This window comes from Nocardia sp. NPDC058640, assembly GCF_042716995.1.
Lineage (GTDB): Bacteria > Actinomycetota > Actinomycetes > Mycobacteriales > Mycobacteriaceae > Nocardia.
The window spans coordinates 1-56,676 of sequence record NZ_JBHXRG010000034.1; the positions used below are offsets into that span (position 1 = coordinate 1).

The 56,676-nt window shown below is 67.2% G+C and carries 56 protein-coding genes; 24 read left to right on the forward strand and 32 right to left on the reverse strand.

Annotated features, from left to right (window positions below; all coding sequences use genetic code 11):
* Positions 1-216 precede the first annotated feature (216 nt).
* The 3 genes from ACFWU5_RS25125 to ACFWU5_RS25135 are packed head-to-tail and all read left to right on the forward strand — an operon-like array spanning position 217 to position 2,758.
* A complete protein-coding gene (locus ACFWU5_RS25125; RefSeq protein ID WP_379242166.1) occupies positions 217-1,089 on the forward strand; it encodes a MetQ/NlpA family ABC transporter substrate-binding protein in 873 nt (290 codons plus the stop codon).
* A complete protein-coding gene (locus ACFWU5_RS25130) occupies positions 1,086-2,096 on the forward strand; it encodes a methionine ABC transporter ATP-binding protein (RefSeq protein WP_379269209.1) in 1,011 nt (336 codons plus the stop codon). Before ACFWU5_RS25125 ends, ACFWU5_RS25130 begins: the two co-directional genes overlap by 4 nt.
* Positions 2,096-2,758 (forward strand): methionine ABC transporter permease, encoded by a 663-nt coding sequence (locus ACFWU5_RS25135; protein WP_379242168.1) that lies wholly within the window; start codon positions 2,096-2,098, stop codon positions 2,756-2,758. The genes ACFWU5_RS25130 and ACFWU5_RS25135 overlap by 1 nt, the downstream gene beginning before the upstream one ends.
* 43 nt (positions 2,759-2,801) lie before the next feature.
* On the opposite strand, the gene ACFWU5_RS25140 is transcribed toward ACFWU5_RS25135, so the two are convergent.
* Together ACFWU5_RS25140 and ACFWU5_RS25145 are read right to left on the reverse strand one after the other, a co-directional pair.
* The gene (locus ACFWU5_RS25140; RefSeq protein ID WP_379242169.1) at positions 2,802-3,302 is read right to left on the reverse strand and encodes a DUF4189 domain-containing protein; all 501 of its coding nucleotides are present in this window, start codon (positions 3,300-3,302) and stop codon (positions 2,802-2,804) included.
* A 330-nt stretch (positions 3,303-3,632) separates the two neighbouring features.
* On the reverse strand, positions 3,633-4,904 hold the full coding sequence (locus tag ACFWU5_RS25145; RefSeq protein WP_379269211.1) for a PucR family transcriptional regulator: 1,272 nt from the start codon (positions 4,902-4,904) through the stop codon (positions 3,633-3,635).
* A gap of 157 nt (positions 4,905-5,061) precedes the next feature.
* Here ACFWU5_RS25145 and ACFWU5_RS25150 point away from each other — a divergent pair, with 157 nt between their 5' ends.
* Positions 5,062-5,691: a TetR/AcrR family transcriptional regulator gene (locus ACFWU5_RS25150; protein ID WP_379269213.1), complete on the forward strand. Its 630-nt coding sequence runs from the start codon at positions 5,062-5,064 to the stop codon at positions 5,689-5,691.
* 62 nt (positions 5,692-5,753) lie between these two features.
* On the opposite strand, the gene ACFWU5_RS25155 is transcribed toward ACFWU5_RS25150, so the two are convergent.
* From ACFWU5_RS25155 to ACFWU5_RS25195, 9 genes are all read right to left on the reverse strand, one after another.
* A complete protein-coding gene (locus tag ACFWU5_RS25155; protein ID WP_379269215.1) occupies positions 5,754-6,179 on the reverse strand; it encodes a DUF4189 domain-containing protein in 426 nt (141 codons plus the stop codon).
* 146 nt (positions 6,180-6,325) lie between these two features.
* Positions 6,326-6,760: a DUF4189 domain-containing protein gene (locus ACFWU5_RS25160; RefSeq protein ID WP_379269216.1), complete on the reverse strand. Its 435-nt coding sequence runs from the start codon at positions 6,758-6,760 to the stop codon at positions 6,326-6,328.
* A 176-nt stretch (positions 6,761-6,936) separates the two neighbouring features.
* Complete coding sequence (locus ACFWU5_RS25165; protein WP_379269218.1) at positions 6,937-7,350, reverse strand: metal-sulfur cluster assembly factor; 414 nt, start codon at positions 7,348-7,350, stop codon at positions 6,937-6,939.
* Positions 7,347-7,829 (reverse strand): Fe-S cluster assembly sulfur transfer protein SufU, encoded by a 483-nt coding sequence (gene sufU / locus ACFWU5_RS25170; RefSeq protein WP_379242174.1) that lies wholly within the window; start codon positions 7,827-7,829, stop codon positions 7,347-7,349. Before sufU ends, ACFWU5_RS25165 begins: the two co-directional genes overlap by 4 nt.
* A 3-nt stretch (positions 7,830-7,832) precedes the next feature.
* Positions 7,833-9,086: a cysteine desulfurase gene (locus ACFWU5_RS25175; RefSeq protein ID WP_379269220.1), complete on the reverse strand. Its 1,254-nt coding sequence runs from the start codon at positions 9,084-9,086 to the stop codon at positions 7,833-7,835.
* 1 nt (position 9,087) lies between these two features.
* Positions 9,088-9,855 carry a Fe-S cluster assembly ATPase SufC gene (gene sufC, locus ACFWU5_RS25180; protein WP_379242176.1) on the reverse strand — a complete coding sequence of 256 codons (768 nt, stop codon included), beginning with the start codon at positions 9,853-9,855 and terminating at the stop codon, positions 9,088-9,090.
* A 31-nt stretch (positions 9,856-9,886) separates the two neighbouring features.
* Positions 9,887-11,065, reverse strand: a complete 1,179-nt coding sequence (gene sufD / locus ACFWU5_RS25185; RefSeq protein WP_379269222.1) for a Fe-S cluster assembly protein SufD — start codon at positions 11,063-11,065, stop codon at positions 9,887-9,889.
* Positions 11,065-12,501: a Fe-S cluster assembly protein SufB gene (gene sufB / locus ACFWU5_RS25190; protein ID WP_379269223.1), complete on the reverse strand. Its 1,437-nt coding sequence runs from the start codon at positions 12,499-12,501 to the stop codon at positions 11,065-11,067. Before sufB ends, sufD begins: the two co-directional genes overlap by 1 nt.
* Complete coding sequence (locus ACFWU5_RS25195) at positions 12,498-13,283, reverse strand: helix-turn-helix transcriptional regulator (RefSeq protein WP_379269255.1); 786 nt, start codon at positions 13,281-13,283, stop codon at positions 12,498-12,500. The genes sufB and ACFWU5_RS25195 overlap by 4 nt, the downstream gene beginning before the upstream one ends.
* A gap of 266 nt (positions 13,284-13,549) precedes the next feature.
* On the opposite strand from ACFWU5_RS25195, the gene ACFWU5_RS25200 reads away from it, so the two are divergent.
* The 5 genes from ACFWU5_RS25200 to ACFWU5_RS25220 all read left to right on the forward strand — a co-directional run bounded on the left by ACFWU5_RS25200 (position 13,550) and on the right by ACFWU5_RS25220 (position 18,993).
* The gene (locus tag ACFWU5_RS25200; RefSeq protein WP_379269256.1) at positions 13,550-14,518 is read left to right on the forward strand and encodes a rhomboid family intramembrane serine protease; all 969 of its coding nucleotides are present in this window, start codon (positions 13,550-13,552) and stop codon (positions 14,516-14,518) included.
* An 11-nt stretch (positions 14,519-14,529) separates the two neighbouring features.
* Positions 14,530-16,248, forward strand: coding sequence for a polyprenol phosphomannose-dependent alpha 1,6 mannosyltransferase MptB (gene mptB, locus ACFWU5_RS25205; protein WP_379269225.1), 1,719 nt, complete (start codon positions 14,530-14,532; stop codon positions 16,246-16,248).
* Entirely contained in the window at positions 16,245-17,177 is a 933-nt protein-coding gene (locus tag ACFWU5_RS25210) for an ABC transporter ATP-binding protein (protein WP_379269226.1), read from the forward strand. Before mptB ends, ACFWU5_RS25210 begins: the two co-directional genes overlap by 4 nt.
* The gene (locus tag ACFWU5_RS25215; protein WP_379269228.1) at positions 17,174-17,953 is read left to right on the forward strand and encodes an ABC transporter permease; all 780 of its coding nucleotides are present in this window, start codon (positions 17,174-17,176) and stop codon (positions 17,951-17,953) included. The genes ACFWU5_RS25210 and ACFWU5_RS25215 overlap by 4 nt, the downstream gene beginning before the upstream one ends.
* A 68-nt stretch (positions 17,954-18,021) precedes the next feature.
* A complete protein-coding gene (locus ACFWU5_RS25220) occupies positions 18,022-18,993 on the forward strand; it encodes a heme A synthase (RefSeq protein ID WP_379269230.1) in 972 nt (323 codons plus the stop codon).
* A 154-nt stretch (positions 18,994-19,147) separates the two neighbouring features.
* Here the strand turns inward: ACFWU5_RS25220 and ACFWU5_RS25225 are convergent, their stop codons facing one another.
* Entirely contained in the window at positions 19,148-19,513 is a 366-nt protein-coding gene (locus ACFWU5_RS25225) for a hypothetical protein (protein WP_379242183.1), read from the reverse strand.
* 76 nt (positions 19,514-19,589) lie between these two features.
* On the opposite strand from ACFWU5_RS25225, the gene ACFWU5_RS25230 reads away from it, so the two are divergent.
* On the forward strand, positions 19,590-20,555 hold the full coding sequence (locus ACFWU5_RS25230; RefSeq protein ID WP_379269232.1) for a quinone oxidoreductase family protein: 966 nt from the start codon (positions 19,590-19,592) through the stop codon (positions 20,553-20,555).
* A 73-nt stretch (positions 20,556-20,628) separates the two neighbouring features.
* Here ACFWU5_RS25230 and ACFWU5_RS25235 read toward each other — a convergent pair whose 3' ends face one another.
* Positions 20,629-21,621, reverse strand: a complete 993-nt coding sequence (locus ACFWU5_RS25235; protein ID WP_379269234.1) for a heme o synthase — start codon at positions 21,619-21,621, stop codon at positions 20,629-20,631.
* Positions 21,622-21,947: 326 nt separating this feature from the next.
* On the opposite strand from ACFWU5_RS25235, the gene tkt reads away from it, so the two are divergent.
* From tkt to ACFWU5_RS25265, 6 genes are all read left to right on the forward strand, one after another.
* Positions 21,948-24,089 (forward strand): transketolase, encoded by a 2,142-nt coding sequence (gene tkt / locus ACFWU5_RS25240; protein ID WP_379269236.1) that lies wholly within the window; start codon positions 21,948-21,950, stop codon positions 24,087-24,089.
* A gap of 5 nt (positions 24,090-24,094) precedes the next feature.
* On the forward strand, positions 24,095-25,231 hold the full coding sequence (gene tal / locus ACFWU5_RS25245; protein ID WP_379242187.1) for a transaldolase: 1,137 nt from the start codon (positions 24,095-24,097) through the stop codon (positions 25,229-25,231).
* Between the two features lie 4 nt (positions 25,232-25,235).
* Positions 25,236-26,804: a glucose-6-phosphate dehydrogenase gene (gene zwf, locus ACFWU5_RS25250; protein WP_379242188.1), complete on the forward strand. Its 1,569-nt coding sequence runs from the start codon at positions 25,236-25,238 to the stop codon at positions 26,802-26,804.
* Positions 26,801-27,709 carry a glucose-6-phosphate dehydrogenase assembly protein OpcA gene (gene opcA / locus ACFWU5_RS25255; protein ID WP_379242486.1) on the forward strand — a complete coding sequence of 303 codons (909 nt, stop codon included), beginning with the start codon at positions 26,801-26,803 and terminating at the stop codon, positions 27,707-27,709. The genes zwf and opcA overlap by 4 nt, the downstream gene beginning before the upstream one ends.
* Positions 27,702-28,484: a 6-phosphogluconolactonase gene (gene pgl / locus ACFWU5_RS25260; RefSeq protein WP_379269238.1), complete on the forward strand. Its 783-nt coding sequence runs from the start codon at positions 27,702-27,704 to the stop codon at positions 28,482-28,484. The genes opcA and pgl overlap by 8 nt, the downstream gene beginning before the upstream one ends.
* Before the next feature lie 302 nt (positions 28,485-28,786).
* The gene (locus ACFWU5_RS25265; protein WP_379269239.1) at positions 28,787-29,857 is read left to right on the forward strand and encodes a hypothetical protein; all 1,071 of its coding nucleotides are present in this window, start codon (positions 28,787-28,789) and stop codon (positions 29,855-29,857) included.
* Positions 29,858-30,093: 236 nt separating this feature from the next.
* On the opposite strand, the gene ACFWU5_RS25270 is transcribed toward ACFWU5_RS25265, so the two are convergent.
* Positions 30,094-30,981 (reverse strand): hypothetical protein, encoded by an 888-nt coding sequence (locus tag ACFWU5_RS25270; protein WP_379269258.1) that lies wholly within the window; start codon positions 30,979-30,981, stop codon positions 30,094-30,096.
* A 511-nt stretch (positions 30,982-31,492) separates the two neighbouring features.
* On the opposite strand from ACFWU5_RS25270, the gene ACFWU5_RS25275 reads away from it, so the two are divergent.
* Complete coding sequence (locus ACFWU5_RS25275; protein WP_379269259.1) at positions 31,493-33,610, forward strand: thiamine pyrophosphate-dependent enzyme; 2,118 nt, start codon at positions 31,493-31,495, stop codon at positions 33,608-33,610.
* Here ACFWU5_RS25275 and ACFWU5_RS25280 read toward each other — a convergent pair.
* From ACFWU5_RS25280 to ACFWU5_RS25290, 3 genes are read right to left on the reverse strand one after another with little or no spacing between them, the layout of a single operon-like run.
* Positions 33,607-34,188: a hypothetical protein gene (locus tag ACFWU5_RS25280; protein ID WP_379269241.1), complete on the reverse strand. Its 582-nt coding sequence runs from the start codon at positions 34,186-34,188 to the stop codon at positions 33,607-33,609. The genes ACFWU5_RS25275 and ACFWU5_RS25280 overlap by 4 nt on opposite strands.
* A 59-nt stretch (positions 34,189-34,247) precedes the next feature.
* On the reverse strand, positions 34,248-34,481 hold the full coding sequence (gene secG, locus ACFWU5_RS25285; RefSeq protein WP_379242191.1) for a preprotein translocase subunit SecG: 234 nt from the start codon (positions 34,479-34,481) through the stop codon (positions 34,248-34,250).
* A 34-nt stretch (positions 34,482-34,515) separates the two neighbouring features.
* Positions 34,516-36,087, reverse strand: coding sequence for an MFS transporter (locus tag ACFWU5_RS25290; protein WP_379269261.1), 1,572 nt, complete (start codon positions 36,085-36,087; stop codon positions 34,516-34,518).
* Positions 36,088-36,311: 224 nt separating this feature from the next.
* On the opposite strand from ACFWU5_RS25290, the gene ACFWU5_RS25295 reads away from it, so the two are divergent.
* Positions 36,312-37,244, forward strand: coding sequence for an META domain-containing protein (locus ACFWU5_RS25295; protein WP_379269243.1), 933 nt, complete (start codon positions 36,312-36,314; stop codon positions 37,242-37,244).
* Positions 37,245-37,306: 62 nt separating this feature from the next.
* On the opposite strand, the gene tpiA is transcribed toward ACFWU5_RS25295, so the two are convergent.
* The 7 genes from tpiA to uvrC form a co-directional block, all read right to left on the reverse strand.
* Positions 37,307-38,095 carry a triose-phosphate isomerase gene (gene tpiA, locus ACFWU5_RS25300; protein WP_379269245.1) on the reverse strand — a complete coding sequence of 263 codons (789 nt, stop codon included), beginning with the start codon at positions 38,093-38,095 and terminating at the stop codon, positions 37,307-37,309.
* Between the two features lie 3 nt (positions 38,096-38,098).
* Positions 38,099-39,313, reverse strand: a complete 1,215-nt coding sequence (locus ACFWU5_RS25305) for a phosphoglycerate kinase (RefSeq protein ID WP_379242195.1) — start codon at positions 39,311-39,313, stop codon at positions 38,099-38,101.
* Positions 39,314-39,318: 5 nt separating this feature from the next.
* Positions 39,319-40,335 carry a type I glyceraldehyde-3-phosphate dehydrogenase gene (gap, locus tag ACFWU5_RS25310; RefSeq protein WP_379242196.1) on the reverse strand — a complete coding sequence of 339 codons (1,017 nt, stop codon included), beginning with the start codon at positions 40,333-40,335 and terminating at the stop codon, positions 39,319-39,321.
* Between the two features lie 226 nt (positions 40,336-40,561).
* Positions 40,562-41,545: a DNA-binding protein WhiA gene (gene whiA / locus ACFWU5_RS25315; RefSeq protein WP_056810477.1), complete on the reverse strand. Its 984-nt coding sequence runs from the start codon at positions 41,543-41,545 to the stop codon at positions 40,562-40,564.
* Positions 41,536-42,600 (reverse strand): uridine diphosphate-N-acetylglucosamine-binding protein YvcK, encoded by a 1,065-nt coding sequence (gene yvcK / locus ACFWU5_RS25320; protein WP_379269247.1) that lies wholly within the window; start codon positions 42,598-42,600, stop codon positions 41,536-41,538. Before yvcK ends, whiA begins: the two co-directional genes overlap by 10 nt.
* Positions 42,597-43,553, reverse strand: a complete 957-nt coding sequence (rapZ, locus tag ACFWU5_RS25325; protein WP_379242198.1) for an RNase adapter RapZ — start codon at positions 43,551-43,553, stop codon at positions 42,597-42,599. The genes yvcK and rapZ overlap by 4 nt, the downstream gene beginning before the upstream one ends.
* Positions 43,554-43,673: 120 nt before the next feature.
* Positions 43,674-45,806, reverse strand: a complete 2,133-nt coding sequence (gene uvrC, locus ACFWU5_RS25330) for an excinuclease ABC subunit UvrC (protein WP_379269248.1) — start codon at positions 45,804-45,806, stop codon at positions 43,674-43,676.
* Positions 45,807-45,974: 168 nt separating this feature from the next.
* On the opposite strand from uvrC, the gene ACFWU5_RS25335 reads away from it, so the two are divergent.
* Together ACFWU5_RS25335 and ACFWU5_RS25340 are read left to right on the forward strand one after the other, a co-directional pair.
* Positions 45,975-46,388, forward strand: a complete 414-nt coding sequence (locus ACFWU5_RS25335; protein ID WP_379242200.1) for a hypothetical protein — start codon at positions 45,975-45,977, stop codon at positions 46,386-46,388.
* A gap of 352 nt (positions 46,389-46,740) precedes the next feature.
* On the forward strand, positions 46,741-47,088 hold the full coding sequence (locus tag ACFWU5_RS25340; protein WP_379242201.1) for a hypothetical protein: 348 nt from the start codon (positions 46,741-46,743) through the stop codon (positions 47,086-47,088).
* 41 nt (positions 47,089-47,129) lie between these two features.
* On the opposite strand, the gene ACFWU5_RS25345 is transcribed toward ACFWU5_RS25340, so the two are convergent.
* On the reverse strand, positions 47,130-47,822 hold the full coding sequence (locus ACFWU5_RS25345) for an HAD family hydrolase (RefSeq protein WP_379269249.1): 693 nt from the start codon (positions 47,820-47,822) through the stop codon (positions 47,130-47,132).
* A 158-nt stretch (positions 47,823-47,980) separates the two neighbouring features.
* On the opposite strand from ACFWU5_RS25345, the gene ggt reads away from it, so the two are divergent.
* Complete coding sequence (ggt, locus tag ACFWU5_RS25350) at positions 47,981-49,933, forward strand: gamma-glutamyltransferase (RefSeq protein WP_379269251.1); 1,953 nt, start codon at positions 47,981-47,983, stop codon at positions 49,931-49,933.
* Positions 49,934-49,939: 6 nt separating this feature from the next.
* Here ggt and ACFWU5_RS25355 read toward each other — a convergent pair whose 3' ends face one another.
* The 5 genes from ACFWU5_RS25355 to ACFWU5_RS25375 all read right to left on the reverse strand — a co-directional run bounded on the left by ACFWU5_RS25355 (position 49,940) and on the right by ACFWU5_RS25375 (position 53,192).
* Entirely contained in the window at positions 49,940-50,425 is a 486-nt protein-coding gene (locus ACFWU5_RS25355) for a PH domain-containing protein (RefSeq protein WP_379269263.1), read from the reverse strand.
* A gap of 2 nt (positions 50,426-50,427) precedes the next feature.
* A complete protein-coding gene (gene ribH / locus ACFWU5_RS25360; RefSeq protein WP_378929156.1) occupies positions 50,428-50,904 on the reverse strand; it encodes a 6,7-dimethyl-8-ribityllumazine synthase in 477 nt (158 codons plus the stop codon).
* Between the two features lie 25 nt (positions 50,905-50,929).
* The gene (locus ACFWU5_RS25365) at positions 50,930-52,174 is read right to left on the reverse strand and encodes a bifunctional 3,4-dihydroxy-2-butanone-4-phosphate synthase/GTP cyclohydrolase II (protein ID WP_379242204.1); all 1,245 of its coding nucleotides are present in this window, start codon (positions 52,172-52,174) and stop codon (positions 50,930-50,932) included.
* 174 nt (positions 52,175-52,348) lie between these two features.
* Positions 52,349-52,972 carry a riboflavin synthase gene (locus tag ACFWU5_RS25370; protein WP_379269253.1) on the reverse strand — a complete coding sequence of 208 codons (624 nt, stop codon included), beginning with the start codon at positions 52,970-52,972 and terminating at the stop codon, positions 52,349-52,351.
* A gap of 19 nt (positions 52,973-52,991) precedes the next feature.
* The gene (locus ACFWU5_RS25375) at positions 52,992-53,192 is read right to left on the reverse strand and encodes a hypothetical protein (RefSeq protein WP_379242206.1); all 201 of its coding nucleotides are present in this window, start codon (positions 53,190-53,192) and stop codon (positions 52,992-52,994) included.
* Between the two features lie 339 nt (positions 53,193-53,531).
* Here ACFWU5_RS25375 and ACFWU5_RS25380 point away from each other — a divergent pair, with 339 nt between their 5' ends.
* Positions 53,532-54,002 (forward strand): hypothetical protein, encoded by a 471-nt coding sequence (locus ACFWU5_RS25380; RefSeq protein ID WP_379242207.1) that lies wholly within the window; start codon positions 53,532-53,534, stop codon positions 54,000-54,002.
* A gap of 13 nt (positions 54,003-54,015) precedes the next feature.
* Here ACFWU5_RS25380 and rpe read toward each other — a convergent pair whose 3' ends face one another.
* A complete protein-coding gene (gene rpe, locus ACFWU5_RS25385; RefSeq protein ID WP_379242496.1) occupies positions 54,016-54,672 on the reverse strand; it encodes a ribulose-phosphate 3-epimerase in 657 nt (218 codons plus the stop codon).
* A gap of 98 nt (positions 54,673-54,770) precedes the next feature.
* On the opposite strand from rpe, the gene ACFWU5_RS25390 reads away from it, so the two are divergent.
* Positions 54,771-55,193 (forward strand): ATP-binding protein, encoded by a 423-nt coding sequence (locus ACFWU5_RS25390; RefSeq protein ID WP_379242208.1) that lies wholly within the window; start codon positions 54,771-54,773, stop codon positions 55,191-55,193.
* A gap of 122 nt (positions 55,194-55,315) precedes the next feature.
* Positions 55,316-56,089, forward strand: coding sequence for an RNA polymerase sigma factor SigF (locus tag ACFWU5_RS25395; protein WP_379242498.1), 774 nt, complete (start codon positions 55,316-55,318; stop codon positions 56,087-56,089).
* A gap of 25 nt (positions 56,090-56,114) precedes the next feature.
* Here the strand turns inward: ACFWU5_RS25395 and ACFWU5_RS25400 are convergent, their stop codons facing one another.
* A complete protein-coding gene (locus ACFWU5_RS25400) occupies positions 56,115-56,459 on the reverse strand; it encodes an MmcQ/YjbR family DNA-binding protein (protein ID WP_379242209.1) in 345 nt (114 codons plus the stop codon).
* Positions 56,460-56,676: the final 217 nt, after the last annotated feature.

The window sequence follows — 56,676 nt, forward strand, 5'->3', positions numbered from 1 at the left end:
ATTTTTCTTCCCTAGACAAGAAGAATTATCGCAGGTCAGAGCACCTTTCGCCATTTCTGGTGCAGGTCAGACCCTATTTCCATGACCGGTCGAGGCTAGACGCTCGTCCCACTGTTCGCGAGGGTTTCGCTCACCGCAAGCTAAACCATTGTCGAGGGTTGGTGGTGGCGGCTTGGATGACCGAGTTCATCTTCTGCGAGTCATTCGGGAGTACAAGTGAAATTCCGTCGAGCGCTGGCGATCCCAGTGCTGATTGCCACCGCTGCCATCACCCTCACGGCGTGCGGTGCCGACGATGCGGCGTCGGGGACGGTGGTGCGGATCGGGACCACCGACAAGGACAAGGCTTTCGAGGTTTTCGAGCAGAAGGCCAAGGAGCAGGGGATCACGCTGAAGGTCACCAACTTCTCTGATTACAAGCAGCCCAATGTTGCGTTGTCGCAGAAGCAGATCGACCTGAATCTGTTCCAGCATCTGCAGTTCCTCGGCCAGTACAACGTGGCCAGCTCGGACACGCTGACGCCGATCGGCTCGACTTACATTGTGCCGCTGGGTCTTTACTCCAAGAAGCACAAGGCGTTGGCCGATATTCCGGCCGGTGGTGAGATCGCGATTCCCAACGATCCGACCAACCAGGCTCGGGCGCTGTTCGTGCTGCAGGCGGCCGGGTTGCTGAAGCTCACCGGCACGTCGGTGCAGCCGACTCCCGCCGACATCGACAAGGCCGCGTCCAAGGTGAAGGTGACGCCGGTCGACGCCGCGCAGACCGCGCTGTCGCTGCCGTCGGTCGACGGTTCGGTGATCAACAACACCTTCCTCGAACGGTCGGGCGTCGACCCGAAATCGGCGCTGTACAAGGATGATCCGAAGAATCCGGCCGCCGAGCCGTACATCAATGTGATCGTCAGCCGCGCCGAGGACAAGACGAATCCGACCTACCTGAAGCTGACGGAGATCTGGAAGGACCAGGCCGTGGCCACCGCGCACGCCGAGGTCACCAAGGACACCGCGGTGGCCGTGAATCGGCCCGGTCCCGAGCTGGAAAAGATCCTGGATCGGGTGCAGCAGGGCATCCGCACGACCAAGTGAGCGTCGAAGCGGCGGTCGAATTTCGTTCCGTCACCAAGGTTTTCGGCACCGACGCGGACCAGCACACCGCGCTCGACAACATCGATCTGCGGATCGAGCCGGGTGAGATCTTCGGCGTGATCGGCTACTCCGGGGCGGGCAAATCCACGCTGGTGCGGTTGATCAACGCGCTGGACAAGCCGACCTCGGGCACTGTCACGATCTCCGGCACCCCCATCACCGGGGTGCCGGAGTCGGCGGTGCGCACGTTGCGGCGCGATATCGGCATGGTGTTCCAGCAGTTCAACCTGTTCCGATCGCGCACTGCCGCAGGCAATGTCGAGTATCCGCTGAAGGTGGCGGGGTGGAAGCGGGCCGAACGGAAGGCCCGCGTGGCCGAACTGCTCGAGTTCGTCGGGCTCACCGACAAGGCGCGCGCCTACCCGGATCAGCTCTCGGGTGGGCAGAAGCAGCGGGTCGGGATCGCCAGGGCTTTGGCGACCTCGCCCTCGCTGCTGCTCGCCGACGAGGCCACTTCCGCGCTCGACCCGGAAACCACCGGCGAAGTGCTGCGACTGTTGAAGAAGATCAATGCCGAGCTCGGTGTCACCATTGTGGTGATCACCCATGAGATGGACGTGATCCGGGCGGTCGCCGATCGGGTCGCGGTGCTGGCCGAAGGACGAATCGTCGAATTGGCTTCCACCTTCGAGGTTTTCGCTGCACCGCAGGCCGCGCCTACGCGTTCGTTCGTGGCGACGGTGCTGCACAATCGGCCCGACGCGACGGAGCTGGATCGACTGCAGCAGTTGCACGGTGGCCGGTTGGTCACGGTCGATATCGATGACGACAGCGGTCTCGGCGCGGCTTTGGCTGCCGCGGCGGCTGCCGAGGTGCGGTTCGAGATCGTCTACGGCGGGGTGAGTACGTTGCAGGACAAGACATTCGGCAGCGTGACCCTGGCCTTGCACGGGCCCGATGCCGCGGTGGATCGCGTTGTCGCCGACCTGGAACAGAAGGTGGGCTGATGGAAACGAACTGGGAGAAGCTGCGGCCCACACTGTTCGAGGCGATCGGGACCACCGTGTACCTGGTCGGCGTGACATTCGTGGTGGCCGGGGTGATCGGGCTGGCGCTGGGCACCGCGCTCTACACCACACGCAAGGGTGGGCTGCTGGCGAACGCGCCGATCTACTTCGTGCTCAATGTGTTCGTCAATGTGGTGCGGCCGATTCCGTTCATCATCCTGCTGGCCGCGCTGGGCCCGGTCACGCTGGAAGTGGTCGGGACGACGATCGGGTCCGAGGCGGCGCTGTTCGTGATGATCGTGGCGGCCTCGTTCGGGATCGCGCGGATCGTGGAACAGAACCTGGTCACGGTCGACCCGGGCGTGATCGAGGCGGCGCGCGCGGTCGGCGCGGGACCGTTGCGGATCATTGTCACACTGCTCATCCCAGAAGCGTTGGGGCCGTTGATCCTCGGCTACACGTTCGTGGTGATCTCGATCGTGGACATCTCCGCGATGGCGGGCACCGTCGGTGGTGGCGGCCTGGGTGATTTCGCGATCGTCTACGGGTATCAGCAGTTCCAGTGGCAGGTCACGCTGGTGGCGGTGCTGATCATCATCGTCGGCGTGCAGGGTGTGCAGTTCTTTGGCAACTGGCTCGCCCGCAAGGTGTTGCGACGCTGAATACGGCAGGGGCACACGGTAATCGGGTGCCCCTGCCCGTTCATCAGACGTTCGCCGTGCAGGCCGACAGCACGACCCACGCCGCACGCGGCGACGCCGAACCCAGGTCGGGGAACGGCGGGGCGCTGAACCCGAGCACGTCCACCGCGGAACGCTCGGCCGCGGCCAGGGAGCGATCCCACGACCAACCGAACCGGTAGTCCGCGCCCTGCGCCACCGCGCCGCACGCGTTACGGAAGTCGACCACGATCTGACAGTCCCGCACTCCGCACTCATCCAACGCGGCATTGCGCGCCGCGGTCCAGCTGCCGTAATTGACCGCCGACGCGACCACGGCCTGCCCCGGCGACAACGCCATCGCCCCATACAGATCCCCGGCCGCGGCCTGGAACCCACCATCACGGGACACCGCGGTGAACCCCGGCACCTCAGCGATCGCCACACCGCTGGCACCCGCGGCAGCCGGCCCCGCGGTGGCCACGGTCGCCGCCGCCACCGCGGACATCACAGCCACACCCAGCGCGTACTTGCCCAGAACAGACATCAGAGATTCTCCCCATCGAAATGTCGACTTCTCGGTCGAAGCCGAACCAATCATGAACAGCCGTCGGCCACACCGGAAATAGTTTTCCGACATCACCGCGACCATTCCCGCGAAACCCGCCATAGCATCGACACATCATCGGCCACAACAGCTTTCACGATCCCGACGCCCGTTCCTCCCGAACCGTTCGTCCCCCACAGCCTAACAACGACCTCCGACAAGTACCGATCACCTGCGTGCGGTCCTCGACCCAACTCGATAGAAAAGGGCTGCGCATAAACGCATTTCGCCCACCCTGAGTAGGGGTGGGCGAGTCAGCGGGTGGGCTTTCTAGGCCGAGCGGATGTCCTCGAAGTCGGGGGCGGAGTAGGGGGTGCGGCGGGGGGTGGCGGTTTCGAGGGTGGCGGGGCCGGTGTGGAAGCTGCGGGCGATCATCGAGGAGCGTAGTTGCCACAGGCCCGAGGATTGGGCGGGGTCCAGGCCGGTGAGTTGGGCTACTCGGCGGAGGCGGTAGTCGACGGTGTTGGTGTGGATGTGGAGCAGGCGCGCGGTGCGTTGGCGGTTCATGTTGTTGGCGATGTGCACGCGCAGGGTTTCGTAGAGTTCGGGGTGGTTGTCGAGGGGGGCGAGGAGTTCGCCCAGGCGGGCGCGGCCGGGGCCGGGGCGGGTGAGCTGGTATTCCAGGGCCAGGTCGCCGAAACGGTAGAGGCCGGGGGCGCTGTCGAGGCGTTCGACCATGTCCAGGAGTTCGTGGGCGCGCTGGGCGGCGTCGGGGATCTCCTCGGTGGTGGCGGGGACCAGCGCGCCGGTGATGTCCACGCGCGCGGCGCGCGACAACGCTTCGACCAGCGCGTCGAGCTGCTCGCCCATCAGCAGGTCCGAGGGAATCAGCAGGGTGCCACCGTCGACCGACAGCAGTGCCAGCACCTGCTCACCGCAGCGATGCGCCAGCGCGGTCTGCACTCGGCGCAGCTTGCGGCGGGCCACCACGGCACCGTCCACGCGCGGGTTGTGCTCGTCGGGATGCTTGCCGATCGACAGGGCCAACACCGAATACGCTTGTGCGACAGTGATTCCGACCTCGCGCGCCATCGTCACGGTCGACTGACCGGCCAGCAGTGCCGACGTGAGCGTGTGCACGGCCGAGTGGTGTTCGCCGACCGCTTCGCGATGCTCGCGGATGTAGGCGCGAGTCACGGTGGTACACAACAGGTCCGAGATCTCGGTGGTGCGGCGGAAGCCGTGGATCAGGCTCGCGCGGTCGGCGTCGGCTACCTCGTCGTAGACCGCGTCGAACGCCAGGCGGAAACCCTCGTGGAAGGCGTGCAGGATCGTGTCGATCGGCACCCCTTCGCGCGCCCAGCCCGCCGCGGCGACCGCCAAGCGGTTCAGCTTGGCTTCCTCGTCGCGGCCGTCGAGCATCCCGCCGACGATTTCCAGACACATCCGGGTGACCGTGGTGACGTCACCGGAGATCACGTCGCCGGGCAACGTTCGGCAGGGCGCGACATTGTCGACGAAATGGCCGACCAGTTTCCCGGTCATCGCCCGCACGTCACGCAAGGGCTGCCACATGGTCGGCCCTTCCATTGGGATCGTCATCGTCGACTCCTCCTTCTACACCCCGGCACCGCCGGTGGTGGTTGTGCTTGCCGTGGTGTGGCCCGATGTGATGGCCTACACTGCGGTTTCTCAGTGATCATGACTCTAGAGTGAGCAACCGCTCACCTTCTACTCCTCTTTCCACCGAGGTCGATTGATGCCCACGCAGGCCGATAAGCAGCGCAAACGCCCCAAGCAGGACCGGGCGAAGGAAACCCGAACACGCATTCTCACGGTGGCCGCTCACCTTTTCGGCACCCGCGGAATCGGCAATACCTCCACCAACCGGATCGCCACCGAAGCGGGCATGAGCATCGGCACGCTGTACCGGTATTTCACCGACCGCGACGAGATCGTCAAGGAACTCACCGACGGCCTGTTCCTGCAGGTCGAGGAGCGATACAGCAGGCTGCTCAGCACCGGCGCGGACAAGACCCCGCGCGACGCGGTCGCCGAGGTGATCAGGATCGCGGTGGAAATCCTCATCGCCAACGGGCCGCTGGTGCGCGCGCTCGTGGCGGACCTGCAGTTCTACGGCAGCGGCATCCCGGAGTTCGAGCCGCGCCTGCGCATGATCCTCAAGCTGTACCTGATCCAGATGCTGGGCCCGACCCGCGGCCTCGACATCGACACGATGTCGTTCGTGGTGCTCAACGCCGGTTTCGCCACGGCGCTGCGTTCGGTGGAGATGGAGAACGAGGGGCTGGACCGCGACACGGTCATCGACCAGACCGCTGACATGATCGGCGCCTGGATCGCCCAGGTATCCGACGCCCAAAAGGTGTAGCGCACAAACACTTCGGGCCCGGATCCGCCCGATCGGATCCGGACCCTGCTGCTAGTCGATGATCAGCGCGCGTTCGCCGTGCAGATCACTTCGACGACGTGGGCGCCGCTGAGGGCGGACGAGCCGAAGTTGGCCAACTGAGCGGTCGGCGTGAGCTCGGACATGCGCTGGAACGCCGCCCGCTTGGCCTCGCCCGAGTTGGCACCCGTGCCCGACGCGACGCCGTCCTCACTTTCCACGATGGCGGCGCAGCCGTTGGCCCACGTCACCAGAATCTCGCAGTCGTCGAAGCCGCAGCTTTCGATCGCCTTGGCGCGCGCTTCCTCGCTGCTGGACCAGTTGACGCCGGACCCGTAGGCCCACTTCCCCACGCTGATCGCGACAGCGCCGTGCAGCCCCGCCGCACTCGCCGAACCGGCACCGAGCACCGACCCGGCCGCAAGACCCAGCGCCGCCACGGCGAAACCGGCCTTACCCATGAAACTCATTCGAAAGTTCTCCTCATACGAAACTGTTCCGGAACTCCGGAACCTTCAAGATCATCACCGAATGCCCGGTGATAGCCAACCTCAGGTGCTCGGTCATCGGGCCTTCGAGGTGCCGACCATGTCGAGCATCCGGGAACCGTTCACGATCAACCACGCACGTTCGACGTGCAGGCCACGTCGATGACCTTCGTGCCGCTGAAGTCCGAGGACCCGAAGTTGGCCAGGCGTGCGATCGGGACACCTTCGGACAGTTTGTCGATGGCCTTGCGCACCGCCTCGCCGCGGGTCGGACCTGCCGCGGCGGCAACCCAGCCTTGGTCGTTCCACACCAGCGCCCCGCAACCGTTGGCCCACACGGCCAGGATCTGGCAGTCCTCCACGGCGCAATCCTGCATCACCGCGGAGGTCGCCCCTTCCTCGCTGGGCCAGTCCCTCGTGCTCCAGCTTTCCCACAGCTGCGTGCTGAACGCGATCGCGCCCCACTTGCTGCCCGCGGCGTCCGCCGAACCGGCACCCAGCACCGACCCGGCCGCAAGGCCCATCGCCGCGACGGCGAAGCCGGCCTTACCCATGAAACTCATTCGAAAGATCTCCTCTGAAGACAGTTCCGAAAGTTCGGAACCGCCAAGATCATCATGAGCGACCAGTTATAGCCAACAACAGTGTGCGAGATCACGTTTGAAGGGTCGGCGGGCAATTTCCTCGCAGACGAAAGGGCCCGGATCCGTGCAGGATCCGGGCCCTTGAAAGTGCGGTGTTACACCGTGAAACCGAGGGCGCGCAGCTGTTCGCGGCCGTCGTCGGTGATCTTGTCCGGGCCCCACGGCGGGATCCAGACCCAGTTGATCTTCAAGTCCTCGACCAGGCCGCTGCGGACCAGGGCGTTGCGGGACTGGTCTTCGATGACGTCGGTCAGCGGGCAGGCCGCCGACGTGAGCGTCATGTCCAGGGTGCAGATGTTCTCCGCGTCCACGGACAGGCCGTAGACCAGGCCAAGATCCACGACGTTGATGCCGAGTTCGGGGTCCACGACGTCGCGCATCGCTTCCTCGAGGTCCTCGATCTGCTGCGCCTGTTCGGCCGTCAACTCGACGGTCTCGGCGACGACCTCGGCGGCCTCCGGTGCCTGGGCGGCCTCCGGGGTCTGTGTGGTATCGGTGCTCTCACTCATGTGGCAGACTCCCCATTTCCCATCGGTGCCTTGGATTCTTCGGCCGAACTGATCTGCACGACAGCGTCTTTGAACGCCATCCAGCCCAGCAGCGCGCACTTCACGCGCGCCGGGTACTTGCTCACACCGGCTAGGGCGATGCCGTCGCCGATCATGTCCTCGTCGCCTTCGACGGTGCCGCGGCTGGAGATCATCTCGCTGAACGAGTCGACCACCTTCAGCGCCTGCTGCACCGGCAGGCCGATCACCTGATCGGTGAGGATCGAGGTGGCGGCCTGGCTGATCGAGCAGCCCTGACCGTCGTAGGACACGTCGGCGATCTCGCCCGCGTCGTCGACGTGCACGCGCATGGTCACCTCGTCACCGCAGGTCGGGTTGACGTGGTGCACCTGGGCGCCGAACGGTTCCCGCAGCCCGCGGTGGTGCGGGTGCTTGTAGTGGTCCAGGATCACTTCCTGGTACATCTGCTCCATACGCATGACTTACGCGACTCCGAAGAAGCTCTTGGCCTTGCGCACGGCGGCAACCAGCGCGTCGACCTCGTCGAGGGTGTTGTAGACCGCGAACGAAGCACGCGCGGTGGCTGCGACACCGAACTTGCGGTGCAGCGGCCAGGCGCAGTGGTGACCGACGCGGATGGCGACGCCCTGGTCGTCGAGGATCTGACCCACGTCGTGGGCGTGGATCCCGTCGACCACGAACGACACCGCGCCACCGCGATCGATGTTCTCGGTGGGTCCGATGATCCGCACCCCGTCGATCCCGGACAGGCCGTCCAGTGCCGCACCGGTGAGCGAATGCTCGTGCGCGGCAACGGCATCCATGCCGAGGTTCTCGAGGTAGCGCACCGCGGCGGCCAGCCCGACCACCTGCGACGTCATCGGAGTACCCGCCTCGAAGCGCTGCGGGGGCGGCGCGTAGGTGGTCTTCTCCATGGTGACGGTTTCGATCATCGAGCCACCGGTGATGAACGGCGGGGTCTCCTCGAGCAGCGCACGCCGACCGTACAGTCCGCCCACGCCCATCGGGCCCAGCATCTTGTGGCCGGAGAACGCGGCGAAGTCGACGCCCAGCTCGTGGAAGTCCACCGCCATGTGCGGCACCGACTGGCAGGCGTCGAGCACGACGAACGCGCCGACTTGCTTTGCCCGGCGGACCAATTCGTCCACCGGAGCAACCGCGCCGGTCACGTTCGACTGGTGGCTGAACGCGAGAACCTTTGTCGCAGCGGACAGTTCGAGCGAATCCAGATCGATCCGACCGTCGTCGGTGATCCCGTACCATCTCAAAGTGGCACCGGTGCGCCGCGCAAGCTCTTGCCACGGAACGAGATTCGCGTGGTGTTCGAGCTCGGTGATGACGATCTCGTCGCCGGGACCGACCTTGTACGGGAACCGGTCGTCACCGAACGCGTTGGCCACCAGGTTCAGTGACTCGGTCGCGTTCTTGGTGAACACGATCTCGCCGGCGTCGGCGCCGACGAAGCGGGCGATATCGGCGCGCGCCTCCTCGTAGGAGTCGGTCGCCTCCTCCGCCAGCTGGTGCGCACCACGGTGCACCGCGGAGTTGCGGGTGAGCAGGAAGTCGCGCTCGGCGTCCAGCACCTGCAGCGGACGCTGCGAGGTCGCACCGGAATCCAGGTACACCAACGGTTTCCCGTCCCGCACCGTGCGGTGCAGGATCGGGAAGTCGGCCCGGATGCGGGCTACGTCGAGAGCTGGGACCGTCGCGGTCATGTCAGGCTCCAGTGGTCGCGGACGTGAAGCGCTCGTACCCGTTCGCGTCGAGTTCGTCGGCCAGCTCGGAGCCGCCTTCGGCGACGATCTTGCCGTTGACGAACACGTGCACGAAGTCGGGCTTGATGTAGCGCAGGATGCGGGTGTAGTGCGTGATCAGCAGCACGCCACCGTCGGTGCGCTCCTTGTAGCGGTTCACCCCGTCGGAGACGATGCGCAGCGCGTCGACGTCCAGGCCGGAGTCGGTCTCGTCCAGGATCGCGATCTTGGGCGCGAGCAGACCCAGCTGCAGCACCTCGTGACGCTTCTTCTCGCCACCGGAGAAGCCCTCGTTCACCGAGCGGTCGGCGAAGGCCGAGTCGATCTCGAGTTCCTTCATCGACTCCTTGACTTCCTTGACCCAGGTGCGCAGCTTGGGGGCCTCGCCGCGCACGGCGGTGGCGGCGGTGCGCAGGAAGTTCGACATCGACACGCCGGGGACCTCGACCGGGTACTGCATGGCCAGGAACAGGCCGGCGCGGGCGCGCTCGTCGACCGACATCGCGAGGACGTCTTCGCCGTCGAGGGTGATGGTGCCCTGGGTGACGGTGTACTTGGGGTGGCCCGCGATCACGTAGGACAGCGTGGACTTGCCCGAGCCGTTGGGGCCCATGATGGCGTGCGTCTCGCCGGACTTCACGGTGAGGTTCACGCCGTTGAGGATCTGCTTGGACTCACCCTCGGGGGTGGTGATCTCCGCGTGCAGGTCCTTGATTTCCAAGGTGGTCATCGAATCAAAATCCTTTGGGAAGTAGTGGGTGTCAGATGCCGACAGTGGCGAGTTCGGCCTCGATGGCCGCCTCGAGCCGCTCTCGGACCTCGGGGACCGTGACCTTCTGGATGATCTCGAAGAAGAAGCCACGCACGACCAGGCGGCGGGCGACGTCTTCGGGAATGCCGCGAGCGCGCAGGTAGAACAGCTGCTCGTCGTCGAAACGGCCGGTGGCACTCGCGTGTCCGGCACCGGCGATCTCGCCGGTCTCGATCTCCAGGTTGGGCACCGAATCGGCGCGCGCGCCGTCGGTGAGCACCAGGTTGCGGTTGGCCTCGTAGGTGTCGGTGCCCTCGGCGGCGGCGCGGATCAGCACGTCGCCGATCCAGACGGTGCGAGCGTCACCCTTGGGCGAGGACGGATCGCCTTGCAGCGCACCCTTGTACAGCACGTTGGACTTGCAGTTGGGCTCGGCGTGATCGACCAGCAGACGCTGCTCGAAGTGCTGGCCCGCGTCGGCGAAGTACAGACCGAACAGCTCGGCGAAGCCACCCGGACCGGCGTAGCGCACGGTGCCCGACAGACGAACCAGGTCGCCGCCCAGCGTCGCCGACACGTGGCGCAGGTTCGCGTCACGGCCCAGCTTCAGGTGATGCGCGGTGACGTGCACGGCGTCTTCGTTCCATTCCTGGACCGCGACGACGGTGAGCTTGGCGCTGTCACCGAGCACGAATTCGACGTTCTCGGCGTAGGTTCCGCTGCCGCGCTGGTCGATGACCACGGTGGCGACGGCGAAGTTGTCCAGGCGGATCTGCAGGTGACCGTAGGCGGTCTTGCCCTCACCGGGACCGGTGATGGTCACCGTAACCGGGTCCGACACTTCGGTTTCCGGGCCGACCGTGATCACGGTCGCCTCGGAGAAACCCGAATAGGCCTGAGCGGCAACACGATCGGCGGGAGTACCGCCCTGGCCGAGGCGAGAGTCGGTGCGGCCCACCGTTTCCACGGTGACACCGGCGACTTCGCTCACCTCGACGGTGGCGACACCGTCGGCGACAGCGGTGCCGTCGTGCAGGCCGCGCAGGCGGCGCAGCGGGGTGAACCGCCACGCCTCGTCGCGACCCGACGGAATCTCGAACTGGTCGACATCGAACGAGGTGAAGACCTCGCCCTTGTTGACCGCGGCGCCCGCGCCAGGGTTCTGGATCGGCGTCTCGAGCGTCGACATCAGCCCACGGCCCCTTCCATCTGCAGCTCGATGAGCCGGTTCAGTTCCAATGCGTATTCCATCGGCAATTCCTTGGCGATCGGCTCGACGAACCCGCGCACCACCATCGCCATCGCCTCGTCCTCGGTCATGCCGCGGCTCATGAGGTAGAACAGCTGCTCCTCGGAGACCTTCGAGACCGTGGCCTCGTGACCCATCGTCACGTCGTCCTCGCGGATGTCGACGTAGGGGTAGGTATCCGAGCGGCTGATGGTGTCGACCAGCAGCGCGTCACACTTCACGGTCGACTTCGACCCGTGCGCGCCCTTGTTGATCTGAACCAGACCGCGGTACGACGCGCGACCGCCACCACGCGCCACCGACTTCGACACGATGGTCGAGGAGGTGTGCGGGGCCAGGTGCAGCATCTTGGCACCGGTGTCCTGGTGCTGGCCGGGGCCCGCGAACGCGACCGAGAGGACCTCGCCGTGCGCGTGCTCGCCGGTCATCCAGACCGCCGGGTACTTCATGGTCACCTTGGAGCCGATGTTGCCGTCGACCCACTCCATGGTGGCGCCTGCCTCGGCCTTGGCCCGCTTGGTGACCAGGTTGTAGACGTTGTTCGACCAGTTCTGGATCGTCGTGTAGCGGCAGCGGCCGCCCTTCTTCACGATGATCTCCACGACCGCGGAGTGCAGCGAATCCGACTTGTAGATCGGAGCGGTACAACCCTCGACGTAGTGGACGTAGGCGTCCTCGTCGACGATGATCAGCGTCCGCTCGAACTGGCCCATGTTCTCGGTGTTGATCCGGAAGTAGGCCTGCAGCGGGATGTCGACGTGCACGCCCGGCGGCACGTAGATGAACGAGCCACCCGACCACACGGCGGTGTTGAGCGCGGAGAACTTGTTGTCACCGGCGGGGATCACCGAGCCGAAGTACTTCTGGAAGATCTCCGGGTGCTGTTTCAACGCCGTATCGGTGTCGAGGAAGATCACGCCCTGCTGCTCCAGATCCTCACGGATGGAGTGGTAGACGACCTCGGACTCGTACTGCGCGGCGACACCGGAGACCAGACGCTGCTTCTCCGCTTCCGGGATGCCCAGCTTGTCGTAGGTGTTCTTGATGTCCTCGGGCAGGTCTTCCCAGCTCTCGGCCTGCTTCTCCGACGAGCGCACGAAGTACTTGATGTTGTCGAAGTCGATGCCGTCGAGGTTGGAACCCCAGTTCGGCATGGGCTTGCGATCGAAGATGCGCAGCGCCTTGAGGCGCACGTCCAGCATCCACTCGGGTTCGCTCTTCTTCGCCGAGATATCGCGGACGACGGCCTCCGACAGGCCACGTTGCGCGCTGGCACCGGCCACATCGGAGTCGGACCAGCCGTAACCGTAGGTGCCCAGCGAGGCGATGGTTTCGTCCTGGGTGAGCGGTTGCACCTGGTCGGTAGGGGTCGTCATTCGGCACTCCTTCCGGAGTCGTTCGTACGTCCCGCCGCGGGCTGTGCGGCGGATGGGATCTTCGGCACCGCAACCAGCGGCACGTGGGTGGTGCAGGCGCAATCGCCGTTGGCGATCGTCGCAAGTCGCTGCACGTGGGTGCCGAGCAGGTCGCGGAAAGCGTCCAATTCGGCGGCGCACAACTGGGGAAACTCTTCGGCCACATGCGCGACCGGGCAGTGATGCTGACAGATCTGCACACCGGCGCCGACCTGACGGGTGGTGGCGGCGAAACCGGCCTCGGCGAACGCTTCCGCGATCTCCTCGACTTTGGCCTCGATCACCGGCGCGGTGTGGTCGGCGACGGGCTCGATGCCCTCGACGATCACCCGAACCCGTTTGCGGGCGAATTCCGCGATCGCGGCGTCGCCACCGATCTCACCGAGCTGACGAATCGCCGCCCCGGCCAGATCGTCGTAGGCGTGACCGAGATTCCCTCGTCCCGCCGCGGTGAGCTGGTACTGCTTGGCCGGGCGGCCGCGACCCTTCTGCTGCCACGGCGCCGATCGGCTCGCCCGAGCCTGACCTGCGTCGATGAGCGCGTCGAGGTGCCTGCGCACTCCGGCGGGCGCGAGACCGAGTTCGGTCCCGATCGCGGTCGCGGTGATCGGCCCCTGCTCGAGAAGCAACTGGACGATGGCCGCCCGAGTCTGCCCTTCCTGCGCGGCGGCCGCGGGCACAGCAGACGACCGAGCGCTGGTCGCCTTACGACCGTCACTTTCCACGCCTGTCCGCAAACCCACGGTTTTCACAACACCAGTGTGGCGGAATTACTTCCCTAAATCTAATAAGGGTCACCTTCCCAAGGCTGCCCTGACCTGCGAAGTCACCGTCCCCGCCGCCCCCAACCTCCACAAAACCCCAGGTACCGCCCCCACCCCGCACCCCATTCCACACCCCGAGGTGACCCATCGCACACACCCCCTCCGGCGCGACGCCGACCTGGTCGATTGATCACCACGCTCTGGTGGAGGGAATTTTGGCGAAATCGCACCATGAGAGCGTGGTGATCAATGGTCCAGCTCTACGGGGTGCGGTCTGGCACGATGGGAGGGTGTCCAATCCGCCTGTCGTGACTTGTGTTCGCCATCCTGATCGGTTTACCGGGCTCGCTTGTACGCGGTGCGGGCGGCCTGCTTGTTCTGAGTGTTTGCGGCCTGCTGCGGTGGGGCAGCACTGTGTGGATTGCGTGCAGCGGGGGCAGCAGGATGTGCGGAAGGTGCGCCCGGTGGGGACGGGTGGGCCGGTTCCCTTTGTGACGTACGGGTTGATCGCGATCAATGTGCTCGTGTACGTCATCACCGCCGCGCAGGCGGGTAGTGCGATGGACAACTATCGCGGGTCTTCGGTGTTCCGGGAGTTCGTGTTGGTGCCGCGGTTGGTGGCCGACGGCGAGTGGTGGCGGGTGATCGGGTCGGGGTTCCTGCATTACGGGGCCATCCACCTGCTGGTCAACATGTTCGCGCTGTATGTGGTGGGGCGGGATCTGGAACAGGCGTTGGGGCGGGCGCGGTTCGGGTGCGTGTACCTGGTTTCGCTGCTGGGTGGGTCGGCGGCGGTGATGGTGCTGTCGGATTCGATCACCGCGACCGCCGGTGCGTCGGGTGCGGTGTACGGGTTGTTCGGCGCGGTGACGGTGACGTTGCTGCGGTTGCGGCAGAGTCCGACGCCCATGTTGGTGGTCATCGGTGTGAATGTGCTGATCAGCTTTTCGATTCCGGGGATCTCGCTGTGGGGACACCTGGGTGGGCTGGCCGCGGGCACGTTGAGCGCGCTCGGGATTCTGTTCGTGCCCACGTGGATGTCGGCCCGTGACGAGCAGTCCGCTCAGCGCATCGGGTGGGTGGCGTTGGGCGCGGTGGCGGTGTTCTGCCTGGCGGTGATCGGCTTTGCCGCGATGTCGCTGCGGTCGGAAACGCCGGTGGTGATGATCGGCGCGGGCACTGCCGCGGCGGAACGAACGCTGTCAGCCCACTAGGCTCTGACCCCGTGGCGGTACTGGAGGGCGCGGCGCGCAAAACACTGGCGTTCGGGCGGCGAGCTCTCGGGCTCGACGTCAGCACGCCCGATCACACCGTCGCGGTGCTGCACCGCGACGAGACCGAACTCCCAGGACTGGACAAGCGCGAACGCGCGCAACTGGACCGGATCCGGTTGATGGGCGCGACCGGCGCGGTACTGATGGCGATCGCGGCGCTGGGCATCGGTGCGCAACCGGTGCACCAGAATCCGGTGTCGGGTGTGCGGGTGCTGGGTATTTTCGCGCGGGCACACACCGGGTCGCTGGCGATGTGCATGTTCGGCACCGCGCTGGTGATCGGGGCGTGGTTGTTGTTGGGGCGCTTCGCCGTTGGTGGTCTGGCGGGTTCGCCGCTGCACCGGCTGAGCCGCTCGCAACTGGATCGCACGCTGCTGCTGTGGATCATTCCGCTGTCGGTGGCGCCGCCGATGTTCAGCAATGACGTGTATTCCTATCTGGCACAGAGCGAGATCGCCGCGCGCGGTATCGACCCCTATTCCGAAGGACCGGTGGCCGGGCTCGGGATCGACAATGTGCTCACCAACAATGTGCCCACGATCTGGCGGGATACGCCCGCGCCGTACGGGCCGCTGTTCCTGTGGATCGGGCGCGGCATCGCGGAACTGACCGGGGACAACATCATCGCCGGGGTGTGGGTGCACCGGTTGCTCGCTCTCGCGGGTGTGGCGTTGATCGTGTGGGCGCTGCCGCGGCTGTCGGTGCGCTGCGGGGTGGCGCCGGTGAGCGCGTTGTGGCTGGGTGCGGCCAACCCGCTGGTGCTGTTCCACCTGGTCGGCGGGGTGCACAATGACGCGTTGATGCTGGGCCTGATGTTGGCCGGGGTGGAGTTGATGCTGCGCGCGATCTACGGCGAAGGCGGCAAACCCGACCGGCTCACGGCCACGAATCTGCCACCGTTCGACGCGCGCGCCTATGCCTTCTTGATCGGTGGTGCGGTGGTGATCACGTTGTCGTCGTCGATCAAGCTCACCTCGATCATCGCGCTCGGTTTCGTCGGGATGGCACTGGCCAGACGGTGGGGCGGCACGTTCACCGCGGTGGTCAAAGCGGCAGCTCTGCTCGGTGTAATCGCCGGGGTGACAACACTTTTCATCGGAATCGCCAGTGGACTGGGCTTCGGCTGGATCCACACGCTCAGCGTCGCCAACGCCGTGCGCAGTTGGATGTCGCTGCCCACCATCATCGGGATCGTCACCGGATTCGGTGGCGTGCTCCTCGGTCTCGGCGACCACACGACCGCGCTGCTGTCGATCACCCGGCCGATCGCGGGGGCCGTGGCGGCGTTCATCACCGTGCGGATGCTCGTGGCCACCGGCATGGGTCGCCTGCATCCGGTCGGCGCGCTCGGGGTTTCGCTGGCCGCGATCGTGCTGCTGTTCCCGGTGGTCCAGCCCTGGTACCTGCTGTGGGCCATCGTGCCGCTGGCCGCGTGGGCCACCCAGCCGGTGTTCCGGGTGCCCGCCGTGGCGTTCTCGGCGGTGGTGTCGATGCTGGTGATGCCGCGCGGTGCGGAGTTCCAGGTCTTCCAGATCATCGGCGCCGCACTGGCCGCGGTGATCTGCTTCGCGCTGTTCTTCGCGCTCACCCGGCACACGCTGCCCTGGCGGGCGCAGCCGGGGGTGTCGGCTCCGTCACAGCAGGGCAGCGCTTACCGTGTGACACCGTGACAAGTCGCCCAGGACCCGCCGTGTGCGTCGACGGCGTGGTCAAGCGCTATGGCGAGACCACCGCGGTGGATGGTCTGCGTTTCGACGTCGAGCCCGCCCAGGTCTTCGCATTGTTGGGTCCCAACGGTGCAGGCAAGACCACCACGGTCGAAATGTGCGAGGGGTTCGTACGGCCCGATGCGGGCACCGTCCGCGTGCTCGGTCTGGATCCGATCGCCGATTCCGAACAGTTGCGGCCGCGCATCGGCGTGATGCTGCAGGGCGGCGGCGCCTACCCCGGTGCGCGCGCGGGCGAGATGCTCGACCTGGTCGCCGCCTATTCCGCCGACCCGATCGACCCGGATTGGCTGCTGTCGACGCTGGGCCTACAGGACAGCCGACGCACCCCGTACCGACGCCTGTCCGGCGGTCAGCAGCAGCGCCTGGCACTGGCGTGCGCGCTGGTGGGCAGGCCCGAGATCGTGTTCCTCGACGAACCCACCGCGGGCCTGGACGCGCAAGCTCGGCTGATCGTCTGGGAACTCATCGACGCCCTGCGCCGCGACGGCGTGACCGTGGTGCTGACCACCCACATGATGGACGAGGCCGAACAGTTGGCCGACCACCTGGTGATCATCGACCACGGCCGGATCGTCGCCCAGGGCACGCCCGCACAGGTCACCGCCCACGGGGCCGCGGGGCAGCTCCGGTTCTGCGCCCCACCCAAACTCGACCTCGACCTGTTGACATCGGCTCTGCCGGAAGGCTTTTCGCCGCACGAAACCACGCCGGGCACCTACCTGGTCGAAGGCGAGATCACCCCGCAGGTGCTGGCCACCGTCACCGCCTGGTGCGCCAGGATGGACGTGCTGGCCACCGATATCCGCATCGAACAACGTCGCTTGGAAGACGTCTTCCTCGAACTGACCGGACGGGAACTGCGCGGATGAGCGACACCATGAGCCGTTTCCTGCCCGGCACCTTCGCCCCCGACCCGCGCCCGGCCTCGCGCGCGCAGATGCTCACCGCGCAGACCCGGCTCGAGCTGAAACTGTTGCTGCGCAACGGCGAACAGCTGCTGCTGACCATGTTCATCCCGATCACCCTGCTGATCGGCCTGACCCTGCTGCCGTTCGGCGACCTCGGCAACCACCGGGTGGACCGGATCGTGCCGATGGTGATGATGACCGCGGTGATGTCGACCGCGTTCACCGGGCAGGCCATCGCCGTGGGCTTCGACCGGCGCTACGGCGCGCTCAAACGACTCGGCGCGACACCGCTGCCTCGGTGGGGTGTGATCGCGGGTAAGAGCGCGGCGGTGTTGATCGTGGTCGTGCTGCAGGCCATGTTGCTCGGGGCGATCGGTCTCGCGCTCGGTTGGCGACCCGGTCTGGGCGGTCTCGCGCTGGGCGCGCTGGTCATCGCGCTGGGCACCGCCACCTTCGCCGCGATGGGACTGCTGCTGGGCGGGACGCTCAAGGCCGAGGTCGTGCTCGCACTGGCGAACATCTTGTGGTTCATCATGCTCGGCATCGCCAGCCTGGTGCTGGTCGACAGCCTGCCCGCCGCGCTCACCGTCGTCGCCCGACTCATTCCGTCCGGTGCGCTGGCGTTCGCGCTGGACAGCGCGTTGACCGGGTCGATCGACTGGTTCGGCGTGGCCGTCCTCGCGGCCTGGGGCCTGGTCTGCGGATGGCTCGCGACCCGACTGTTCCGCTTCCACTGACGTGACCAACGACGCACTGTAGTAGCCCTGGTATCAGCGCCGAATTTCCGGCCGGTACCATTCCTGACGTGCTGTATCGCGCCTTCGTTGCCCTCGTCGACCGGCTGCCGCTGCCCTCCCTTCGGGTGCAGCGGCTCATCGCCATCGCGGTGATCCTGAGCCAGGCCGGAATCTCGGTGACCGGCGCCATCGTGCGCGTCACCGCGTCGGGCCTCGGCTGCCCGACCTGGCCGCAGTGCTTCCCCGGCAGCTTCACCCCGGTGGGCGTCTCGGAAGTGCCGGTCATCCACCAGACCGTGGAATTCGGCAACCGCCTGCTCACCTTCGCGGTGACGCTGTGCGCGGCATTGATCGTGATCGCCGTCGTGCGCGCGCGGCGGCGCAAGGAAGTCCTCGTCTACGCCTGGCTGATGCCCGGTGGCACGGTCGTGCAGGCGATCATCGGCGGCATCACCGTGCGCACCGGACTGCTGTGGTGGACCGTGGCCGTGCACCTGCTGGTGTCGATGGTGATGGTGTGGCTGGCCGTGGTGCTGTACGCCAAGATCTGCGAACCCGACGACGGCATCGCCACCGTTCAAGTGCCCGCTCCCCTGCGCTGGCTGACCGCGCTCAGCGGTGTCGCGCTGGCCGGTGTGTTGATCGCGGGCACGCTGGTGACCGCGGCCGGTCCGCATGCCGGCGACAAGAGCATCGAGCGGCCGGTCGAACGGCTGCAGGTCGAGATCGTCACGCTGGTGCACCTGCACTCGCAGTTGCTGATCGGGTACCTGGCGCTGCTGATCGGCCTGGCGTTCGGGCTGTTCGCGGTCGGGATCACGCCTGCGATTCGTCAGCGGTTGTTCGTGCTGCTGGGGCTGGTGGTCGCGCAGGGCATGGTGGGTGTGGTCCAGTACTTCACCGACGTGCCCGCGGCACTGGTCGCGATCCACGTCGGCGGGGCCGCCGCCTGCACCGCAGCGACCGCCGCACTGTGGGCGTCGCTACGCACCCGCGAGAACATCGACGCACCAGCCTTGTCGCAGACTTCAGTGCACTAGGCCTGTCGCAGACCTCGAGGCACTGAGCGCCGTCACGTTCGCCGACCAGATCCCGGCGGCAACCGTACCGGCTCGTCGTCGCCGAACCCCGCAACGAACACGAAAAGGCCCGCGTCGCACTGCGATTCGCGGGCCTGATTCGTCGATAAGGCCTTTACGCCCCGGCGAACAACCTCCAGTTACGCGCCTTCGGGAACTTGGTCTGATGCGCGACCCACGCCGCCATCTTGTCCCAGTGCTTCGCGGTCGGGGTGACGATCGAGCCCAGCTCACGGCTCCACTCGTCGGTCTCGGCCAACCCGTCCACGCGCTCGACGATCGCCTTCGCGGTCGCCATGTCGCGCACCACCCGGTCACCGAGGATGCCGTCGGCGCCCACGAGAGTGATGCGCACGCCCTGCTTGCCCACGTACTGCAGCACGGCCGTACCCGAACCACCGTGCTGCGCAACGAACTTCACGATGGACTTCTCGACCTCGGCCGGCACCTTCACGGCCTCGGGGGCGGCGGTTGTACTCATACGCCGTAGTTTACCGGCCGGTAGTTTTTCGTCCACCCCCGAGTGACCGCGAACACGAGGTGTAGAAAGTTAACTCATGCGCGCGATTGAAGTTTCCGAGCACGGTGGTCCCGAGGTTCTGCGATATGTGGAGGTGCCCGACCCGTCGGCCGAGCCGGGGCAGCTGCTGGTGCAGACCCAGGGGGTGGGCGTGAACTACATCGACATCTACTTCCGCACCGGCCAATACCCGCAGCCCACGCCCTACATCCCCGGGATGGAAGGCACCGGCATCGTGGTGGCGATCGGCTCCGACGTCACCGAGTTCGCGATCGGCGACCGGGTCGCGTGGGCGGCGGCGCCCGCCAGTTACGCGGAGCTGGTCGCGGTCGACGAGGCCGTGGCGGTGAAGGTGCCCGACGACGTCGACATCGCCGTCGCGGCCGCCGCACTGCTGCAGGGTATGACCGCGCACTACCTCACCGAATCGGTGTTCACCCCCGAACCCGGCGACCCGGTCCTGATCCACGCGGGCGCGGGCGGTGTGGGCCTGCTGCTGACCCAGATGGCCGTCGCGAAGGGTGCCAGGGTGATCACCACGGTCTCCACCGACGCGAAGGAAAAACTCTCCCGAGAGGCAGGCGCCACCGACGTCCTGCGCTACGGCGACGACCTCGCTGCCCGCGTTCGCGACCTCACCGACGGCATCGGCGTGGCCGCGGTCTACGACGGCGTGGGCGCGAGCACCTTCGAAGCCGGCTTGGCCTCCCTGCGCGTGCGCGGCACCCTCGCACTGTTCGGCGCGGCCAGCGGCCCGGTCCCCCCGTTCGACCCGCAGCGCCTCAACCCCGCCGGATCCGTGTGGCTGACCCGCCCGTCGCTGGGCGCCTACACCCGGGACCGCACCGAATTCCTGTGGCGCGCAACCGATGTCTTCGACTGGATCGCCGCGGGCACCCTGAACCTGCGCATCGGCGCCACCTACCCCCTCGCCGACGCCGCCCAGGCCCAGCGCGACCTGGCCGCCCGCAAGACCACCGGCTCGATCGTCCTGCTGCCCTGACCAGTCGCGGCAGCCGGATCCGGAAACGACGATGGCCGGGCATCACTGCCCGGCCATCGTCGCGAGACAGGCTCTACAGCCCGACGAAGCTACCGATCGTGTCCCACCCGAGCACCGAGTCCACGGCCAGACCGCAGAACACCACCGCGAGGTAGTTGTTCGACTGCAGGAACAGCTTCAGCGGCTTCACCGGCTCGCCGCGGCGCACCCCGGCGTAGAGCTGGTGGGCCATCAGCAGGAACCAGGCACCGGCCACCAGCGCGACCGCGGCGTAGATGACACCGGTCGCGGGCACAAGGGCCATGGTCGCGAGCACGGTCAGCCAGGTGTAGATCACGATCTGCTTGGTGACGACCTGCTCGGTGGCCACCACCGGCAGCATCGGCACGCCCGCCGCGCGGTAGTCCTCCTTGTAGCGCATGGCCAGCGCCCACGTGTGCGGCGGCGTCCAGAAGAAGATGACCGCGAACAGCACGATCGCGGGCCAGCCCACGGTGCCGGTGACCGCGGACCAACCGACCAGCGCGGGCATACACCCGGCCGCGCCGCCCCACACCACGTTCTGCGAGGTCCGGCGCTTGAGGCCCTTGGTGTAGACGAACACGTAGAACAGGATCGTGGCAACCACGAGCAGTCCGCTGAGCAGGTTGGCCTGCCACCACAGCCAGGAGAACGAGATCGCGCCGAGCACGACACCGAACACCAGCGCGTGCTGGGTAGGCACCGCGTCGCGGGCCAGTGGGCGACGCGCGGTCCGCTTCATCACCTTGTCGATGTCGGCGTCGACCACACAGTTGAGGGTGTTGGCGCTGGCCGCGCCCATCCAGCCACCGAACAGGGTGACCAGGATCAGCCGGATGTCGACGTTGCCGCGATCGGCCAGCAGCATCGTCGGAATCGTGGCCACGAGCAACAGCTCGATGACGCGGGGCTTGGTGAGGGCGATGTAGGCCAGCGGCTTGCGCACGATTCGCGCGCCCAGGCTGTCGCCCGCGAGGCGGTCGGCCAGTGCCGTCGACGAAGTTCCGTGCGCACCGCTGTTACCCGGCTCGTGACCGATCCGCACTGTATCTCCTCGCACGCTGTGCTTCGCTTCGCATCCGGTAATGGAATGCAGCAGCGCGCGGCTGCGGCGCGGCCACTACTACAGAGGATGGTAGACCCACTCACCTGCCGCTCCGCGCCAGACCCCCGCCACCGTGGGCGCAGTCACTACGTTGTCCACGATCCGAACTAGACTCGCACCCAGGGTTCGCGCCGATCCGATGAACCAGCACCACTAGGGTATTCATGAACATCGGTACGCTTCCCGGCCGCGTGCGATCCGTACGTCATCATCGCCGCTGCCACGCTATCGCCGTCGACGAAACCTAGGTCAGGAGAACCACGGTCGTGCCAGTCACCAGCGACATTCGCGCCCTCACTCAGCGGAACTACCCCAGCGACTGGACGGACCTCGACACCAAGGCCGTGGACACGGCCCGCGTGCTGGCCGCCGACGCTGTGCAGAAGGCGGGCAACGGGCATCCCGGCACCGCGATGAGCCTCGCACCGGTCGCCTACACCCTGTTCCAACGCACGATGCGGCAGAACCCCGCCGATCCGTGGTGGACCGGCCGCGACCGCTTCGTGCTGTCGTGTGGACATTCCAGCCTCACCCTGTACATCCAGCTCTACTTCGCCGGTTTCGGCTTGGAGCTCGAGGATCTGGAATCGCTGCGCCAGTGGGGTTCGCTGTGCCCCGGCCACCCCGAGTACCGCCACACCAACGGCGTGGAGATGACCACCGGCCCGCTGGGTCAGGGCCTGGCGTCCGCGGTCGGTATGGCGATGGCGGCGCGTCGTGAGCGTGGTCTGTACGACCCGTCCGCCGCCGAGGGCGAGAGCCTGTTCGACCACTTCATCTACACCATCGCCTCCGACGGTGACCTCGAGGAGGGCGTCACCTCGGAAGCCTCGTCGATCGCGGGCACCCAGCAGCTGGGCAACCTCGTGGTGATCTACGACGACAACGACATCTCCATCGAAGACGACACGCTGATCGCGTTCAACGAGAACGTCGGCGCACGTTACGAGGCCTACGGCTGGCACGTGCAGACCGTGGAGGGCGGCGAGGACATCGTCGCGATCGAGGCGGCGCTGGCCGCGGCCAAGGCCGTTCGCGACAAGCCGTCGCTGATCATCTTGCGCACCATCATCGGCTTCCCCGCGCCGACCAAGATGAACACCGGTGCCGCGCACGGTGCCGCGCTGGGTGCCGACGAGGTCGCCGCGATCAAGAAGGAGCTGGGCTTCGACCCGGACGCGTCCTTCGAGGTCGCCCCCGACGTCATCGCGCACACCCGCAAGGCCGTGATCCGCGGCCTGGCCGAGCAGGCGAAGTGGGACCTCGAGTTCGCGGCGTGGGCGCTGAAGAACCCCGACAACCACGACCTCTACCAGCGTCTGCAGGCCCGGGCGCTGCCCGAGGGCTGGGAGAAGTCGCTGCCCGAGTTCGAGCCCAGCGCGTCGGGCATGGCCACTCGCAAGGCGTCGGGCGCGGTGCTCGCGGCGCTGGCCGACGTGCTGCCCGAGCTGTGGGGCGGGTCTGCCGACCTGGCCGAGTCCAACAACACCACGATGCCCGGCCAGCCCAGCTTCGGTCCCAAGGACATCTCCACCGCGCACTGGAAGGCCGAGCCGTACGGTCGCACGCTGCACTTCGGTGTGCGTGAACACGCGATGGGTTCGATCCTCAACGGCATCGCTCTGCACGGCCCGACCCGCCCGTACGGTGGCACCTTCCTGGTGTTCAGCGACTACATGCGTCCGCCGGTGCGCCTGGCCGCGATGATGCGCACCACGGTCACCTACGTGTGGACCCACGACTCCATCGGTCTGGGCGAAGACGGCCCGACCCACCAGCCGATCGAGCACCTGGCATCGCTGCGGGCCATCCCGGGCCTGAACGTGATCCGCCCTGCCGATGCCAACGAGACCACCTACGTGTGGCGTTCGCTGCTCGAGCGTGGTTCCGACGAGCACCACTCGCACTACCCGGTGTTCGAGCCCGCCAAGACCGACGGCCCGTCGGCGCTGGCGCTGACCCGCCAGAACGTGCCCACGCTGGAAGGCACCAGCTACGAAGGCGCGTCGAAGGGCGGCTACGTGCTGGCCGACGCCGCGAACGGCACCCCGCAGGTGGTGCTGATGGCCACCGGTTCCGAGGTCCACCTCGCCCTCGAAGCGCGCACTACCCTGGAAGGCAAGGGCATCGCCACCCGCGTGGTCTCGCTGCCGTGTGTGGAGTGGTTCGACGCGCAGGACAAGTCCTACCGCGAGCAGGTGCTGCCCCCGTCGGTGCGCGCTCGCGTGTCGGTGGAGGCCGGTATCGCGATGCCGTGGCACCGGTTCCTCGGCGACGCCGGCGAGCACGTGGGCATCGACCACTTCGGTGCGTCGGCGCCGTACCAGAAGCTGTACAACGAATTCGGTATCACCGCCGATGCCGTGGTCGCCGCCGCACAGCGTTCGCTCGACAATGTGAAGGGGTAGAAACCATGACACAGAACGCGAATCTGGCCGCCCTGTCGGCCGCGGGTGTCTCGGTGTGGCTCGACGATCTCTCGCGTGATCGCATCCAGTCCGGCAACCTCGCCGAGCTGATCGCGACCCGCAGTGTCGTCGGTGTCACCACCAATCCGAGCATCTTCCAGGCTGCGTTGAGCGTGGGGCATTCCTACGACAAACAGCTGAAAGACCTTGCGGCGCAAGGGGCGGACGCCGACGCGGCGATCCGCACGATGACCACCGACGATGTGCGCGCCGCCTGCGACGTGCTCGCGCCGGTGTTCGAGGCCACCGGCGGCGTGGACGGGCGGGTGTCGATCGAGGTCGACCCGCGCTTCGCCTTCGACGCCGACAAGACCGTGGCCCAGGCGATCGAGCTGTGGAAGATCGTCGACCGCAAGAACCTGTTCATCAAGATCCCGGCCACCGAAGCGGGCCTGCCCGCGATCACCTCGGTGATCGGCGAGGGCATCAGCGTGAACGTGACGCTGATCTTCTCGGTGCCGCGCTACCGTGCGGTGATGGGCGCGTACCTCGACGGTCTGCGCAACGCCAAGATCGGCGGGCACGACCTGGCCAAGATCCATTCCGTCGCTTCGTTTTTCGTGTCCCGCGTGGACACCGAGATCGACAAGCGGCTGGAAGCGATCGGCACGCCCGAGGCACTGTCGCTGCGCGGCAAGGCGGGCGTGGCCAACGCTCGACTGGCGTACGCGGAGTACCAGGACGTGTTCGACGGTGGCGCGCACACCTCCACCTACAACCACCTGGCCTCGCAGGGTGGCAACCGGCAGCGGCCGCTGTGGGCGTCGACCGGGGTGAAGAACCCCGAGTACTCCGACACCCTCTACGTCACCGAGCTGGTGGGACCGAACACGGTCAACACCCTGCCGGAGAAGACGCTGCAGGCTTTCGCCGATCACGGTGAGGTCCTGGGCGACACGCTCAGCGGACGTGGCGCCGAGGGTGCCGCGGTGTTCGCCGAGCTGGCGGCGGTCGGTGTCGATCTCGACGACGTGTTCGCGCTGCTCGAGCGCGAAGGGGTCGACAAGTTCGAGGCCGCGTGGGGTGAGCTGATCGAGGCCACCACCGGTCAATTGGATATCGCGGCGGCGGAAGGCAACTAACACGATGGCCGGCACAGCAACGACGGATCAGGCGGGGCTGTGGCACAACCCGCTGCGCGACGAACGCGACAAACGGGTTCCCTTCATCGCGGGCCCGTGCTGCCTGGTGATCTTCGGTGTCACCGGAGACCTGTCCCGCAAGAAGCTGATGCCGGCCATCTATGACCTGGCGAACCAGGGGCTGCTGCCCCCTGGTTTCGCCCTGGTCGGCTTCGCCCGGCGCAACTACGCCGACGAGGACTTCGCCTCGGTGGTACTCGAGGCGGTGAAGAAGCACGCGCGCACTCCCTTCCGGCAGGAGGTCTGGGATCACCTGGCCGAGGGGCTGCGGTTCGTGCAGGGCAGTTTCGACGACGACAAGGCCTTCGCCACCCTGGCCGAAACCTTGAAGCACCTCGACGAAACCCGCGGCACCGGCGGCAATTACGCCTTCTACCTGTCGATTCCGCCGAACATGTTCCCGGTGGTGTTGGACCAGCTGTGCGAGCACGACCTGGCGCAGGCCACCCCCGAACCCGACGGGTACGTCCCGTGGCGGCGCGTGGTGATCGAGAAGCCGTTCGGCCACGACCTGGCCAGCGCCAAGGAACTCAACGCCCTGGTCAACCGGGTGTTCCCCGAGGAGCAGGTCTTCCGGATCGACCACTATCTGGGCAAGGAAACGGTCCAGAACATTCTGGCGCTGCGCTTCGCCAACGAGCTGTTCGAGCCGATCTGGAACGCCAACTATGTCGACAGCGTGCAGATCACCATGGCCGAGGACATCGGATTGGGCGGTCGCGCAGGCTATTACGACGGGATCGGCGCCGCGCGCGACGTCATCCAGAACCACCTGCTGCAGCTGCTGGCGCTGACCGCGATGGAGGAGCCCACCTCCTTCGAACCGATGCAGCTGACCACCGAGAAGATCAAGGCGCTGTCGGCCACCAAACTCGTTGCGCCACTGGACGAAACCACCGCGCGCGGGCAGTACACCGAGGGCTGGCAGGGCAGCGAGCACGTGGTCGGCCTGCATCAGGAAGAGGGCTTCGATCCGCAGTCGCGCACCGAAACCTATGCGGCACTGACCTTGCACGTGGAGAACCGCCGCTGGGCGGGTGTGCCGTTCTATCTGCGCACCGGAAAACGCTTGGGGCGCAGGGTGACCGAGATCGCGGTGGTGTTCAAACGCGCACCACACCTGCCCTTCGATCAGACCATGACCGAGGAACTGGGCCAGAACGCCCTGGTCATCCGGGTGCAGCCCGACGAGGGCATCACCTTGCGCTTCGGCTCCAAAGTCCCCGGTTCGGGCATGGAAGTGCGCGACGTGAACATGGACTTCAGCTACGGCGAAGCCTTCACCGAGTCCTCCCCCGAAGCCTACGAACGCCTGATCCTCGACGTGCTGCTCGGCGTGCCGTCGCTGTTCCCCGTCAACGCGGAGGTCGAATTGTCCTGGCGCATCCTCGATCCCGTGCTCGCACACTGGGCCGCGGGCGGTAAACCCGAACCCTACGAGGCCGGGACCTGGGGTCCCACCTCGGCCGATGAGATGCTCGCGCGCAGCGGGCGGGAATGGCGGCGCCCGTGATCGTCGACATGCCCGACACCACCACCGTCGACGTCGGTAAGCGGATGGTGCAGTTGCGCGAGACCAACGGCGTGATCACCCAGGGTCGGGTGCTCACCCTGGTGGTGTGCACTCTGGATTCCTCCGAAGCCGAGGACGCGATCGACGCCGCCAACGACGCCAGTCGCGAACACCCTTGCCGGGTCATCGTGCTGGCGCGCGGTGACCGCGACGCCGACACCCGCCTGGACGCGCAGATCCGCGTCGGCGGCGACGCCGGAGCGGCCGAGGTGATCGTGCTGCGACTGCAAGGTGCGCTGGTGAACCACGAGAGCAGCGTGGTGACCCCGTTCCTGCTGCCCGACACCCCGGTGGTGGCGTGGTGGCCGCGCGGCGCCCCGGAGTTCCCGTCGATGGACTCGGTGGGCAAGCTGGCCAAACGTCGCATCACCGACGCCACCTTCGCGCCCGATCCGCTGGCCACGATCAAGAACCGAGTGCGCACCTACGCCTCCGGCGACACCGACCTGGCGTGGAGCCGCATCACCTACTGGCGGGCGCTGCTGGCCGCGGCCCTGGACGAGCCGCCGTTCGAACCGGTCACCAAGGTGATCGTGTCGGGGCTGGCGTCCGAACCCGCACTGGACACCCTGGCCGGTTGGCTGGCCTCCCGTCTGCACTGCCCGGTGATCCGCAAGACCGGGGAGTTGAAGGTGGAGATCCAGCGCACCACCGATTCGATCGCCATCGAACGCCCTCAACTAGGAAGGACCGCCACGCTGACCCGCACCGGCGAACCCGACCAGCGAATTGCGTTGGCCCGCCGGGAAACTCGCGATTGCCTCGCCGAAGAACTGCGCCGGCTCGACGCCGACGAGATCTACGCCGAAGCGCTCGCCGGAATCGAGAAGGTGACCTATGAGTGATCTCGACAGTTCAGACGACCTCGGTGCCGAATTCCCCGCCAACACCATCGAGATCCACGACGACCCCGAGCTGCTGGCCGACGCCGCGGCCGAACGCTTCGTCGACGTGATCGTGGCCGCCCAAGCCGAACGCGGCCAGGCCTCGGTGTCGCTGACCGGCGGCAGCGACGGCATCCGCCTGCTCGAGAAGGTCCGCCGGTCCCCCGGCGACATCGACTGGGCCAACCTGTTCGTCTACTGGGGCGACGAACGTTTCGTGCCCGTGGCCGACCCCGACCGCAACGCCCTGCAAGCGGCCGAGGCCCTGCTGGCCCACGTGCCGCTCAACCCGGCGCACATCTTCCCGATCGCCCCCTCCGACGGCCCCTACTCCACCCCCGAGGAAGCCGCCTTCGCCTACGCCAGGGTCATCCACGACCAGCTCGACAAGCGCGGCGACGTCGACCTCACCATTCTCGGCATGGGCCCCGAAGGTCACATCGACTCGCTGTTCCCGCACTCCCCCGCGGTCCGCGAAACAACGGAATACGTTGTCGCCGTCCACGATTGCCCCAAACCCCCGCCGACCAGGGTCACCCTGACCCTGCCCGCGGTCCACCGCTCCAAGCACGTGATGCTCGTGGTCAGCGGCCAGGGCAAGGCCGCCGCGGTGGCCGCCGCGGTCAACGGCGCCTCCCCTGACGACGTCCCCGCCGCGGGCGCGGTCGGCATCGAGTCGACCACGTGGGTCATCGACGAGCCCGCCGCCTCGGATCTGCTGCTCGACGACGAATAGATCACTGCTGTTCCCGAAGCCGGACCGCGATACTCGCGGTCCGGCTTCGTCGTCTAAACATTTTTCTGGCAGTTCATGATCATTCGCACAGCGCGTGGTCGTATCCCCTGTACGCGCGCGCTGTTCGGTTCCCGACCTGGTCGGAGCGGGTAAAATGTCGGGCGATCGGTGTGGCGGGGGACGTGAGTTCGCCGAGCCGGGACGTCGCGGGTTGTCTACCTGTGGTGCTGTCGTGCCCCGTGCGCGCAGTGTGCGCTCGAGCCGGGTGCGAGGTGCCGGCGTGGGAAGGGAAAGGGTGATGGGTGGGTTCCTCAGGACCATGGGAGGACGAGAGTTCGGGGTCACCGTTCGGTCCGCCGCTGGACGAACTCGGGCCCGATCCGGCCGCCGTGGCGGGGTTGCACGAGCAGGCGCCGACTGCGTGGCGACCGGCTGATCCGGAGTCTGCTCCGGACGCGATGATCCCGGCGCCGCCGCCTCAGTTCCGGGCGCCCGCGGGCAATGAGCCGATGCGTGCCACCGAGGGGTTGCCCGACTGGTCGGCACCCGCACGGCCGATTCAGCAGGCTCGGCGCGAACCTCCGCCGCCGATGCAGGCTCGCCCGCCTTTGCCGCAGGAACCGCATCGCGAATCTCCACCACCCAGTCGCGATGATCGGCTGGGCGAACCGCCGCCGTCGTGGGATGACGACCCGATGGCCGAGATCTTCGGGCTCGGTAAGTCGGCCGGGCGGCCGCGGCAACAGTCCTCGTGGGACGAGGACGATCTGTTCGATGAGCTGCACAGCGCGAGCACGCCTGCCACCGGCGCTGCGAAGTCCGGTCGTCGCGGGATCGGCCTGATCGCCCTCGGCGCGGTGGCCACGGTGGCGATCGGCGTCGCGGCGGGGATGACCTATGTGGTGGTGACGGGTCAGGACAACGAACCCGAAACGGTCGTCGTCGCCGCGACGAGCCCGCCGACGACGACCAGGACGGCAGGACCACTGCCCTGCGTCGAAGAACAGCGCGGCAATCTGACCGTCGGCCGCGGTCCCGGTGACATCCACTCCGGTCCCGGCGTGATCCTGGGGTTCGAGTACGCGTTCTACACCGACCGCGACGGTGAGAAGGCGCGGTCGTTCGTGGCACCCGAGGCCGACACGGTGGGTTCGGCGCCGACCATCCAGGGCGGCATCGACAAGTACATTCCGGTCGGCACCACCTACTGCGCCCAGATCAGCCAAATCGGGCCCGACAGTTACGAACTCGACCTGACCGAACGTCGGCCCGGTGGTTCTCCGGCCGACGATCTGCTCTATACCCAGCTCATTACCACGACGGTGCGTGACGGGCGAACGTTGATCGCGTCGATTGCCGAACGGGGACAGTGAGATTCGTCTTGAGCACGCTGTCTCGCACTAGGGTCCGCATACTGAACGACGTTGACTCATCACCACGACCGTGGCCGACGACCGAGTGTTGATCGCGTCCATTGCCAAAGGGGACAGCGAGATTCACCGTGAGCACGCTGACCGCGCTAGGTCCACATACCGAAAAACGTTGCCCTCCAGCCGAATCGGCATGGAGGGCAACGTGTGTTCAGATCACAGTGTGCGCAGCGGCCGCGTCAGACCACGCTTCCTACCGCTCCGCCGATAACGCCGCCGACCACTGCTGCGGGTACACCGCAGGCGACCGCGCCGACTGCCGAACCCGCGGCGACCGTGGCCGCGTACGCAGCGCCTGCCGCAGGGGCGGCCATCACCCCGGCCGTCGCGGCGCCCGCAGCGGCACCGGCCGCGACCGCGGCGGCGGGGGCGAGCGTGACAGAGGTGATCAACCCACCGGCCACGCCACACGCGACCGCTGTCGGCACGCCGGCCACCGCCGCGCCGGCCAAGGCGCCTGCGGCGATCTTGTCCGAACGACTCGGGTCGATGCCGATCGACTTACCACCTGTGGCGATCGCCGCTTCGGTGTTGGCGGCGGCCGAGTTCACCCCGTCGAGAAGGTCCTCGGGCACCGCGTCGGGCACCGGCGAGGTGAAGTCGCCCAACCGCAGCGTCCGGTCCGGCGGGGCGATCGGCGCGACCGGCTCCACCGCTTGCGGTGCGTGCAGCGCGCCCAGGTTCACCGGCGGCGCACCCTCGTTGCTGGGCACCGTCCGATGACCCGGCGGCACAACATATTCCCCGAACGGACCCGGCTTGGCCTCACGCGGCACGGTCACCCCCGGCTGACGCGGAGTCGTGCGCGGCCCGAACGCGGCGTTGGGATCATCGCCCGGCGCGGTGACACCCGGCTGCACCGTGGTGGTGCGCCCCGGCCCGACCACCGGCGTGGCACCCCGATCACCGGGCGGCGGCGGGGTGGCGGTTCCCGGTTCGGGTTTCGGTGTCGCCGGATTCGGCGTCGCCGTCGTGGTTTTCGGCGCCTGCGTGTCGCCGGGCGCCTGGCTGGTGGATGTCGAACTCGCGACATCGGTGCCGGTGTTGGTGCAGGCGACAGCGAACATCACGGGAAGGATCCCCAATGCCGGTGCCGCGCGTCTGGCGATTATTCCTGCTTTGACTCTTCGGTGCTTGCCGGCCATCTCGAACTCCCCGCTTCTTGATCATGTCGACATACGGCACCGTCACGGTGCCGGACGCGCCACTGTAAACATGACCAATGCGCCCCCGTCAAAACCTGCGTGCGGATTGATAGTCATCACGCACTACTCACTGTCGCATCCCACAATGCCGTTCCACCAGGGGAATTGACGCTGTCGCACCCGGGCGACGTGCGGCCGAATGTGTGATCACTCACTCCCGAATCGGAGCCACGGATTTCGGGCCCATCGCCGTGCGGGCCTCGCGGTCGAGTAACACAAGTTGCGCGCGTCTACGGGAATTGCCCCGTGCTGCCCGCGCCATGACAGTAGTTTTCTTGGCAGATGCCGACGGTTCGGACGTCGACTCGACTGCGGGCGAGGAGTTGCGGTGGCGCTGGGTTCGCTTGACCTGGATGAGGCTTTTCGGGGCGCGATGGGGCGGATCGCTGTGCCCGATCGAATCGATTCGGTGGGGGCCATCGATGCCGCGTTCGGGATCGAACTGTTCGACTCTCAGGTTGCCAGTAGGCATCTCGACCTGACGGCGCGGCGGCTGGGGGCTGCTCGGCAGGGGTTCTACAGCATCGGGTCTTCGGGGCACGAGGGCAATGCGGCGGTGGCGGCCGCGTTGCGGGTGGACGATCCGGCGCTGCTGCACTATCGGTCGGCGGCGTTCTTTGTGCAGCGGTGCAAGCAGATTCGTTGGTTGGATCCGATTCGGGATGTGTTACTCGGGGTGGTCGCGGCGGCGGCGGATCCGATTTCGGGTGGGCGGCACAAGGTGATCGGCAGTGCGGCAGCGTCGATCATTCCGCAGACTTCGACCATCGCTTCGCATCTGCCACGCGCGGTGGGGTTGGCGTTCGCGTTGGATCGAGCTGCCAAGCAAGGGGTTTCGTGTTCGTGGCCTGCCGACGCGGTGGTGGTGTGCAGTTTCGGTGATGCGTCGGCGAATCATTCGACGGCCGTCGGGGCCATCAACGCCGCACTGCACGCAGCCCATCAGGGGGTGCCGATGCCGTTGGTTTTCGTGTGTGAGGACAACGGTCTGGGCATCAGCGTGCCCACCGCGCCGGACTGGATCGAGCGGGCTTACGGTCCGCGACCGGGCCTGACCTACCTCGCCGCCGACGGGTGCGACCTGCCCGATGCGCTCGGTGCCGCGCAGGACGCGGTGCATCTGGCGCGGACCTGGCGGGTGCCGGTGTTCCTGCATCTGCGCACGGTCCGACTCGGGGGGCACGCGGGCTCCGATGTCGAGTCTGCCTACCGCAGCCCCGCTGACATCGCCGCCGACCTCGCTCGCGACCCACTCCTCGGCACCGCCCGCTACCTGATCTCAGCGGGTGTCACCGACGCCGACGACCTCCTCGATCGCTACGAGCGCATCGGTGCGCGCGTGCGCGAGACCGCCGACGAGGTGGTGCGGGAGGCCCGACTCGATTCCGCGGCCGCGGTGATCGCACCTCTGGCCCCGACCCATCCCGATGCCATCCGTGAAGACGTGACCCGGCCCCACCCTGAATCCGCGACAACGGAACTCCCCGCTCCGATGACACTGGCACAGTCGATCAACCACACCCTCGGCGAACTCCTCGCCGAGAACCGTGACGTGCTCGTATTCGGCGAGGACGTCGGCCGAAAAGGCGGCGTCTACGGCGTCACCAAAGGCCTGAGAAAACGCTTCGGAGCCCGTCGAGTCTTCGACACCCTCCTCGACGAACAGTCCATCCTCGGCACCGCCCTCGGCACCGCCCTGGCCGGTTTCATCCCCATCCCCGAGGTCCAATACCTGGCCTACGTCCACAACGCCGCCGACCAGATCCGCGGCGAAGCAGCCACCCTGCAGTTCTTCTCGAACGGCCAGTACCGCAACCCGATGGTCCTCCGCATCGCAGGCCTGGCCTACCAAAAGGGCTTCGGCGGCCACTTCCACAACGACAATTCCCTTGCGGCACTGCGTGATATCCCGGGCGTGGTGGTGGCCGTGCCATCGCGCGCCGATGATGCGGCCGGTCTGCTGCGAACCTGTGTGTCAGCCGCCAGGGTCGACGGTCGCGTCTGCGTGTTCGTGGAACCGATCGCGCTGTATCACACCAGGGATCTGCGCCCAGGCGACGAATCATGGCAGGCGGCACCGGTTTCCGAGCACATCCCGATCGGCAGTGCCCGCGTCTACGGTGACGGTAAAGACCTCACCATCGTCACCTTCGGCAACGGCGTACCGATGAGCGTGCGCACCGCTGATCGTCTGGCCACCAGGGGAATTCACGCACGCGTCCTGGACTTGCGCTGGCTGAACCCACTACCGGTCGATGACCTTCTCCACCACGCCGAAGTCACCAGCCGGGTTCTCGTGGCCGACGAAACCCGCAGCAGCGGTGGAGTTTCCGAATCCGTCTACGCGGCACTGATCGACGGCGGATACCGCGGCGCACTCGCCCGCGTCACCAGCGAGGACAGCTTCATCCCCCTCGGTCCCGCCGCGGACACCGTGCTGTTGAGCGAAACCGCGATCGAGACCGCCGCACGGCGTACGGTGCTGAGCTAGTTCGTAAACCGATACCACGGGCCCTCGAGGTGGGTGTAACTCTCGTCGTATTCCCCACTCGCGGCGGGTGGTTCGCCTGCCGGCATGTAGGCGTACCCGGCCGGCATGATCACCCCCATCCCTGGAACCGTCAGCAGGCACCCGTTGTCCCGAGCTTTGATCGTGCTGATCGAATACATCCCGATCCGACGGTTGCCGTCGGCTGGATCGCAGGCTCGGGCGGCCTGCTCGAGCCCGGATTCCGACAGCCGCCACCCGAGCCGTTCCGGCAGCCCACTCGACAGCAGTCCCACCGTGAACACCACGACGAGCGGCACGACAAGGCTGATCCACCCGACGCGGTACATTAGCAGCCCGGAAATCGACCACACGGCCCACACCAGACCGGTCAAGACCAAAAACAGCGGCAGGATCAGCAGCATCTCGAAGTCGGCGTGGGTCACGGCAGCCCACACCCAGCCCAGGCAGCACAGCACGACCACACCGATGATCACGCTGGATCCCACCGGCCACCAACTCGGTGCCCGCCGCTCCCCTGCGGAGACAGTCGGAACCGGCGCCACTCCCCCATAGCTCATAGAAACACCCTACCGACAGCCTGTGCGCTGGTCGGCAGGGTGAAGGAACTGGGGTGAACTCAGGCGAACTTGATCTCGAGGCCGATGCCCAGGATCGCGATGAACCAGACGATGCCCACGAAGATGGTGATGCGGGTGAGGTTCTTCTCTACGACTGTGGAGCCGGACAGGCTCGACTGCATGCCGCCACCGAAGAGGCTGGACAGGCCGCCGCCCTTGGCGCGGTGCAACAGCACCAGCAGCACCAACAGCAAGCTGGTGACAACAAGGAGGATATCGAGGAACAGCGACATGCCGACCATCCTAGGTGGTCGAGGACCGAAGGGTCTAACCAGGCTCCACCGCGACCAGGTGCGAGACGGTCTGGGGGCCTGCGGAGTACTGGGCGACGGTCTGTTCGATCTCTAGATCGCGGGCGGTCAGGCGCACTTGGTGCTGGTGCATGTGCTCGGCCCAGGAGCGTACGACGAAGGCTTCGACGAAGCGGTCGACGGTGCCGACGTCGCGGTACAGGCGCCATTCCATCGCGCCGGTGCGCTGCCGGGAGCGGCCGACCAGCGCCATCGAGTCGGTGAACACCGCCACATCGGCGGGCGGCACGTCGTAGCCGCGCATCACCAGCACGGGACCGTCCTCGGGTTCGGGTTCCACGACCAGTTGCGGTTCGGGCCAGAACGCCGCCGGGGACAGGTCGATCTCCTCGACGTTGTGGCGGATCGGCCACCACACCGTGCTCACCGCACACCCCGCCAGCAGCCCTGCGGCGATCAGCAGCGCAGTCACGGCACCGTACGCACCGGCGACCAGGCCCCACAGCAGCGAACCGATCGCCTGCCCGCCCATGAATACGAGCATGTACACCGACAGTCCGCGCGCCCGCACCCACGCGGGCAGCAGCAACTGCATGGTCGAGTTCAGCGTCGACATCGCCAGCAGCCACGCCAGCCCGGCCCCCACCAGCAACACCAGCACCACGACCACGTTGTGCACCAGCGCGGTCGCTACGGCACCCATGCCGAACAGCACCGCGGCCAACGCCAAACGCTGCGTGGGCGTGAACAGGATCCGCAGCCGCGACAATCCCAGCGCACCACACACGGCACCGAGTCCGAGTGCGCCAAGCAGCAGCCCGTACCCGTCCGACGACAGCCCGAGCCGGTCGTGCGCGATCACCGGCAGCAGCGACCACACCGCACTCGCGGGGGCGATGAACAGGATCGCCCGCAGCAGCACCCGCCGGATCGCGGGCGCGGCACGGATGAACCGGGTGCCTGCCTGTAGCGCGGCCAGTGGCCGTTCGCTGGGCAGCGGACTGCTTCGCGTGGGCCATTTCGATACCAGCAGCACCGCGACGATCCCGACGAACGACACCGTGTTGAACCCGAACACCACGGTCGGCCCGGCCAGCGACACGATCACTCCCGCCACCGCGGGGCCCACGGCGCGGCCGATGTTCACGCTCATACTGCCCAACGCCGCCGCCGAGGTGATCTGATCGCGCGGCACCAACTCCGACTGCACCGCCTGCCAGGCGGGCGCGGTCAGTGCCTGCCCGCATCCGAGCAGGAACAGCAGACTGAGCAGGACCGCGGGCGTAGTTTGGCCGGTGGCGGTGGACACCGTGAGGCACAGCGAGACCACCGCCATGCCGGACTGCGCGACCAGCAGCAGCCTGCGCCGGTCCACCAGGTCCGCGAGCACCCCCGACGGGATCGACAGCAACATCACCGGCAAGGTCAGCGCGGTCTGCACGAAGGCCACCAGCGCGGCCGCGTTCGGCTGGTCGACCACCAGCCATTGCGCGCCGACCGTCTGCATCCACGTGCCCAGGTTCGATACCAACTGCGCGATCCACAACGCCCGGAACAGCGGCGACCGCAACGGCGCCCAGGTCGACATCCGTTCCGCCGCGACAATGCTCACCCACCGACCTTATCCCCGGCCCCCGACATCCCGCGTGATGCGACCGCGCCACCCGGCCCCCGCGCGCCCGCTGCGCCAGTTCCCCGCGAACTCTCAGATACCTTGTGGCCCACGACAATAGAAAGCGAAACACCGAGCGTGATGGGCGGATCGGGGAAGTTCGCCTCGCGGGCGTCGACGGGGGGACGGTCTCGTGCAAGGTGACCGTCGACGGCAAGGTGATCGCCGAAGATCAGGCTTCCGGTGTGGTCGGCACCGCGACCTGCCAGGACACCGCGGTCGGTCAGAACCCGACAACCCGCCTCGAACACTGCCGGTCGGTGTTCGGGGCGGGCCGTACGATCGGCTTCATGCGGATCACTGTTCGACGTCTCGCCGCCCTCGCCGTTCTCACCGTGGCGGTGGCCGGGTGTGGGTCGGCGGAGAAGGAACCGGCCGACGAGGCCGCCACGCCGATGGGCCACACCTATATTTCCACCGAGGTCGAAGGCGGCTCGATCCCCGGCGGCGGCCCGTTGACGCTCACGTTCGCCGACGGCCGGATCTCGGCGAACTCCGGCTGCAACACCAGCAGCGGCACCGTCGACCTCAGCGATCGCATCCTGCGTACGTCTGCGCTGGCGAGCACCCTGATGGGGTGTCCGGGCGAAGGCGCCAAGGCTGACGGCTGGCAGAACACTTTCCTGGAGTCCGCGCCGGGCTGGCGCCTCGACGGTGGCAAGCTCACGCTCACCGGCGCAGGCACCACCGTGTACCTCACCGACAAGAAGATCGCGTCCCCCGACAAGCCGCTGATCGGCACCACGTGGGCGGCCGGCACCATGCTCACCCCCGACGCGCAGGTCCGCTCGACCGCGCTCGACGAGGCGGCCCCGACCCTGCTGATCAGCGACGGCGGCGCCGTCAGCGGCAACGCCGGGTGCAACCGGATGACCGGCACCGCGGCTGTCGACGGCGCGACGGTCACGTTCGCGGTGGCCACCACCAGGATGATGTGCCCGCCCGATGTGATGGAAGTCGAGCAGAACGTGCTGCGCGCACTGGACGGCAAAACCACCGCCACCATCGACGCCGACACTCTCACCTTGCGCAACGACAACGGCTTCGGCCTGATCCTGCACGCACAGCTGTAGCTACGAAAAGCGAAGGGCCGCAAACCAATCGGTTTGCGGCCCTCAGCGTTGTTCCTACTCGATCAGGGCAGCGGACCACCCGCGGCGATCGCCGACAGCGTGGCGAACTCGTCACCCTTGAGCGACGCACCACCCACCAGCGCACCGTCGACATCGGGCTGACGGATCAGCTCGCCGATGTTCTTGGCGTTCACCGACCCGCCGTAGAGCACCCGCACACCCGCGGCGACCTCGGGCGAAGCCAGCTTCTCCAGCTCGCCACGGATCGCGCCGCACACTTCCTGCGCGTCGGCCGCCGAGGCGACCTTGCCCGTGCCGATGGCCCAGACGGGCTCGTAGGCGATGACGACCTGCGAAATCTGTTCCGCCGTCAGACCTTTGAGCGAACCACGCAACTGCTCGAGGTTGTACTCCACATGCGTGCCCGCCTCGCGGACCCCGAGCCCCTCACCGATGCACACGATCGGGGTGAGCTCGTACTTCAGCGCCTGCTTGGCCTTGGCCAGCACGGTCGCGTCGTCCTCGTGGTGGTACTGACGACGCTCCGAATGCCCGACCACCACGTAGGTGCAGCCGAGCTTGGCCAGCATCGCGCCGCTGATCTCACCGGTGTAGGCACCGGAGTCGTGCGCCGAGACGTCCTGCGCACCGTAGGTGATCAGCAGCTTGTCGCCGTCCACGATCGACTGCACACTGCGCAGATCGGTGAACGGCGGGATGACCGCCACGTCGACCTTCGCGAAGTACTTCTCCGGCAGCGCGAACGCCACCTTCTGCACCAGCGAAATGGCCTCGAGGTGGTTCAGGTTCATCTTCCAGTTGCCCGCGATGAGCGGTTTACGCGCTGCCATCGCTCAGCCCTCCAGCACCGAAATACCGGGCAGCTCTTTGCCTTCCAGGTATTCCAGGGAAGCGCCACCACCGGTGGAGATGTGCGAGAACCCGTCATCGGGCAGGCCCAGCGTGCGCACCGCGGCCGCGGAGTCACCGCCGCCGACGACCGTGAACGCACCCTTGGCGGTGGCGGTCACGATGGCTTCGGCGACGCCACGGGTGCCCGCGGCGAACTTCTCGAACTCGAACACGCCCATCGGGCCGTTCCAGAACACCGTCTTGGCTTCGGTGAGCAGCGCGGAGAACCGGGCCACCGACTCGGGGCCGATGTCCAGGCCCAGCCAGCCGTCGGGGATCTCGGTGGACGCGACGGTCTTGGAGTCCGCGTCGGGCGCGAACTTGTCGGCCACCACGATGTCGACCGGCAGGTGCAGCACGTCGCCGAAGCGCTCGAGCAGGTCCTTGCAGGTGTCGATCATCTCGGCCTGCAGCAGCGAGCCACCGACCGGAAGCCCTTGCGCGGCAAGGAAGGTGAAGCACATGCCGCCGCCGATCACCAGGGTGTCGACCTTGGGGGCCAGCGCCTCGATGACAGCGAGCTTGTCCGAGACCTTCGAACCGCCCAACACGACCGCGTACGGGCGGGCCGGATCCTGGGTGAGCTTCTGCAGCACCTCGACCTCGGCGGCGACCAGCGTGCCCGCGTAGTGCGGCAGCACCTTCGCCACGTCGTAGACCGACGCCTGCTTGCGGTGCACCACACCGAAACCGTCGGACACGAACGCACCGTCGTCGCCGACCAGCTCGACGAACGCCGCGGCCAACTTGGCCCGCTCCGCCTCGTCCTTGCTGGTCTCGCGCGGGTCGAAGCGCACGTTCTCGAGCAGCAGCACGTCGCCGTCGGTGAGGCCTTCCGAGCGCGACAGCGCGTCGTAGCCCACCACGTCACCGGCGAGCTGCACGTTGCGGCCCAGCAGCTCGGCCAGCTTCGCGGCCACGGGGGCGAGCGAGAACTTGGCGTCGGGCTCACCCTTGGGGCGGCCCAGGTGTGCCATCACGACCACCTTGGCGCCGGCGTCGACCAGCGCCTTGATGGTCGGGACCGAGGCGATGATGCGGCCCGGGTCGGTGATCTGACCGTTGTCGTCGAGGGGGACGTTCAGGTCGGAGCGCACGAGCACGCCCCGACCTTCGACACCCTCGGCCAGCAGGTCCTGCAGTGTCTGAACTGTCATGACGGTCAGAGCGACTTGCCGACGAGATCGACCAGGTTGGCCAGGCGGTTGGAGTAGCCCCACTCGTTGTCGTACCAGGACACGACCTTGACCTGGTTGTCGATGACCTTGGTCAGCGGCGCGTCGTAGATCGAGGAGTGCGGGTCGGTGACGATGTCGCTGGACACGATCGGGTCCTCGTTGTACTTGAGGATGCCCTTCATCGGACCTTCGGCAGCGGCCTTCATCGCGGCGTTGATCTCCTCGACGGTGGCCGTCTTGGCCAGGGTCGCGGTGAGGTCGACGACCGAGCCGGTCGGGACCGGAACGCGCAGCGCGTAGCCGTCGAGCTTGCCCTGCAGTTCGGGCAGCACCAGGCCGATGGCCTTCGCCGCACCGGTGCCGGTGGGCACGATGTTCAGGGCCGCGGCGCGGGCGCGACGCAGGTCCTTGTGCGGCGCGTCCTGCAGGTTCTGGTCCTGGGTGTACGCGTGCACGGTGGTCATCAGACCGTTCACGATGCCGAACGAGTCGTTGAGCACCTTGGCCACGGGGCCGAGGCAGTTCGTGGTGCACGACGCGTTGGAGATGATGTTCTGGCTGCCGTCGTACTTGTCATCGTTGACGCCCATCACGATGGTGATGTCGTCGCCGGTGGCAGGCGCGGAGATGATGACCTTCTTGGCACCCGCGGACAGGTGACCCTTGGCCTTCTCTGCGGCGGTGAAGATGCCGGTGGACTCGACGACGACGTCGACACCCAGCTCGGCCCACGGCAGTGCCGAAGGGCCTTCCTTGATCGCGAGCGCCTTGATGCGCTGCTCGCCGACCACGATGGTGTCGCCCTCGACCGAGACGTTCTGCGGCAGACGACCCAGGATCGAGTCGTACTTCAGCAGGGTGGCGAGAGTGTTGATGTCGGTGAGGTCGTTGACCGCGACGATCTCGATATCGGTCTCGCCGACAGCCTTCAAGGCCTCCACCGCACGGAAGAAATTACGTCCGATACGACCGAAGCCGTTGATACCTACCCGGACAGTCACGTTATCGCTCCTCAGCTTTCAAGCGGATTCAATTCCGACCTCAACCACAGTAGTGGCCGCCGGTAGCCCACCGACAGCCACCTGCGATTTATGACGACCCGGGCCCCACGCTTCCGGGAAAACCCAGAATAAAGGGCAGAGCGGTCACGTATGACCGCTCTGCCCCAATAGTCTGATTCGTCACTCGAATCGTCTGATCGGCCGCACCTTTCGGTGCGGCACCCGCCTACGCGTCGTCGAGCAGCTCCGCGGTGACCGCGGACTCGGTGTCGGGAATGCCGAGGTCCTTGGCGCGTCGGTCGGCCATCGACAGCAAGCGTCGAATGCGGCCTGCCACAGCGTCTTTGGTCATCGGCGGCTCGGCCAGCTGACCCAGCTCCTCGAGCGAGGCCTGCCGGTGCTGCACCCGTAACCGGCCCGCCGCGGCCAGATGTTCGGGCACGTCGTCGGCGAGGATCTCCAACGCCCGTTCCACCCTGGCCGCCGCCGCCACGGCCGCGCGCGCGGACCGACGCAGGTTCGCGTCGTCGAAGTTGGCCAGGCGGTTGGCGGTGGCACGCACCTCGCGGCGCATCCGCCGTTCTTCCCAGGTGAGCCGGGTGTCCTGCGCGCCCATGCGGGTCAGCAGGGCGCCGATCGCCTCACCGTCGCGCACGACCACGCGATCGGTGCCGCGCACCTCGCGTGCCTTGGCGGTGATGCCAAGCCTGCGCGCCGCGCCGACCAGTGCCAGTGCTGCCTCGGGACCCGGGCAGCTCACCTCGAGCGCCGAGGAACGACCCGGCTCGGTGAGCGAGCCGTGCGCGAGAAACGCACCGCGCCACGCCGCTTCGGCGTCACCGATGCTGCCGCCGACCACCTGCGCGGGCAGGCCGCGCACGGGGCGTCCGCGCACATCGAGCAACCCGGTCTGCCGGGCCAGCGCCTCGCCCTCCTTGGACACCCGCACCACGTAACGGGAGGTCTTACGCAACCCACCCGCCCCGAGTACGTGCACGTCGGAGCCGTATCCGTACAGCTCGAAAATCTCTCTGCGCAGGCGGCGGGCGATGGACCCCATGTCCACCTCGGCTTCCACGATCACCCTGCCCCCCACGATGTGCAGACCGCCCGCAAACCGCAGCAGGGCCGACAGCTCCGCTTTCCGCGAACTGACCTGCGACACCACGAGCCTGCTCAGCTCGTCCTTGACCTCGGCTGTCATCGCCACGAGACGCGCTCCTTTCCCACCGACCCCGAACGCTGTTCTGCAACACTGTGCGCATCTGAGGCACTGTGCCGTCCATCGACTCGAAGCCCAGCCAGTTGCGACCGCGGCGACCGGATCAGTTGATCCAGCGCGGCGGCAAGCTTTCCCCGATGGTGCCGATCCGTTCCCGTTTCGGCGACATCGCAGAACGTTACCCGTGCACGCAACTGTTCGGCGGCTCTTGCCACATGTTCCCGTTGCCGCCCCTGCGGTACCGACGCCGAGTCGACCAGTACGTCATCGACCGCGAAATCCGGTGCGTGCTGGGACAATACATGCAGATGACGCTCCGCGGAAAAGCCGGCCGTCTCCCCCGGCTCCGCGGCGAGATTCAACACCAGCACTTTCCGGGCGTGCGTGCGCACCAGCGCCTCGTGCAATTGCGGCACCAGCACATGCGGAATGACACTGGTGAACCACGAACCCGGGCCCAGCACAACAACATCCGCGCGTTCGATGGCCGCGGTCGCGTCGGGGCTGGCGGGCGGATCGGACGGAATCAGCCGCACCCGCCGGACATTACCCGGCGTGGTCGCCACCGCAACCTGACCGCGCACACACCGGCCGATCCGCGGATCCGATTCCAGCCCTGACACTTCCGCTTCGATGTCCAACGGAATCGGCGACATCGGCAGCACCCGGCCGGTGATCCGCAGCAGGCGGCCCACTTCGTCCAGCGCCGCCACCGGGTCACCCAGCACATCGGTGAGCCCGGCCAGGATCAGATTGCCCACCGAGTGCCCGGCCAGCGCGCCCGTGCCGCCGAAGCGGTGTTGCACGGTGGTGGTCCAGATGCCGTCGGCGTCCTCGGACAGCGCCGCCAGCGCCATCCGTAGATCGCCGGGCGGCAGCATGCCCAGTTCGGCGCGTAGTCGGCCCGACGACCCGCCGTCGTCGGCGACGGTGACCACGGCGGTGATCCGCGTGGTCAGCCTGCGCAGCGCCGTCAGCGTCGCGTACAGCCCGTGTCCGCCGCCCAGCGCCACCACGGCCGGTTCGGTGTCGCTGCCGTTCATTCGCGCCCCAGGTCCCGGTGCACAACGCGCACGACGTCCACCGCGGTGTGCTCGGTGTCGGCGCCGATGCGCGTGCCAAGTGCCTCGGCGATGGCGACGCTGCGATGCTTGCCGCCGGTGCACCCCACTGCCACGGTCATGTATCGCTTCCCCTCTTGCCGGTATCCGGTCGTGGTCAGGTCGACCAGGTGTGTGCCGGTGCGCAGGTAGTCCTGTGCGCCCGGCCTGGACAGCACGTAGTCGCTGACCACCGACTCCTGCCCGGTGTGTTCCCGCAGTTCCGGAATCCAATGCGGGTTGGGCAGGAATCGCACGTCCAACACCATGTCGGCGTCGAGGGGAACACCGTACTTGAAGCCGAACGACTGCACGGTCAGCTGCAGTGCGGCTGGCGCGCCCGCACCGTAGGCCTCTTCCAGTTTGCGGTGCAACTGGTGGATCGACAGCGCGGTGGTGTCGATGACCAGGTCGGCGGCGCCTTTGACCGGGGCGAGCCTGGCTCGTTCGGCGGTCAGACCGGCCGACAGGGTGCCGTCGGGGCTGTCGCTCTGCAGCGGATGACGGCGCCGCGCGAAACCGAATCGCCGGATCAGCACGTCGTCGGAAGCTTCCAGGAACAGCACTCTGGTGCGAATGCCCGCGGCGCGCAGCTGCTCGGTGACACCGGACAGCTCGCCGGTGAAGAACCGGCTGCGCACGTCCATGACCAGGGCGAGTCGCCGGATCGGCGGGTCGGCCGCGGCGCCCAGCTCGATCATGCGCCCGATCAGCTCGGGGGGCAGGTTGTCGGTGACGTACCAGCCCAGATCCTCGAGCACGCGCGCGGCAGTGCCGCGGCCCGCGCCGGACAAGCCGGTGACGATGACCACTTCTACGGGTTGCTGTGTGTCGGTTGCCGTCCCGGACTTGCCGGGAGCCGCCCCCGCCTTGTTATTCGATTCGACGCGTGTCATTTCCTACCGGATCCGTTTCTGGGTGCCTTTCGATCATCCCGCACCGGTTCGGGTATCGGGCGCAGACACACAACGTACGGCACACGCAATGTTGCGTCCTGCGATCCGCGCAGCTCGCGGTTATGAGGTGTTCGGCCCCGGCTCCGGGCTGTTCGGCGCGGGCTCTGCGCTGTTCAGCGCCAGCTGTGAGGTGTTCGGCGACGGCTCTACGCTGTCCGGCCCCGGCTGCGGGCTGCTCGGCGCAGGCTCTGCGCTGGTCAGCTCCGGCTGCGAACCGTTCAGTGCCGCGAGTACTGCTTTCGCGGTCGAGACGCCGATTCCTGGCACCGTGGTGATTTCCTCGACGGTCGCGTTCTTGATCTTGGCCACCGATCCGAAGTGGGTGACCAGCGCGGTGCGTCTGGTTTCGCCCAGGCCCGGCACCGAGTCCAGCGCCGACGCTGTCATCCGGCGGGAGCGTTTGCTGCGGTGGAAGGTGATGGCGAAGCGGTGAGCCTCGTCGCGCACGCGTTGCAGTAGGAACAGGGCCTCGCTGTTGCGCGGCATGATCACCGGGTCGGGCTCGCCGGGGACCCAGACCTCTTCCAGGCGTTTGGCCAGGCCGATGACCGCGACATCGGTGATGCCCAGTTCGTCGAGCACGCCTGCGGCGGCGGCGACCTGGGGTGCGCCGCCGTCGACGACGTAGAGGTTGGGCGGGTAGGCGAAGCGGCGCGGGCGGCCGGTGGTGGGGTCGATGCCGGGGCGCGAAGTGGGTTCGTCGCCCTCGTCGGGTTCGATCTCGACGGGTTGTTCGCGGTCGCGGGCCAGACGGGCGAAGCGGCGGCGGGTGACTTCGGCGATGCTGCCCACGTCGTCGGAGCGGCCGTCGCCCGCGGCTTCCTTGATGGCGTAGTGGCGGTAGTCGGACTTGCGGGCCAGCCCGTCTTCGAACACCACCAGCGAGGCGACCACATCGGTGCCCTGGACGTGGCTGATGTCGACGCATTCGATGCGCAACGGGGCGCTGTCGAGTTCGAGTGCTTCCTGAATGTCTTGCAGCGCTTGCGATCTCGAGGTGAGGTCACCGGCGCGGCGCAGTTTGTGCTGGGCCAGCGCCTCGGCGGCGTTGCGCTGAACCGTCTCGGCCAAGGCCTTCTTGTCGCCGCGCTGCGGGATGCGCAGCGAGACCGCGGAGCCGCGCATGTCGCTGAGCCACTGGCCGATCTCCTCGGCATCGGCGGGCAGTTCCGGGACGAGCACTTCGCGCGGGACCACGATGGCGGCGTCGCCGTTCTGGTCGGCCATGGCGGACTGTTCGCCGTAGAACTGGGTGAGGAACTGTTCGACCAATGCCGCCAGTTCGGTGCCCGATTCGGCGACATCGAGGGCATCGCCGGATTTGTCCACGACCCAGCCGCGCTGGCCGCGCACGCGCCCGTCGCGCACATGGAAGATCTGGACCGCGGCCTCGAGCTCGTCGGTGGCGAAGGCGATCACATCTGCGTCGGTGCCCGAGCCCAGGACCACGGCCTGTTTCTCGAGTGCGCGGCGCAGCGCCCCGGCGTCGTCGCGCAGGCGGGCGGCGTTCTCGAAGTCGAGCTCTTCGGCGGCGGCGTGCATGCGACGTTCCAGCGCGCGCACCATCTTGTCGGTCTTGCCGGACAGGAAGTCACAGAACTCGTCGACGATCCGGCGGTGCTCGTCGGCACTGACCCGGCCCACGCACGGCGCGGAACACTTGTCGATGTAGCCGAGCAGGCACGGACGCCCGATCTGGTTGTGCCGCTTGAACACTCCGTTGGAGCAGGTGCGCGCCGGGAACACCCGCAGCAGCAGATCCAAGGTCTCGCGAATGGCCCACGCATGGGCATACGGACCGAAGTACCGCACACCCTTCTTACGGGCACCGCGATAGACGAACAGCCGCGGATACTCCTCATTGAGGGTCACCGCCAGCACCGGATAGGTCTTGTCGTCGCGGTACCGCACATTGAACCGCGGATCGAATTCCTTGATCCAGTTGTACTCGAGCTGCAACGCCTCCACCTCGGTGGACACCACGGTCCACTCCACCGAGGCGGCAGTGGACACCATCTGCGCGGTGCGCTGATGCAACGAGGTCAGATCCGCGAAGTAGGAGTTCAACCGACTCCGCAGACTCTTGGCCTTCCCGACATAGATGACCCGCCCGTGCACGTCCCGGAACTTGTACACACCGGGTTCGACGGGAATCGTGCCCGGCGCCGGCCGGTACATCGCGGGATCTGCCACCTGTCCAGACTAGCGAGGGGGGCCGACAGGTTCGCACCGCTGAGCGGGTCGGCCACGATGATTGGGGCGTCGGTCACCTGCGCTGCGGGCGACGGCTGACCGAACCGAGACCGGCGAGCTCGCCTGTGTAGCGTGAGTGCTCGGATTCTGTGCCCGAAAGGACGTGCGATGACCGACGCTGCAGCCCTGCCGCGAACAGGTGATGACCTGTACGACGACGAGGCCACCCCGCAGGGCGTCATGCCCGCGGCCGTACGCGGCGCGCGATTGATCGCCGCCGTCGCTGCCGCCGTCGGGGTCGTGCTGATCGTGATCACCGTCGCACTCGGCGGCTCATTGGGCGCGCTGATCGCCGGCTATCTACCGTCATTCGCTCTGATCCCGCTGGTGCTGCTGTTCGGGCGCGGCACCGATACGGTGCGCCAGGTGACGATCGCTGTCGCGGTGCTGGCGTGCGTGGTGTCGTCGACCGGCATTCTCACCGGTCTGCCGCCTGGCGTGGTCGGGGTCGTGGCCAATGGTGCGGTCGCCGGGATGCTGCTTCGCCCATCTGCGAAGGTCTGGTTCACCCGCACTCGCTGACCCCGCACGTCGATGAGCCCCCACGGTGATCTTGAATATCGTCGGGGGTACGGAATCGTCCGTGTTGTCACCCCCGATGATTCATTCGGAGAGGACAGCCGTGACCGGCCCCGAACACCACCCCGCCGTACCGATTTCCGCGTCGATCGAACCCTCCGTGCCGCCGTTCGGTCGGCCTGCCGCACCGTACTCCGCCACCCGGCGGACGCACGATGGCAGCTATCTCACGTACCCCGGCGATCCCGGATATCCCGAGGCCGCGGCGCAGTATCTCGGCGGAGCTGCCCACAACCCAAGGTACGCCGCAGTCCCTAGCGGACACGACGATGTCGCGGGACTGCACCGTGTACGGATGCCCGGCAATGTCCGTGCCGCACAGGTGATCTGCTGGATCGGCGGCGGTCTCGGCATCGTGCTGGTCACCGCGCTTATCGTCACCGACCGGCCAGAAACTGCCGGAGCCGCGATTGCGGGGTTCCTACCATTCCTGTTCCTGGCGATTCTCGCGTTCGGGTTCACCAGCGGGGCGAATGGAGTTCGCGGCTGCACCATCGGCGTCGCGTGTCTGGAGGCGCTGTGCGGGGCCGGATCGATCGCGATGCCCGCCCCGCCCGGACCGCTCGGCATGGTGGCAGGAGCCGCCATCGCCGTTCTTTTGGCGAGGAAGTCTGCGCAGGAGTGGTTCACGCGTGCGCGCTGATCGAGCGCGTCGATCGACGGTCCGAGGGGCTGGACATCAGGTCAGCGGGACGTATCGATGCCGTGTTCGGCGAGGGCGTCGATGAGGGCACGGGGGCGTTCGACGGTCGGGAGGGCATGGACCAGGGCGAAGCGGGCGCCCAGAGTTGTTGCGCCGCCGTCGGCTTCGAGGCTGTCGCCGATCATGAGGACTCGTTCGGGGTCTACGCCGAGGCGATCGGTGGCGTCGCGGAAGATGTCGGGGTTGGGTTTGATGGCGCCTACTTCGTAGGACAGGGTCATGGCGCCGATCAGGTCGGTCCAGCCGTGCTTGTCGAAGGCGGGGCGGATGTCGAAGGCGATATTGCTGACGATGCCGATGGGAATACCTTGGGCGGCAAGGGATTCCAGGACCGCGCCGGTGTCGGGGTACGGGGTCCAGTTGAGTGGGTCGATGAGGCGTTCATAGAGGCGCGCGGCCTGTGTGTCGGGCAGGCCCGAGCCGCGCAGCACCTCGAGGTAGGCGTGGCGGTGCAGGGCGGGGTCGAGATCGCGGTGGTCCCACGCGTGTTGGCCTGCCGCGTCGAAGGTCATGAACTGTTCCACCGGCGCCGTCATCCGGCGCATCACCTCGGCTTTGGCCGCCACGTCGAACTCGGCACCGTCGTCGCCGACGAGTTCGTCGGCCCAGGCCGTGTCGTCCTCCAGTCGGAAGACCGTGCCGGAGTAGTCGAAAAGCACCGCGTCGATATCCATGTCAGCCAGGGTAACCAGCGGGGTGGGGTGCGCCTGGCGGAAATCGGTCGTGGGACCCAAGATTCGCGTGCCCGCCATCGAGGCGTCGACCGCTGCACATAATGTTCGCTTCGCGAAAAGGATCGAACTGTGTCGGACCCGCGCGTTACGCTGCTGAGATGACGCCAAGGCGACGGACGTGGATCGGGGCCACGACGGCCGCAGTGCTCGCGGTGGGGGTGCTGACCGGCTGTTCTTCCGAGGAGAAGACCGCATCGGAATGCACGAGCACGACCGACGGCACTCCGGTGTCCGCGGCGCCCGCGACCGGTGGGGGTGCGCCGACTTCGCAGAATCTCAGTATCAATCCCGAGATCGCGTCGGGCTACCGCTCGGATATGACGGCGGTGCGCACCAGCACCTACGCGGTGTCCACGGCCAATCCGATCGCCACCGAGGCCGCGTGCCGGGTGCTGCGCGCGGGCGGCACGGCCACCGACGCGCTGGTCACCGCACAGGCGGTGCTGGGCCTGGTCGAACCGCAGGCGTCGGGGATCGGCGGCGGTGCGTTCCTGGTGCACTACGACGCGGCATCGCGCACGGTCGACACCTATGACGGCCGCGAGACCGCGCCTGCCGCGGCGACCGAGAACTACCTGCGCTGGGTCAGCGACACCGACCGCACCGAGCCCGCGCCCAACACCCGGGCCAGCGGACGCTCGATCGGCGTGCCTGGAGTCCTGCGGATGCTAGAGCTGGCCCATCAGGAGCACGGGCGCAGCGCGTGGAAGGAACTGTTCGACCCCGCGATCAGCTTGTCCGACACCGGGTTCCAGATCAGCCCGCGCCTGGCCGGGCAGATCGCGGAATCGGCGAAGAGTTTGGCCGCCGACGAAGCGGCACGTGCCTATTTCCTGGAAGCCGATGGCTCGCCCAAGAAGTCGGGCACGGTGCTCACCAATCCCGGTCTGGCGAAAACACTGTCGGCGATCGCGACCGACGGCGCCAACGCCTTCTACAGCGGCGCCATCGCCCAGGACATCGTCGAAGCGGCAGGCAGTACCGCGGGTGGGCGTACTCCGAGCCAGCTGACCACCACCGACCTCGCGAATTACCAGGCCAAGAAGCGCAGCGCGCTGTGCACCGGGTATCGCAAGTTCGAGCTGTGCGGGATGCCGGCGCCGTCATCGGGTGGCAGTACCGTGGCCGCGACACTGGGTATTCTGGCCAACTTCGACCTCCCCGCGCTACGCCCCCAGGAACTGGACCCCAACGGTGGGCGCCCCGACGCGCAGGCGGTGCACCTGATCTCCGAGGCGGAGCGGTTGGCCTATGCCGATCGCAACAAGTATGTCGCGGACCCGGATTTCGTTCCGCTGCCGGGCAATTCGGCGCTCTCGCTGGTGCACCCGCAGTACCTGAAGGAACGTTCCACGCTGATCGACCCGCAGCGCAGCATGGGCACCGCCCAGCCGGGCAACCTCGGCCCGGTTCCGCTGGGCAACGGTCCGCAGCCGCCCGAGCACGGCACCAGCCACATCTCCGTGGTCGACAAGTACGGCAATGCCGCGGCGATGACCACGACCGTCGAATCGGCGTTCGGTTCGTTCCACCTGGTGGACGGTTTCGTGCTCAACAACCAGCTCACCGACTTCGCCGCCGACCCGCTCGATCCCGACGGCACCCCGGTGGCCAACCGCCTGCAGCCCAACAAACGGCCGCGCAGTTCGATGGCCCCGACACTGGTGTTCGACCGTGACGACAAGGGCGACCGCGGGGACCTGAAGCTGGTCACCGGTTCGCCGGGCGGTTCGGTGATCATCCAGTTCGTGGTGAAAACCCTTGTCAACGTGCTGGATTGGGGCCTCGACCCACAGCAGGCGGTATCGGGAGTGTCGTTCGGTGCGGGCAATACGCCGGTCACCGGCGTGGGCGGCGAGCATCCCGACATCAACGCCACCGACAACGGCGACCACGATCCGCTCGTGCAGAAATTACGCGCGATGGGACACCAGGTATCGGTGGCACCACAGTCCAGCGGGCTCAGCGCATTACAACGCGACGGTAAGGACGGCTGGGTCGGCGGTGCCGATCCGCGCCGAGAGGGAGCGGTCCTCGGCGATACCCGCTGAGAAGCCTCAGTTCCGCGGCGCGTAGTGGGCGCCCAGTTCGCGAACGCGTTCGATCGCGTCGGCGGCGTGCGCCTTGTCGTTGGCGCGGATCGCCAGCATCGGGACGTAGTCGTCGTCGGCCAGTTCCAGGCGGGCCCAGGACTTGCCGTCGGGGAAGGACGCGCCGCGGATGTAGTCCCACGGGTACACGTGCTCGCCCAGGATGTTGCGCACCGCCACACCGCGACTGCCCGCGCGCACCCGCGGACGGGTCAGCATCAGCACCGCGCAGGCGCCGACCACGCCGATCAGGATCATCGCGACCTGGTCGGCGACCCGGAAGTTCACCCCGGTCGACCCGGTCCGCAACACCAATCCGCCCGCGGTGAACGCGAGGGCGATGACCACCGCGACCACGATGGCGGTGCGGGTCGAGCGACGCGCACGCACCTCGAATTCCCAGCCCGGATCGGGCTCGGGTGCCCCGCGACGCCACGTGCGCACCACCGGCACGGTCACACCGATCGCAGCGCGCGCAAGGTGAGCGCGGCATCCAGCGCGGCGGCACAGGCCTGCTCGCCCTTGTCCTCCGCCGAACCGGGCAGCCCGGCCCGATCCCGCGCCTGCTCTTCGTCGTTGGTGGTGAGCACACCGTTGGTGACGGGCGTGGCCGCATCCAGCGACACCCGGGTCAGCCCGGCCGTCACCGCATCACACACATACTCGAAATGCGGTGTGCCACCACGGATTACCACACCCAGCGCGACAACGGCATCATGCGTGCGGGCCAGCTCCTGAGCCACCACCGGCAACTCCATCGCACCGGCACAGCGCACCACGGTCACGTGCTCGACGCCGGCTTCCTTGGCCACCCGCTCGGCATTGGCCACCAGCGTGTCGCAGATTTCGGTGTGCCAGCGCGAGGCGACGATGCCGAGTTTGACGTCCTTGGCCTGCGCCAGGGCGAAGGTGGGAACACCGGTGCCGCTCATCGTTGCCGCCTTTCGAAAGTAGTGATCACTGCGCGGTTTCGCCCAGGTCCAGATCGTCCAGGCCCACCAACACGTGCCCCATCCGATCCCGCTTGGTGCGCAGGTAGTGCAGGTTCTCGGCGTTGGCGCGCAACGGCATCGGCACCCGCTCGGTGATCGCGAGACCGTACCCGTCCAAACCCACCCGCTTGGCCGGGTTGTTGGTCAGCAGTCGCATCGAACGGATCCCGAGGTCGACCAGGATCTGCGCCCCGGTGCCGTAGTCGCGGGCGTCGGCGGGCAGGCCGAGGTCGAGGTTGGCGTCGACGGTGTCGCGGCCGCTGTCCTGCAGCTGGTAGGCCTGCAGCTTGTGCATCAGGCCGATGCCGCGACCTTCGTGTCCGCGCATGTAGAGCACCACCCCGCGACCCTCCTGGTCGACCATGTCCAGGGCGGCGTCGAGCTGGGGGCCGCAGTCGCAGCGCAGTGAACCGAACACGTCGCCGGTCAGGCACTCCGAGTGCACGCGCACCAACACGTCCTCGCCGTCGCCGATGTCACCGCGCACCAGCGCGACATGCTCGGCCTCGTCGAAGATGCTCTGGTAGCCCACGGCCTTGAAGTCGCCGTGCGCGGTCGGGATGCGCGCCTCGGCCACCCGCACGACATGCTTCTCGTGCTTGCGCCGCCAGGCGATCATGTCCGCGATCGAGATCATCGCCAGGTCGTGCTCGTCGGCGAACACGCGCAGCTCGTCGGTGCGGGCCATGTGCCCGTCGTCCTTCTGGCTCACGATCTCGCAGATCACGCCCGCCGGACGCAACCCCGCCATCCGCGCCAGGTCCACCGCAGCCTCGGTGTGGCCGGGGCGACGCAGCACGCCGCCGTCCTTGGCGCGCAACGGCACCACGTGGCCGGGGCGGGTGAACTCGTCGGCCTTGGCCTGCGCGCTGGCCAGCAGGCGCATGGTCACGGCCCGGTCGGCGCCGGAGATGCCGGTGGTGATGCCCTCGCGCGCGTCCACCGACACCGTGTAGGCGGTGCCGTGCTTGTCCTGGTTCATCGCGTACGCGGGCGGCAGGCCAAGGCGATCGCAGTCGTCGGCGGTCAACGGCACGCAGATGTAGCCGGAGGTGTACCGGATCATGAACGCGACCAGCTCCGGCGTGGCCTTCTCGGCGGCGAAGATGAGGTCGCCCTCGTTTTCGCGGTCCTCGTCATCGATGACGACAACAGCCTTGCCGGCCGCGATATCGGCGACCGCGCGCTCGATGCTGTCCAACCTGGTCACGTCTGCTTGCTCCGTATTCTTGGCGGCTGGTGCCGCGGGTTTCTCGGCCTGGAAGCCTCGATCTTCCCTCCCGGCGGGTGCTCCTTCGTCACACCCTCTGGTCAGTCCAGATCAAGGCGGCCGAGAAACTGCCAGGGGGATGGCAATGACTTCCTACATTAGCGTCGGGCGGTGTCAGCCTCGTTGGGCGAGGCGTTCTACGTACTTCGCGATGACGTCTACCTCGAGGTTGACCGTGGCGCCGACGGGGGCGGTGCCCAACACGGTCAGGGCCAAGGTGGTGGGGATCAGGGAGACTTCGAACCAGTCGCGTGAACCGTCGAGGGCGGGTTCGTCGTCGATGCCCAGCGCCGAGACGGTCAGCGACACGCCGTCGACGGTGATCGAGCCCTTCTCCACGACGTAGCGGGCGATGGCGTCGGGCAGGGAGATGCGCACGATCTCCCAGTTCTCCGACGGCGTGCGGCGCAACACGGTGCCGGTGCCGTCGACGTGACCCTGCACCAGGTGTCCACCCAGGCGACTGTTCAGCGCGGCCGCGCGTTCGAGGTTGACCGGCGAACCGGCCACCAGCGCGCCGATGCTGGAGCGCTTCAACGTCTCGTCCATGACGTCGACGGTGAAGCTGTCGCCGTCGACGACATCCACCACGGTCAGGCACACGCCGTTGACCGCGATCGAATCACCGTGTCCGGCATCGGAAGTCACCAGCTTGCCGCGGATGGTCAACCGGGCGGCGTCGGTCAGCGCTTCGGTGGCCACGATCTCGCCGAGCTCCTCGACGATCCCTGTGAACATGCCTGACTCCCTTGTCGCGTCATTTCCGTGCCCGCTTGTCGTACACCGGGCCCAACAGCAGGTGCGCGGCCGCTATTCCCACGCGGTCGCCCAGCTCGTCGCACAGCCTAGTAGCGCGGTCGGTGAGCACAGGGCGGGGGCCGAACCAGACCGCGGGCAGCAGTGGGTCACCGGAAGCGAACGGTCGCGCATCGATGCGGGCACAAAGGTGTGTCGACATGACGCAGCCCCGCCGTTAATCAATTCGGCGGTTGTGGATTATCCCCATTTTCACGAACCGGTCCCCGGTATTCATCGGGCAGTCTTAACCTTGTATTACCCGGCATTACGAACTGGAAACACGGTGAGTGGAATGCTTGCGCCTGCCACACCATTGACGCAATATTGTTACGTCGACGATTCCTGCCGTTCAACCAGATGTCAGGGCCTGGAACAGCAGGTTGTCACGACCATCGCCCGGGGCAGTGCGGCCACCGGGAGTAAGCCCCAGGGATAGTCACCACAACAGGGAAGACAACACTGTGGGTAACACCGAGTTCGCCAGATGCGGGGGTGCCGCGTGAGCACATTGATCAATACGACGCTGGAAATGCGGTGCGTGCGCTATCGGCGCGAATTACATCTACCGGCCAAGATCGATGTCGATTCCCGCCGCATTCTGCTGCAGATCGGCACCACGTACGGCGCGGTGACCATGCCCAGCGATCTGGGTGAACGGGTGCAGGACCGGTTGCGCGAGGCCGCGATCGCGGGCCCGGTCGTCGACCATCCCCGCGCCCGGCGCTGGACATTTCTTACCGGCCCGTGCCGACCCGATTCGGTCACCGCCGCCGCCTCGGCCGAACTGTTCCGGCTCTACGCCACCGTGGCGTGCGCGGGCAGCCAGATCGTGCTGCCCTCACCCGAGGACGAGCGCACCGGCTACCGCACCTGGGTGCAGGCACCCGACGCCGGCGACCATCGGCCGCCGGTGCAGGCCGTCATCGAGGCGGCGCGGGCGCTGGGCACCCGCAAACTCCGCACCCTGTAACCGAATTCGCGAACTACGGCAGCCAGGCCGCGGTGGCCAGATTGCGCAATGTCTGCACGGCGGCACCGGGATCGGCGGTGTTGTAGACCGCCGAGCCCGCCACGAAGCAATCGATACCGGCCGCCGCGGCCTGCTCGATGGTGTCGTCGTTGATGCCGCCGTCGATTTCCACCACCAGCCGCAGTTCGCCCGAGTCGACCAGGCGACGCACGATCCGCGCCTTCTCCAGCACGCCGGGAATGAACGACTGCCCGCCGAAGCCTGGCTCCACGCTCATCACCAGCAGGGTGTCGAACTCGCGCAGGATTTCCAGGTACGGCTCGATCGGGGTGTTGGGCTTCACCGACAGTCCGGCGCGGCCGCCCGCGGCGCGGATATCGCGCGCCACCGCGATCGGATCGTCGGTGGCCTCGGCGTGGATGGTGACGTTGTAGGCACCGGCCTCGGCGTAGCTGGGGGCCCAACGGCCCGGGTCGTCGATCATCAGGTGGCAGTCGAAGGGGATGTCGGTGTGCTTCAGCAAGCTCTGCACGATCGGTAGACCCAGTGTGAGGTTGGGCACGAAGTGGCCGTCCATGACGTCGACATGGAGCCAATCGCATCCTTCGACCGCGGCAGCTTCAGCGGCCAGGTAGGCGAAGTCCGCGGACAGGATGGACGGGGCGATCATCGGCTTTGCCGGACGGGAGAACGTCGGAGTGGACACAGCAGGGCAGTGTAGCCACCGAATGGTGATTGCCCTGCCCGGATGTGGGTAGCCTTGCGCAGGTGACCAATTTTTCGGCGGAACAAGGGCCGTTCGGCGCCCCGGTGGAGATTCGTGTGGCAGCTGCGCTGACGCAGCTGCCGATCGTGCGCGGACTGGCCGAAACACTGGTGCTACTGAGCGATTTCACCCTCGACGAGGTGGCCGACGTGCGGCTGGCCGTGGACGAGGTGTGCTCGACGATCATCGCGATCGCCGCACCTGACACGTTGCTCACCTGCGAATTCCTCGTGGGTGACTTCGAATTACAGGTGCGCGTGGACGGTGTCGCCGCCTCGCAGGGTATGCCCGATCAACGCAGCTTCGGCTGGCACGTGCTGCGCACGCTGTGCGACGAAGTGATCGCCGACCAGCGCGATTTCGACCCGACCGTGTCCGGTTTTCCGACGACGGTCCGATTCCGTCGGGTCCGGGGGAAGGCGTAGTGCACGGCGAGGACAACCAGACCGACCAGGACGATCTCGTCGAACACGACAAAACGGACTCCCCTGTCGCCGAGCCGGAGAAGGCCACCGACGCTGTCGAGCAGGAAACCGCCGAGGAGGAGTTGGAGACTCCCGAACCGGTTTCCGGCTATGACGACGTCAGCGCCCTGTTCGAACGGCTGGCGGAGACCGAGCCTGGCAGTGTGGCGCACGCGGTCGCGCGTGACGCGCTGATCAACCGGTGCATTCCCTTGGCCGATCACATCGCGCGCAAGTTCAGCGGGCGCGGTGAGCCGTTCGACGATCTGTCGCAGGTGGCCCGGGTCGGCCTCGTCCACGCGGTGGACCGGTTCGATCTCAGCCGTGGCTCGAACTTCCTGTCGTTCGCGGTGCCCACGATCATGGGCGAGGTGCGGCGGTACTTCCGCGACAACACCTGGGCCATGCGAGTTCCGCGGCGGGTCAAGGAGACTCATCTGCGCATCGGCGCGGCGGTGGATCAGTTGTCGCAGCGGCTGGGGCGCTCCCCCACCGCCAAGGAGATCGCGGCCGAGCTCGATGTGGATCCCGACGAGGTGACCCAGGCGGTGATCGCGGGCAACGCGTATCAGCCGACCTCGATCGACGCCGCGTCGATCGGGCGCGACAGCGACGCGTCGCTGCTGGACACGCTCGGCGAAGAGGAATCGCAGTTCGACCGGGTCGAGGAGTACATCGCGGTGCGGCCGCTGCTGGCGGGCCTGCCCGAACGCGAACGGCGCATCCTCACGATGCGGTTCTTCGAGTCGATGACCCAGACCCAGATCGCCACCCAGCTGGGGATCTCACAGATGCACGTCTCGCGTATTCTCGCGAAAACCCTTGCGCGCCTGCGCGAGTTGTCCGAACGGGACTGACCATCGCGGACGGGACAACGACGTCCTAACCGCCCTGCCTGGCACGCCGCAGTTTCGCGGGTGCGCGCAACCACCACGCGGCATCGATGAGTTCGGTGAGCTGTTTCGGGTCGACTACATCGAGGTCGATGAGAATGTACGGGTGCCCGTCGTAGTGCGGGGTCGTGTAGAAACTCGGATCGCCCGAGGCCAGCAGCGCCTCCTTCTCCGCGGGCTCGCACAGCAGCACCAGGCCGCCTTCGGCCTCGTCGCGTAACCGGGCGAAGCTCTTGCCGCCGACGTTCAGGCCCGGACTGCGCCACCAGGTGCCTTCCTCCACACCCGGCAGCGCCGTCGCCACGGCCACTACCTGCTTCCACGTCAATGCCATACCCCCGATTCTCCCCTTCGAAGAACCCACCTGCTTGGACGAATGGAACGGCGCCGCCCCCGAATACGGGAGCGGCGCCGTCGTTTGTCGCGGGCTACTTCTTGCGGAACGTGGCCAGGAACATGGCGTCGGTGCCGTGGCGGTGCGGCCACAGCTGCGCCGACGGGCCGTCGCCCACATCGGTGACACCGGGCAGGAAGTCGCGGCTGTCGAGTTC

Excerpts from the sequence above, each read along its gene's own strand:
- ACFWU5_RS25230 (WP_379269232.1), top strand. The coding sequence starts at position 19,590 with ATGCGCGCGATTGAAGTTTCCGAGCACGGTGGTCCCGAGGTTCTGCGA.
- ACFWU5_RS25150 (WP_379269213.1), top strand. The coding sequence starts at position 5,062 with ATGCCCACGCAGGCCGATAAGCAGCGCAAACGCCCCAAGCAGGACCGG.
- yvcK (WP_379269247.1), bottom strand. The coding sequence starts at position 42,600 with ATGAACGGCAGCGACACCGAACCGGCCGTGGTGGCGCTGGGCGGCGGA.
- ACFWU5_RS25290 (WP_379269261.1), bottom strand. The coding sequence starts at position 36,087 with ATGTCGACCTGGGCGCCGTTGCGGTCGCCGCTGTTCCGGGCGTTGTGG.
- ACFWU5_RS25225 (WP_379242183.1), bottom strand. The coding sequence starts at position 19,513 with ATGAGTACAACCGCCGCCCCCGAGGCCGTGAAGGTGCCGGCCGAGGTC.
- ACFWU5_RS25280 (WP_379269241.1), bottom strand. The coding sequence starts at position 34,188 with ATGAGCTATGGGGGAGTGGCGCCGGTTCCGACTGTCTCCGCAGGGGAG.
- tal (WP_379242187.1), top strand. The coding sequence starts at position 24,095 with ATGACACAGAACGCGAATCTGGCCGCCCTGTCGGCCGCGGGTGTCTCG.
- sufD (WP_379269222.1), bottom strand. The coding sequence starts at position 11,065 with ATGTCGACGCTCGAGACGCCGATCCAGAACCCTGGCGCGGGCGCCGCG.
- ACFWU5_RS25145 (WP_379269211.1), bottom strand. The coding sequence starts at position 4,904 with ATGACGATCCCAATGGAAGGGCCGACCATGTGGCAGCCCTTGCGTGAC.
- zwf (WP_379242188.1), top strand. The coding sequence starts at position 25,236 with ATGGCCGGCACAGCAACGACGGATCAGGCGGGGCTGTGGCACAACCCG.
- ACFWU5_RS25165 (WP_379269218.1), bottom strand. The coding sequence starts at position 7,350 with ATGAGTGAGAGCACCGATACCACACAGACCCCGGAGGCCGCCCAGGCA.
- ACFWU5_RS25375 (WP_379242206.1), bottom strand. The coding sequence starts at position 53,192 with ATGTCGACACACCTTTGTGCCCGCATCGATGCGCGACCGTTCGCTTCC.
- ggt (WP_379269251.1), top strand. The coding sequence starts at position 47,981 with ATGACGCCAAGGCGACGGACGTGGATCGGGGCCACGACGGCCGCAGTG.
- sufU (WP_379242174.1), bottom strand. The coding sequence starts at position 7,829 with ATGCGTATGGAGCAGATGTACCAGGAAGTGATCCTGGACCACTACAAG.
- sufC (WP_379242176.1), bottom strand. The coding sequence starts at position 9,855 with ATGACCACCTTGGAAATCAAGGACCTGCACGCGGAGATCACCACCCCC.
- ACFWU5_RS25155 (WP_379269215.1), bottom strand. The coding sequence starts at position 6,179 with ATGAGTTTCATGGGTAAGGCCGGTTTCGCCGTGGCGGCGCTGGGTCTT.
- ACFWU5_RS25140 (WP_379242169.1), bottom strand. The coding sequence starts at position 3,302 with ATGTCTGTTCTGGGCAAGTACGCGCTGGGTGTGGCTGTGATGTCCGCG.
- ACFWU5_RS25370 (WP_379269253.1), bottom strand. The coding sequence starts at position 52,972 with ATGTTCACAGGGATCGTCGAGGAGCTCGGCGAGATCGTGGCCACCGAA.
- rapZ (WP_379242198.1), bottom strand. The coding sequence starts at position 43,553 with ATGACACGCGTCGAATCGAATAACAAGGCGGGGGCGGCTCCCGGCAAG.
- sufB (WP_379269223.1), bottom strand. The coding sequence starts at position 12,501 with ATGACGACCCCTACCGACCAGGTGCAACCGCTCACCCAGGACGAAACC.
- ACFWU5_RS25305 (WP_379242195.1), bottom strand. The coding sequence starts at position 39,313 with ATGACAGTTCAGACACTGCAGGACCTGCTGGCCGAGGGTGTCGAAGGT.
- ACFWU5_RS25175 (WP_379269220.1), bottom strand. The coding sequence starts at position 9,086 with ATGACCGCGACGGTCCCAGCTCTCGACGTAGCCCGCATCCGGGCCGAC.
- tpiA (WP_379269245.1), bottom strand. The coding sequence starts at position 38,095 with ATGGCAGCGCGTAAACCGCTCATCGCGGGCAACTGGAAGATGAACCTG.
- ACFWU5_RS25160 (WP_379269216.1), bottom strand. The coding sequence starts at position 6,760 with ATGAGTTTCATGGGTAAGGCCGGCTTCGCCGTCGCGGCGATGGGCCTT.
- ACFWU5_RS25275 (WP_379269259.1), top strand. The coding sequence starts at position 31,493 with ATGGGGCGGATCGCTGTGCCCGATCGAATCGATTCGGTGGGGGCCATC.
- ACFWU5_RS25135 (WP_379242168.1), top strand. The coding sequence starts at position 2,096 with ATGGAAACGAACTGGGAGAAGCTGCGGCCCACACTGTTCGAGGCGATC.
- ACFWU5_RS25400 (WP_379242209.1), bottom strand. The coding sequence starts at position 56,459 with ATGGCATTGACGTGGAAGCAGGTAGTGGCCGTGGCGACGGCGCTGCCG.
- pgl (WP_379269238.1), top strand. The coding sequence starts at position 27,702 with ATGAGTGATCTCGACAGTTCAGACGACCTCGGTGCCGAATTCCCCGCC.
- ACFWU5_RS25345 (WP_379269249.1), bottom strand. The coding sequence starts at position 47,822 with ATGGATATCGACGCGGTGCTTTTCGACTACTCCGGCACGGTCTTCCGA.
- ACFWU5_RS25340 (WP_379242201.1), top strand. The coding sequence starts at position 46,741 with ATGCCCGGCAATGTCCGTGCCGCACAGGTGATCTGCTGGATCGGCGGC.
- rpe (WP_379242496.1), bottom strand. The coding sequence starts at position 54,672 with ATGATCGCCCCGTCCATCCTGTCCGCGGACTTCGCCTACCTGGCCGCT.
- ACFWU5_RS25270 (WP_379269258.1), bottom strand. The coding sequence starts at position 30,981 with ATGTTCGCTGTCGCCTGCACCAACACCGGCACCGATGTCGCGAGTTCG.
- ACFWU5_RS25335 (WP_379242200.1), top strand. The coding sequence starts at position 45,975 with ATGACCGACGCTGCAGCCCTGCCGCGAACAGGTGATGACCTGTACGAC.
- secG (WP_379242191.1), bottom strand. The coding sequence starts at position 34,481 with ATGTCGCTGTTCCTCGATATCCTCCTTGTTGTCACCAGCTTGCTGTTG.
- ACFWU5_RS25215 (WP_379269228.1), top strand. The coding sequence starts at position 17,174 with ATGAGCGACACCATGAGCCGTTTCCTGCCCGGCACCTTCGCCCCCGAC.
- ribH (WP_378929156.1), bottom strand. The coding sequence starts at position 50,904 with ATGAGCGGCACCGGTGTTCCCACCTTCGCCCTGGCGCAGGCCAAGGAC.